Here is a 55291-nt window from a genome sequence, read left to right as displayed (position 1 = left end):
GCTCTTCCTGACGGTAATTGGCGATATCGTCCTTGCTCAGACGGCCTTCTAGAAAGGCGCGGGCATAGACGCCGGGCGCGGAATGGGGTTGGAAATACACCAGATCGCCGCCGAAACTGTCGGTTTTGGCGCGGAAGAAATGGTTGAAGCCAACCTCGAAAATCTCGGCCGCCGAGGCGTAAGAGGCGATATGCCCGCCCAGTTCGCCGTACGCCTTGTTGGCGCGCACCACCATCGCCAGCGCATTCCAGCGGATCATCGCGGTGAGGCGTTCCTCCATCTCCTGATCGCCGGGATAGGCGGGCTGGCGCGCAAGCGGGATGGTGTTGCGATAGGCCGAATAGGGCAGGCCGGAAGTGGTCACGCCGAGGCGATGCGCATGATCCTGAACCTGGCGCAGCACGAATTGCGCGCGATCCGCGCCGCAGGTCTGGGTGATCGCCTCGAAGGCGTCAAGCCAGTCGGCGGTCTCGACGGGGTCTTGATCGGGACGTGCTTTGGAAACGGATGTATTCATTCTGGCCTCCTGCCTTGGGCGAAGTGTCGCTGAAAATCCGTGGTGAAGCTGGCTAATCTTGCCATTGGTTTTCGATTTTTTAGCTGATATCCGTCGTATTTGGTGGTAATACACCAAAAATGAACCAGGATTTCAGTATGGCCCACAAGCTCGACGAAACCGATCTGAAGATCCTGCGAGAGCTGCAAAACAATGCTCGCCTGTCGCATCACGAGCTGAGCGAGCGCGTCGGCCTGTCGCCCTCGCCCTGTTCGCGGCGCATCCGCATCATGGAGGGCAACGGCATCATCAACGGCTATGGCGCCCGCGTCGACGAGCGCAAGCTGGGCTTTGCCATGAGCATCTTCGTCTCGGTGAAACTGGATCGGCAGATCGACGACCGGCTGGTCAATTTCGAACGTGACATCGCGCTGTGCCCCGAGGTTGTGGATTGCTGGTTGATGACCGGCAACCGGGATTACCTGCTGCGCATTTCGGTGCGTGACCTTGAAGAGTTCGAGAGCTTTCTCACCGCCCGTCTGACCAAGATTGCCGGTGTGGCCTCGCTGGAATCCTCGATCCCGATCCGGCGCGTCAAAAGCGGACAAGCGCGGTTGCGCTGAGCCTTGCTGCCATTGATCCGCGGTCGGGCTGCGCTCTCGATCATCCTTGGGTCAGCGAGCGGATGCCTTTTTAAGGCAGCCACAGGATTGGATATTCAGCCACCTCCTGCCTCGCCCGGTTGTGCCAATGGCGGGGCCAGCGCCACGCCCAGCCACTGCGCCAAGGCCTGCCCGGCAATAGTCGACGCAGATTTCACAATGTCGAACCCGGGCTTCGGCCCTGCGGCGAAAGCCGGGTTGCATGGACAAGAAAAATCGCAAATGTCATACTTCGCATCGCACGCCTGTATGAGAAGTAAGCCCGCCAGAATGGATACGCCAGCAAAGCCGCGCCGTAGCCCTCGCCCGGCCTCCGGGCGCACCCTTGTCGAAAAGGTGCGCGAGACGCTGCACAGGCAGATCCTGTCAGGCAGCTATCCGCCGGGCGCGCGTCTGCCGAGCGAGGCGCAGTTGACCCGCGACTTCGGCGTCAGCCGGACGGTGATCCGCGAGGCCGTCGCCTCGTTGCGCTCCGATGGGCTGGTCGAGCCGCGTCAGGGTGCCGGGGTCTTTGCGCTGACGCCACCAACGCCGGTCGATCTGCCGTTTCAGAACATCGACTTCGTACGGATTTCCTCGATGATCGAATTGCTTGAACTGCGCACCGCGGTGGAATGCGAAGCCGCCGCGCTGGCGGCACAGCGCCGGTCTCCGGCGCAGGAAGAGCGGATCATCAGCGCCCTGCACGAGGTGGCCCGCGCCGCCGCCGCGGGCGAACCCACGGTCGAGGCGGATTTCGCGCTGCATCTCGCCATCGCCGAGGCCACCAACAACCCGCGCTTCGGCGATTTCCTGTCGATGCTTGGCTCGAACCTGATCCCGCGCAAGGCACTGAGCGATGCCACCCCCGACCCCGCGCCCAAGGAATATCTCGAGCTGATCTGCAACGAGCACCAGATCATCGTGAACGCCATTCTCGATGGCGACGAAGACGCCGCCCATGCGGCGATGCGCCAGCATCTCAAGAGCAGTCAGGCGCGGTATCGCGCCATTCTGCGGGCCGGATCCGCCGGGGTATCCTGAGGCCGGAATACGTCATACATCTTTTCGAAACAGACCTGACAATGGAGAAAACAGCATGAGCGAGCCGGTACAAAGCTTTCCCGAGATCTCTCCCGGCCCCGGCGTCTTGCGCCAGGTTCTGGCGGATGCGCCCGAACTGATGGTGGTCTCCTTCCGCTTCGAGGCGGGCGCTATCGGCGCATTGCACGACCACCCGCATGTGCAATCGACCTTTGTCGAAAGCGGGCGGTACCGGTTCTTCCTTGACGATGCGACCTTCGAAGTCGGCCCCGGCGACAGTTTCGTCATCCCCTCGGGCGCGCGGCACGGCTGCGAATGCCTTGAAGCGGGGCGGCTGGTGGATTGCTTCACCCCGCGCCGCGACGATTTTCTGTAAACATCCCTGCTGGCGCGGGGGTGCCCTGCGCCATTGGCGGATCATCGCACAACGGCACGACCCTGCGCAGAGCGGCGCGGCCCCGTCCTCCGCGTGAAACGCGATAGCGGCCGCTTCGCATCACGCGCGGTTGCTGGCAGAGCGCCCGGCCCACCGCCAAAGCAGCGGGGGCGGGGATCAGGACCGGGCGGCCTGCGCCGGGGATGTCGTCATGCCGGACCAAAGCCGTAAAGCGCGCGCGGCGTGTCGACCAACGCCGCGCGGCGCGCTGCATCATCCGGCAGCCACGACATGGCCAGATCAAGCAGATCTGCGTCGTCGGGGTAATCCTCGCTGCGCTGCGCGGCGTTGTGCGGCCAGTTGGTGCCCCAGACGATGCGCTCTGGCGCGTGGGCGCCGATCTCGCGGGCCACCGCGCCGATGTCGGCAAAATCCGGGCCGCCGCTGCGCGAGCTTTCATAACAGGCCGCGAACTTGAACCAACAGCGCCCGGTGTCGATCAACCGCTTGATCACGGCAATATGGGCCGGGGTCGCACCGTTCAGGATCTTGGCGTGATGGTCGAGCACCCAGCGCGATTTCAGCGCGGCAAGGCGCGGCTCCAGCGCCGCAAGTGCCGAGCCGTCGAACTGCACCGCCATCATCCAGCCAGCATCGGCGGCGATGGCATCCACCGCTTCGAGCGCGTCAAGCCCGACGGCCCCGCCCGGAAGATCCATGATCCGCGCCCCGACGATGCCGCCATCCGACAGGCGGGCGATTTCGGCCTGCGGCGTATCAGGCGAAATCGCAGCAACGCCCCGGGCGCAATCGCCCATCTTGGCAAGGCAGGCCAGCAGGTTGGCGCTGTCGGTGCCATGGGCGTTGCCTTGGGTGATCACAACAGATTCCAGCCCCAGCCAGCGCATCGTTTCGCGGTACATGTCGGGCGTGGGCAACGGGTCGGCGGGGCGGCCGAGCCCATCGCCGCGCATGGCAAAGCCCGGCAGATACATATGCATCTGCGTATCCACCGCGCCCTTGGGCATGGCCGTCAGTGGCGCGGGTCCGGTCAATTTACGGGTGATCATGATATCTCCGGTGCAGAGCGTTCCGGGACATCGCCCAGATCTTTTCGGTTTTCACATGCGGCGCTGCCAGCCCGCATGGGCAAGAGCCACGGGCAGATGCTGGCGGCTTTCCTTTATCGGCCTCGACAGGTTCTTGCAGGCGCTCTTGGTCTTCGCCGCTCAGCCCCGCCCGAGGCGAGCCTATATCGCCAGCTTCAGGGCCTTCAAGCCTAACGCCCGCGTTGCGGGTAGAACGTGCTGACGAGGATGGCTTCGAAGACGGCACGATCCTCGGCGTGCCGGGCGATGTAGCGAGGCCCCCTCGGGCAACCACACGCCGATCTTGGGCGCGCTGGCCTTGTGGGGTGGAGGTGGCGATTGCGCTCTCGCGCGTTGAAAAGCGCTTGGTGGACATCCCGGCGAGGGGATCTGTTCGAGCCCCTGTTGCGGGGCGTCGATTGGGTAACGATGCGGCAGTAGATCGCTCTCGTTGCCAATCTGCGCCACTGATCCGGCGATGGAAACGGCGATTGGCGTTGCCTGTGAGGGCGGCGTTGCCATCCGGGGTCGCGAGAAGACTTCACCGACGCGCCAGACCTCGCCCCTATTCGATGCGAGGCTTTGAGGGTTTGGGCGCGAGTTTGTCATCCACGCCGACGGGGGGCGCTGCCCCCCAAGCCCCTCGGGATATTTCAGGCCAGAAGAAGGGTCGGCGTCAGCTCTCGCCGGAGGGCATCTGCCTGTCGGAGGTGTTCTATTCGTGGATCGTGGCGTTGGCACGGATCAGGGTATCGCCCGCGAGGGAGGTTTGCACCAAGGCGTTGCCGGGCTTGGCAGCGAATGGCTCCGCGCCCGTGGTCGGGGGTGCAGGCCAGACTGCGCCGGGTTCTGCGCCCCCGGGGATCACGCACATCGGATTGGCGCTGAACAGTTCGCACAAGACGGGGGTCGCGGCATAGGGTGGGCGCTCCTGTCCGCAGATGCGGCAGCATATTACAGGCAGTCATATGACAGGTTCGCAGGGCCTTACTGCAAATGGACCCCGCCAGCGCCAGCGGGGCCTTTGCTTTATCTCGCGCAGCGATCAGCGCGCCAGCCAGCCGCCATCGACGTTCAGCACCGCGCCGGTGATGTAGCCAGCAGCGGGCGAGGCCAGAAACGCTGCCGTGCCGCCGATGTCGGACGGATCGCCCCAACGCCCGGCGGGAATGCGATCGAGGATCGCTCTGGAGCGCTCCGGATCGTCGCGCAGCGCCTCGGTGTTGTTGGTGGCGATGTAGCCCGGTGCGATGGCGTTCACGGTGATCCGGTGCGGCGCCCATTCGTTGGCGAGGATCTTTGTCACCCCCGCGACCCCGTGTTTGGACGCCGTATAGGCGGGCACCCGGATGCCGCCCTGAAACGACAGCAGCGAGGCGATGTTGACCACCGCCCCCGGCGTGCCATCCGCGATCAGCGCCTTGCCGAACGCCTGACAGGTGAAGAACAGCGCCTTGAGGTTGACGTCCATCACGTCATCCCAGTCGGTCTCGGTATACTCGACCGACTCCGCCCGGCGAATGATGCCGGCGTTGTTGACAAGGATACTGTAGCCCGCCCCGTCGAAGACATCTTTCGCTGCCATCGGGTCGGCGAAATCCAGCAGCAGTGCGTCTGCCGACCCACCTGCCGCGGTGATCGCGGCGACGGTCTCGTCGCAGGCGCGGCGCCCTGCGCAGACCACATGCGCGCCTTGCCCTGCCAGCGACAGGGCGATGGCCTGCCCGATGCCGGTATTGGCCCCCGTCACCAGCGCGCGGCGACCTTCCAGAGAAAATGGTCCCATTACATCAAGTCCTTGGGTTGAATGACATCCATGTCGGTGAAATCGACGTTATCGCCCGCCATCGCCCAGATAAAGCTGTAGGCGCCGATCCCTGCCCCGGAATGCACCGACCAGCTGGGCGAGATCACCGCGTCTTCGTTGGCGACGAACAGGTGGCGGGTTTCGTGCGGCTCGCCCATCAGGTGCAGCACGCGGGTGGTCTCCTTCATGCCCCAGTACAGATAGGCCTCCATCCGGCGGTCGTGAATGTGGCTGGGGATGGTGTTCCAGACCGAGCCCTCCTCGAGCGTGGTATAGCCAAGGATCAGCTGGCAGCTTTCCATCACCTGCGGGTGGATGAACTGCTGGATGGTGCGTTTGTTCGCGGTTTCCGGCGCGCCCAGCTGCACCTTGACGCAGTCCGCCACCGTCACCAGCCGCGACGGCAGCGCCCGGTGCGCCGGGGCCGAGGTGATGTAGAACCGCCCCGCGCCTTCGAAGGTCACCGCGCCGCTGCCCATCCCTAGATACAGCACATCGCCACAGTTCAGCCGGTAGGTTTCGCCCGCGGCGCTGACGGTGCCGGTCTCGCCGATGTTGACGATGCCCATTTCGCGCCGGTCAAGAAAGCTGTCGGTCCCGGATTGCGCCACCTTGTCCAGCGTCAGGCTGCCACCCGCAGGCACCGCGCCGCCAAGGCTGAAGCGGTCGTAATGGGTGTAGATCAGGCGGATTTCACCGGGTGCGAACAGCCCCTGCCCGAGAAAATGCGCCCGCAGCGCCGCGGTATCCATGCCCTTGGCGTGCTCTGGGTGGACGGCGTGGCGGGTTTCGACGGTCAACATCTGGCGTCCTTTCTACGTGTCGCGATGGCCCAAAGTCGCGGCGCGGCCAGCGCCTTGGGCGCGTGTTGAACGATGGCTGTCACAACTTGTATGACAAATCAATGGATCTAAGGGCGGGGCGGCGCAACCCGGGGCCGCCGCGCAGAGATCTGCCATGACGGCGGGCGGGCGGGCCGCCGATGGCCCCGCCCGCGCCGCGCAGCCACCGGGTCGCACGCGATGGAAAACTGTCATGCATTGGTCATGGCGGCGTTACAGACGCGGCCTAGGCGGTGGTCTTCATGGGGGCCCACCCCCTTGAACCCATTCCCGCCTGCCCCGTCGCGGCAAGGCCTCCAACCACCGGAGACTCTTCATGAAACAGGTCATCCAGTTCACCGCCGTTGCCAGCCTTACGCTGAGCGCGCAGGCCGCATGGGCCGAAACCGAGATCACATGGTGGCACGGTATGGGCGGCCATCTGGGCGAGGTCGTCGGCGAGATCGCCAAGGGCTTCAACGAAAGCCAGGACGATTACACCATCACCCCGGTGTTCAAGGGTTCTTATGAGGAAACCCTGACCGCCGCCATCGCCGCCTTCCGCGCCGGTGAGCAGCCCAACATCGTGCAGGTGTTCGATGCTGGCGCCGCCACCGTGATCGGCGCGCAGGGCGCCACCATCCCGGTGCAGGATCTGCTGGAACAGAACGGCGTCGATTTCGACATCACCGATTATATCGCCGGGGTGCGCTATTTCTACGCGGGCAGCGACGGCACCATGATCGGCATGCCGTTCAACTCGTCCTCGCCGGTGCTGTATTACAACCGTGACGCGCTGGCGAAGGCCGGTGTCGAGGCCCCCGCGACCTATGAAGAATTTGCGCAGATCGCCCCGGCGATCAAGGAGGCCGGCTATACCCCGCTGGTGCAGACGCACCTGCCGTGGGAATTCGTCGAGAACTTCCACTCGCGTCACAACCTGCCGTTCGCGACCAACAACAACGGCTATGACGGTGCGAGCGACACCAAGATCCTGATCAACTCGCCCGAGATGAAGATGCATTTCACGCAGGTGAAGCAATGGCTCGACGATGGGCTGTTCGGCTTCTACGGAACCTCGTGGGATGACAACAAGGCGCATTTCACCGATGGCGATGCGGCGATGTACATCGGCTCTTCGGGCGATTTCGGCGGCCTGACCGCGCTGGACCTGCCCTTTGGCTGGGCCTCGACCTACCTGCCGCATTGGGCCTCGATCACCGACGAGGGCTACCAGTCCTTCATCGGCGGCGCGGCGCTGTTTGCCATGTCGGGCAAATCGGCCGAAGAGAACGCCGCCTCGGCCGCGTTCTTCCAGTACCTGACCTCGCCCGAGGTGCAGTACATGTGGCACCGTGAAACCGGCTATGTGCCGGTCACCGAAGCCGCTTATGAACTGGCCAAGTCGGATGGCCACTACGACCGTTTCCCCGCCGCCGAAACCGGCATCAAGCAGCTGATGCTGCCCGCGGGCGACAACACCCAAGGCTACCGCATGGGCTTTTACGTGCAGATCCGCGACGTCGAAAACCGCGAGCTGTCGCGCTTCCTGAACGGCGACATCAGCATCGACGAGGCGCTGGCCAACATCGAAGCCGAAGGCAACCAGCTGCTCGAGCGTTTCGCCGCGAGCATGGCCAACAACTGAAGCCCGCAAGACTGACACGAACGGCGGCCCCCGTGGCCGCCGTTCCCCGTTTGCAAGGAATGCCCAACCGTGAAACGCGCCGCTTTCGACAATCGCTGGCTGCCGATCCTGCTGCTGTTGCCGCAGCTTTCGATCATCTGCCTGTTCTTTTACTGGCCCGCATGGCAGGCGCTGCGCTCGTCGTTCTTTCTGCAGGACCCGTTCGGCTTTGGCGAAACCTTTGTCGGCTGGGCCAATTACACCCGGCTGTGGACCAGCAGCGAATACCTGAAAAACGCCGGCTTCACCGCGATCTTTTCGCTGTCGGTGACGGGGCTGTCGCTGGCCATCGCGCTGTTGCTGGCGGTCAAGGCCGACACGGTGCTGCGCGGCGCCAAGACCTACCGCACGCTGCTGATGTGGGTCTATGCGGTGGCACCGCCAATGGCCGGGTTCATTGCGCTGATCCTGTTCAACCAGCGCTGGGGGCCGATGACCGACTTCTTCGCGATGTTCGGCTGGGACTTGCAGGTGCGGCTGGATTACTTTGACACAGGCTTTGTCATGGTCGTTGCCTCGGTCTGGAAACAGATCCCGGTGAACTTCATCTTCTTCCTGTCGGGGCTGCAATCCATCCCGCGCGCGGTGCGCGAGGCGGCGCTGATCGACAATGCCTCCGGGTTCAGCCGGTTCTGGACCGTCACCTTTCCGCTGCTGGCGCCGACCGGGTTCTTCCTGCTGATCATCAACATCACCTATTCGCTGTTCGACACCTTCGGGCTGATCGACACCATCCTACGCAACAACCCCGGCGATAACCCGGTGACGCTTGTCTATCAGGTCTATCTTGACGGGTTCCGCGGGCAGGACATCGGCGGCAGCTCGGCGCAATCGGTGGTGCTCATGGTGCTGGTGCTGGCGCTGACGATCATGCAATTCCGCCTCGTCGAGCGGCGCATCCATTACACCTGAGGTTCCCATGGCCGACCTGACCCAGACCGCCCCCGCCCAGACCACACGCACCGCCATTCGCTGGGCGTCCGTGCTGGACCACGCCATTCTGATCGCTGGCGCGGCGCTGATGATCGTGCCGCTGCTGATGATGCTTCAGATGAGCACGATCCCCGATGCGCAGGTGATGCAGCACGGCCCGTCGTTGCAGATCGGCGGTGAATTCTGGGACAACCTCCGCAAGGCGCTGTTCCAGTCCATGAGCTTTTCCGGCGAGACCACCGGCCTGACGATGTTTCGCAACTCGTTGATCCTTGGGCTTGGCTTTGCCATCGGCAAGATCGTCGTGGCGATGCTCGCAGCCTATGGCATCGTGTATTTCCGCCTGCGCTTTGCGACGCTGGCGTTCTGGCTGATCTTCACCACGCTGCTGCTGCCGCTCGAGGTGCGCATCGTGCCCAGCTACGAGATCACCCAGAAGCTGGGCCTGCTCAACAGCTGGACCGGCCTGATCGTGCCGCTGATCGCCTCGGCCACGGCGACCTTCTTCTTCCGGCAGTATTTCATGTCTGTCCCCGAAGAGCTGGTCGAAGCCGCAAGGATCGACGGCGCTGGCCCGGTCCGGTTCTTCATCGACATCCTCGTGCCGCTGTCGCGCACCATGATCGCGGCGATGTTCATCATCATGTTCGTCTATGGCTGGAACCAGTATCTGTGGCCGCTCATGGTTTCGACCCAGGAAGACAAGGTGACGCTGGTGCAGGGCATCAAGCAGATCACCCAGAGCCTCGAGGGCAACCACATTCCCGAATACGGCCGCTCGAACGTGCTGGCGCTGCTGGCGGTGCTGCCGCCGGTGCTGGTGGTGCTGTTCTTCCAGCGCTGGTTCGTCAAGGGCCTCACCGAGTCCGACAAGTAAGCCCTGCGGCAAAGGAAACCGAAAATGGCAAATGTAACGCTGAACCAAATCCGCAAGGTCTATGGCAACGGGTTCGAGGCAGTCAAACCCTGCTCGTTCCGCATCGAGGATGGCGAATTCCTTGTTCTTGTCGGCCCGTCGGGCTGCGGCAAGTCCACCCTGCTGCGGATGATCGCCGGGCTGGAAGACATCACCGAAGGAGAGCTTTCCATCGGCGATCGGCTAGTCAACACCGTCGATCCCGCCAACCGCGACATCGCGATGGTGTTCCAGAACTACGCGCTTTACCCGCATATGACGGTGCGCAAGAACATCGGCTACGGGCTGAAGAACCGCAAGACCCCGCCCGCCGAGATCGCCCGCAAGGTCGATGAGGCAGCGGCGATGCTGAACCTTGGCGCCTATCTTGATCGCAAGCCCTCGCAGCTGTCGGGCGGGCAGCGCCAGCGTGTCGCCATGGGCCGCGCCATCGTGCGCGACCCGGCGTTGTTCCTGTTCGACGAACCACTGAGCAACCTCGATGCCAAGCTACGCAACCAGATGCGCATCGAGATCAAGGCCCTGCAACGCCGCCTTGGGGTGACGTCGGTCTATGTCACCCATGATCAGGTCGAGGCGATGACCATGGCCGACCGCATCGTGGTGCTCAATGGCGGCGTCATCGAACAGATCGGCACCCCGGCCGAGATCTATCATTCTCCGAACTCGACCTTTGTCGCCAGCTTCATGGGTGCGCCGCCGATGAACCTTGTAAAGGCGCAGCTGGACAAGGGCACGGTGCGGCTCGATTGCGGCACCGCCGTGATGGCCGCGCCCGCCGGGCGATCCGGCCCGGTCACGCTGGGCATCCGCCCCGAGGACGTGCGCATCGGCTCGGGCGCGGCGCGCTTCGATATCGCCCTGATCGAAGAGCTGGGAGCCCACCGCCTGCTGCATGGGCAGGTTGCGGGGCAGCCGTTTACCGTTCACGTCGCCAAGGAAACGCAGGTCAGCCACGGCCCGCAGCCCATCGAGCTGCCGCCGGCGGCAATGGCGCTGTTCGATACCGCCACGGGGGCGCGGCTATGATCGCCGTCGTCGATGCCCTGCCGCTGGTGAGCGACGCCGAGCGCGCGCAGCTTTTGTCCGCCCCGCGCAACGCCGAGGCCCATCGCGAGCTGATGGCACAGGTGCCCGCGATGCGCATGGTGCAGACCGGTGGCAGCGCCCATCCCGGCCCCCTGCCCGCGACGCTTTCGGTGGTTGCATGGAACGTCGAGCGCTGCCTGTTCCCCGAGGCCAGCGCCGAGCATCTGCGCCCGCTTGCCCCCGATGTGGTGCTGCTCTCCGAGGTCGATCACGGCATGGCCCGCAGCAAACAGCGCCATACCACCGCCGCCATGGCCGAGGCGCTGGACATGACCTATGCCTATGGCGTCGAATTTCACGAGCTTGACCTTGGCGGCCCGACGGAACGGGCTTTCTGCGAGGATGATTTCAACGCCTGCGGCTGGCACGGCAACGCCATCCTGTCCAAGGTGCCCTTCGAACGTGTCACGCTGATCCGGCTGGACGATCATGGTCACTGGTATTCTACCGACGTCGGCGCCGATCCCGAACAGCCCCGGTTGGGTGGGCGCATGGCGCTGGCCGCCGTCCTCGCCACAGAGGCGGGGCCCGTCTGTGTCGTCTCGACCCATCTGGAAAGCAACGCCGATGGCGCACACCGGGCCGGGCAGATGCAGATCCTGCTTGATGGCATCGACGGTTTCGCCCCCGGCATTCCGGTGCTGATCGGCGGCGATCTGAACACCGGCAACCACGTTCCGCCGGATTTCGACTGGCGCGGCGAGCCGCTGTTCGACCTCGCCCGCCAGCGCGGCTATTCGTGGGACTTCACCGCCGATGGCATGACGACCCGCCCCAGCCTCATCTCCCCCCACCCGGGCCGGGTGATGAAGCTCGACTGGTTCGCCGGGCGCGGCTTTGCGCCGCTGGATCGCAAGGTGATCGCGTCGGTTTCAGGCGATGGCACGCCGCTGTCGGATCACGATGCCGTCTGGTGCCAACTGCGCCGCGACGGCTGAACAAAGTTGGCGCCGCGGTCAGTCGTGGGACCAGAGCGCCAGCTTGCGATCGACGGTCTTGCGCGACACGCCAAGCCGACGCGCCGCCTCGGCCCGGTTGCCGCCGCATTGCGACAGGATGTGCAGCATATGCCGCTGCATCACCAGATCGAGGCTTTCGATCGCCGCCGCACCGGTGACGCTGCCCTGCCCGGCAAATTCCTCGGGGAATTCGCCAAGAATGACCGAGCGTTCCAGCATATTGCGCAACTCGCGCACATTGCCGGGCCAGTCATAGCGGCGCAGCTTCATCAGCGTGCCGTCATCCAGCGCCAGCCCCGTCATCCCCAGCGTGGCCTGAAACTGCGACAGGAACAGCGCCGCAAGGTCGGTGATGTCTTCGGAGCGTTCGCGCAGCGGGGGCATCTCGATGCGCATGATGTTGATGCGGTGCCACAGGTCGGCCCGGAATTTCCCCGCCGCCACCAGCGCCGGAAGATCGGCGTTGGTGGCAAAGACAAAGCGCAGATCCAGCGGGATTTCCCGCTCGCCGCCCTCCGGGCGCAGGCGCTGGTCTTCGAGCACCCGCAGCAGCGCCGCCTGAAGCGGTTCGGGCATCTGCGCCACCTCGTCAAGAAACAGCGTGCCACCATCGGCCAGCAGCAGCAGGCCGGGGCTGGGCCGCTCGCGCCCTTCGACGGTGCCGAACAGTTCGGGCACGATGCGATCGGGCGCGATGGCGGCGCAGTTCACCGCCACGAAGGGCCGCTCGCGCCGCGCCGAGAGCTGGTGCAAATGGCGCGCCGCCAGCTCCTTGCCGGTGCCGCTTTCGCCGGTGAACAGCACCGGCGTCGGCAGCGGGGCAAGCTTTTCCAGCATGGCGCGCACCGCCAGCATCGGATCGGACTTGCCCAGCAGCTTGCCCGCGCCGCTGCCACCGGCGTGCAATTCGCGCCGCAACAGCGCGTTGTCGCGCCGCAGCACCCGGCGATCAAGCGTGCGCGCCACTGCGCCAAGGATCTGGTTGGCGCGAAACGGCTTCAGCACGAAATCCCCGACCCCGACCCGCAGCGCGGCAATCGCCGTATCCAGATCGGCATAGGCGGTGATCAGGATGGTCTCGGAGAACAGTCCCAGACGGCGCTGCTCTTCGAGCCATTGCAGCCCGGTGCGCCCCGGCATGATGTTGTCGATGATCACCAGATCGAAATGCCCGGTATCGAGCATCCGCGAGGCTTCGGCGGGCGATCCGGCCTGTTCCACCCGCTTGACCCGCGGGCCAAGGATCTTGGTCAGGAAATTGCGCATCCCCGGCTCGTCGTCGATCACGAGGATCGACGCGCCACCAAGTTTCCCGCCGTATTCGTCCTTGTCGCTCATGGCCGCCTTCGTGTCAGTCGACCCTTACGTTCGGGCTGGAATACACCTCTTGCGAGGAGAACCCGAGCGATTCAAGCGTGAAATAAGCGCCGACGCCGATGATGACGATGGCGACAAACCCGCTGAGCATGGCTTTCATGAAAAACACCCTCCTTGAGGGGACATAGTCGTTGTGAGGCATGGCGAAAGGCCCGCGCGGGGCCTTTCTTGGGCGTAGCGGTTACTCGGCGGGATCGGTCCGGATCTTGCCCGGTTTTTCTTCCTTGATCTCGTCAAGCCACAGCGAATGGTGCTGGTGCGCCCAGTTCTCATCCACAAGGCCAGAGCCCATGGCATCATAGGCGCCTTCCATGCCCAGCGTGCCGATGTAGATGTGGCCAAGGATCACCGCCATCATCAGGAAAGCCACGATGGCGTGCCAGAGCTGCGCGAACTGAATTTCCTCTTGCGGGGCAAGGTTCACCGGCAGCGCATCAAAGCCGAACCAGCCCGGAACGCCCCAGCCGTTCAGCACCTCGAACGTGTGCGAAAACAGCGGCAGTTCGAACGGGAACAGCAGCGAGATCCCGGAGACCGAGACCGAAGCCCCCAGCACGATCACCGACCAGAAGATGATCTTTTGCCCGGCGTTGAATTTCTTGGCGGGCGGGTGGTTGTTGCCGATGATGCCACCGGCCTGCTTGAACCATGTGATGTCGGTCTTGTCGGGGATATTGTGCCAGACCCACATCACGAACACCATCGTAAGGGCAATCATGAAGGCCCAGCTGACGTTGTTGTGGATGAACTTCGACCCGGTGAGCAGCACCGAGTTGAACTCATGACCAAAGGCCGGGATCAGGTATTTGCGCCCGAACAGCGTGAACAGCCCGGTAAAGCCCAGCAGGATGAACGAGCCTGCCAGCACCCAATGCGCCATGCGTTCGATGAACTTGAACCGCAGCACCACGGTGCCGGCCTTGCCGCCATCGATGCGGATACGCCCGCGGATCAGATAGAAAACCGCCAGCACCGCAATCGTGCCCAGCAGCAGCCAGCCGCCATAGGTCCGCAGCGGCCCCTTGCGCAGGTTTTCCCACCAGATGCCGCCGGTCTGGATCAGCACATCGCCATTGGGGTTCAGCGTGGAATTGCGGATATCGGCTGTGTCAAAACGCAGCTGTCGCCAGATTTGCGCATCGGACGAGGTGCCAAGCGGGGCAAGCCCCGGCGGCGGCGTGGCGTCCTGGCCCAGATCGACGGGCTGGATCGGGTTCACCGGCGCTTCGCCGCGCTGACGGCGCAGAATGTCTTCCAGAGACTGGCGACCGGGGCCGGTGGTTGGGTCTGCCGCGTCGGGTGCGGTTTGCGCAAGACCCGAAGCAGGCGCATCCTGCGCCACCGCACCAAGCGGCAGGGTAAGCAGGACAAGGGTAAGAAGTGCCATCAGGTGGCGCAGCATTGGGGTCTCCCTGTCATGTCGATCCGCGCGGCGCGGCAACGCCAAGCGCGATCATGGCAGGGTTTTCCCCGCCGCTGTCAGTGGTGCCCCGGGCGGCATACATCCGCCCGAGGTTTGAACCGAAACCCGGATCAGGGATTTTTGGACTCGTAAGCCGTGCCCCAGCCCCAGGCGCCCGACCCGAACCCGCGCGCGACGACACGCTCGCGGTAGATGTCGGACACCATGTCGCCGTCGCCGGCGAGCAGGGCCTTGGTCGAACACATCTCGGCGCAGATCGGCAGCTTGCCTTCGGCGATCCGGTTGCGGCCGTACTTGCGGAATTCGGCCTCGGACCCGTTTTCCTCGGGGCCACCGGCGCAGAAGGTGCATTTGTCCATCTTGCCGCGCGAGCCGAAGTTGCCCGCCTGCGGGTACTGCGGCGCGCCAAACGGGCAGGCATAAAAGCAGTAGCCGCAGCCGATGCACAGATCCTTGGAATGCAGCACCACACCTTCGTCGGTCTGATAGAAGCAATCCACCGGGCAGACCGCCATGCAGGGCGCATCAGAGCAATGCATGCAGGCGACCGAGATCGAGCGTTCGCCCGGCTTGCCGTCTTCGATGGTCACGACCCGGCGGCGGTTGATGCCCCACGGAACCTCGTGCTCGTTTTTGCAGGCGGTGACGCAGGCGTTGCATTCGATGCAGCGTTCCGCGTCGCAGAGAAATTTAGCGCGTGCCATGTGTGTCTCTCCTTACGCCGGCATGATCTTGCACAGGGTGGCCTTGGTTTCCTGCATCATGGTCACCGAGTCATAGCCATAGGTCTGTGCCGTGTTGGTGGATTCCCCCAGAACGATGGGATCGGCGCCTTCGGGGTAGTTGTCTCGCAGGTCCCGGCCTTCCATGTGACCGCCGAAGTGGAAGGGCATGAAGGCAACGCCCTCGCCCACCCGTTCGGTGACCATGGCCATGACCCGGATCCTGCCGCCCTCCGGGCCTTCGACCCAGACATTGGCCCCGTCGCGCACCCCAAGATTGTTGGCATCGCGCGGGTTGATCTCGATGAACATGTTCTGCTGAAGCTCGGCCAGCCACGGGTTGGACCGGGTTTCATCGCCGCCGCCCTCGTATTCGACCAGTCGGCCAGAGGTGAGGATGATCGGATAGTCCTTCGAGAAATCGTTCTTCTGGATCGACGCGTACAGCGTCGGCACCCGCCAGAACGAGCGGTCGTCATAGGTCGGGTAGTCTTCGACCAGATCGCGCCGGCTGGTATACAGCGGCTCGCGGTGCACCGGCACCGGATCGGGGAAGGTCCAGACCACGCAGCGGGCCTTGGCGTTGCCGTAAGGCGCGCAGCCATGCAGGATCGCAACGCGCTGGATGCCGCCCGACAGGTCGGTCTTCCAGTTGACGCCGCCGATCTTGTCGGCCCAGTCCGACGGGTACGGCCCGGTCTGAGATTGCTCGCCAAGCTCGGTGTCGGTCTCGGGGCGCGCCTCGAGATAGCCTGCGACATATTCGATCATGCCGCGCTCGTAGGCGGTAAGATCCTTGTCCCAGCCAAGGTCGATCAGCATCTGCATGGTGAATTCGGGATAGCCATCCTGAATTTCCGAGCCCACCGTGTAGGTGCCTTCGGCCAGCAGGTTGTCGCCGTCGCGTTCCACGCCAAAGCGGGCGCGGAACGGCAGGCCACCCTCGGCCACCGGCAGCGACAGATCGTAGAGGTTGGCCGAACCGGGATGGTTCATTTCCGGCGTGCCCCATGCGGGCCAGGGCATGCCGTAGAAATCGCCATCCGCCGGGCCACCATTGGCGCGCAGCGTCGTCTTGTCGAAGGTGTGCTGGTTCTGCATGTGCATCTTCAGACGCTCCGGGCTTTGCCCGGTGTAGCCAATGGTCCACATGCCGCGGTTGAATTCGCGGGTGATGCTTTCGATGTTGGGGGTCTCGTCGTCCTCCATCTCGATGTTGCGCAGCATCCGGTCGGCAAAGCCGAACTTCTTGGCGAACTTCGTCATTATGATGTGGTCGGGCAGCGATTCAAACAGCGGCTCGACCACCTGCTCGCGCCATTGCAACGAGCGGTTCGACGCGGTGACAGAGCCGCGCGTTTCGAACTGCGTCGAGGCCGGCAGCAGGTAGACGCCATCGGTGCGATCGTTCATCACCGCCGACACCGTCGGGAACGGATCGACCACGACCAGCAGGTCGAGCTTTTCCATCGCCGTCTTCATTTCCTTCAGACGGGTCTGCGAGTTCGGCGCGTGGCCCCAGAACACCATGGCGCGGGTGTTGTCGGGCTGCTCGATGTTCTCTTTCGCTTCCAGAACACCGTCGATCCAGCGCGACACGGTGATGCCCGACAGGCCCATCATGTCCTTGTCCTTGCCATCCTTGCCTTTCAGCGTGGCAAAGCGGCCCTTGAGCCAGTCGAGGTCTTCGTCCCAGACCCGTGCCCAATGCGCCCATGCGCCGGCGGTCAGGCCGTAATAGCCCGGCAGCGTATCGGCCAGAACGCCAAGATCGGTCGCGCCCTGCACGTTGTCATGACCGCGGAAGATGTTGGTGCCACCGCCCGCGGTGCCCATGTTCCCCAGCGCCAGCTGAAGGATGCAATAGGCACGGGTGTTGTTGTTGCCGTTGGTGTGCTGGGTGCCACCCATGCACCAGATCAGCGTGCCGGGGCGGTTGTTGGCCAGCGTGCGGGCGACGCGATGCAGCTGCGATTCCGGAACGCCGGTGACGCGCTCGACCTCGTCGGGGGTCCAGCGAGCGACCTCGGTGCGGATCTGATCCATGCCCCAGACGCGGGTGCGGATGAATTCGCGGTCTTCCCAACCGTTTTCAAAGATGTGCCACAGGATGCCCCAGACCAGCGCCACGTCGCTGCCGGGCCGCATCCGCACATATTCGTCCGCGTGGGCGGCGGTGCGGGTAAAGCGCGGATCGCAGACGATCAGCGGCGCGTTGTTCTGTTCCTTGGCCTTCAGCAGGTGCTGAAGCGACACCGGGTGCGCCTCGGCGGGGTTGCCCCCGATGATAAAGATCGACCGGCTCTTGTGGATGTCGTTGTAGCTGTTGGTCATGGCGCCGTAGCCCCATGTGTTCGCAACGCCGGCAACCGTGGTCGAATGGCAGATCCGCGCCTGGTGGTCGACGTTGTTGGTGCCCCAGTAGGCGGCGAACTTGCGGAATAGATAGGCCTGTTCGTTGCTGTGCTTGGCCGAGCCCAGCCAATAGACCGAATCCGGGCCGCTTTCCTCGCGGATCGACAGCATCTGGTCGCCGATCTCGTTGATGGCCTGATCCCAGCTGATGCGCTGCCATTCGCCCCCGACCTTCTTCATCGGGTATTTCAGGCGACGCTCGCCATGGGCATGTTCGCGCACCGATGCGCCCTTGGCGCAATGGGCGCCAAGATTGAACGGGCTGTCCCAGCCGGGCTCTTGCCCGATCCAGACACCGCCCTGAACCTCGGCGATGACCGTGCAGCCCACCGAACAATGGGTGCAGACGGATTTCTTGATCTCGATAGCGCCGGTGGCGGTTGCGGTGGCGGCGTTTGCCTGCTGCACCGTGCCGCCCGTCGCGGCGATGGCGGCAAGGCCGCCGATGGCCAGCCCCGAGCCGCGCAGAAACGCGCGGCGATCGACCGAGGCATTGGCCACGTCAGACAGGAGTCCGGTCCGCTGGGGGCGTCTCGCAACCCCGTTGGTCTTTTTCCTCAACATGGTTCTCACTCCCTGGTGGCAGGAACTGGGCCCTGCACCTTAGGTGGCTATTGGGTGGCGCGTGCAGTCGGGCGTTTCGCAACCAGTCGCAGCGTGCCGTCGCGTCGAGGTCCGGCGAGGCCGGGCCTTGGGTCTTCAGAAACGCGCGGAGGCGTAATAGGCGCGGGTATGCGCCGTGTCCTGCATCTTGTCAGATGACAGGTCGGGTTCGGCCGGAGCGGCGTTCGCCTGCGATCCGGCGGTGGCCACGGCGACGGCGGCAGCGGGCGCAACGGTGCCCGCGAGCTTGAGGAAATCGCGGCGGCTGTTGCCTTCGGTCTTTCCGGTCATGTGCAAGTCCTCCCCTGTTGGTTCCTTGCGGCAATGGCGCGCATGCGCCGGGTATGCGCGCGGCTCACGCTGCGCTCATTCGGAATGCTTCGGCCTCGATCTGCATGAAGCAGCGGCCCACGGTGCCCACGGGCACGTAGAACACCGAGCCCTTGGCGGCCTCGAGATCGGCAAAGAAATGCCCGGCCCAAGGCGCGATATGCTTGTTGAAAAACGTCCTTTGCTGATCGAGGCTGGCGGGGGCGCCAAAGCGGCCCACGATCATCGCGCCCATCATCTCCATCAGCGAGGCGATGTTGTCTTCGGGTTCGAACACGTTGTCGGCCCGCGCCAGCCCGCGCGCCGCCATATCCTGACGCAGCGCCGCCAGCGGCTTTTCGTTCAGGAACCCGGTCAGGTAATAGCTGGCATAGGGCAGCAGCTCGCCGCGCCCCAGCCCGATGAACAGGCGGTTGAATTCGCTCTGCACCGTGGCGGGGCGGGTCAGGCGCGCCAGCTTGGCCAGCGTCGCAATGCCCTGCCCCAGATCGCTGGCATCGCCGCTTAGTGTTGCGGTCTGGTCAAGCAACATGCGATCGGGCGGGCCGCTCAGCAGCAGGCCAAGGAAATTGTAGAGATCCGCGCGCAGGCGGTCTTCTTCGGCGATGCGGGGGGTCTGGGCCGGTTCGGTCATGCGGTGCCCTCTGTGTCGAACTGAAATGTCATCCGGCGCAGCCGGGGCGGGGCGAGGGCGTCGTCTTCGACGGGTTCAAACTCGGGCAGCGCGGCGGTCTGGACCGGCGGTTCGGGCAGGATCGGCTCGTCTTCGATCTCTGGCTCTGGCTCGGGCAGCTTTTCGGCCACCTCGACCACCCGCTCGGCAAAGCCGCGACCGACCTGATAAAGCGTCGCGATCCCATCCTTCACCACGGCGGCGTCGGTGAAATCGTCCTCGTAATCGTTCAGCCCATCAAGGCAGGCCAGCACCGGGTTGCTGCGCCACAGCGCCCGAAGCGCCCGCCGCTTGAGCCGCTGCGGCAGTTGCGCCGCCAGAAAGCGCCGCAGCTCTTCGCCGCCCACCAGCGTTTCGGGCTCGGGCAGGCCCAGCTCGGCCAGCAGCTCTTCGTCGCTGCGCTCTGCCAGCGCCGCCTCGGTTTCAGCCTGCGCGCGGGCGACCTGCGCCTGTGCCTCGGCCTGCTCTTCGGCGGCAACCGCCGCGCGCCGGTTTGTCCAGAAGCCGCTCATGACAGCCGCCGTTTCTGCAAGCTTGGCGAGGCGTAGACATCGCCCAGCCCACCGATCCGCGGATCGCCGATGCCATCCTCGACCTTGTCGATCCGGTCGCGGTGACGGCGGCGCTTGATGAATTCCTCGTCCTCGTGGAAGCGCTCGACGAAATCGCGCACCCAAGCCTCGATCCCCGGTGTCATCGCCACCTTTTCCACCAGCTCTTCGCCGGTGTCGCAGTAATCCTGCGCCTCATAGGGCGAGGCGGTGATCAGCAGCAGCTCGAACGGTTTGTCCGGGTCGGGCATCGCGCGCATCACCACGTAGACGCAGGGCACCTGCGCGCCAAGCCCGTGCACATAGGCTTCGGTTTCGGCGCCGAACAGTTCCAGCGTCACGGTGCCGGCGTGAAATTCCACCACCTCGCCGTCGCGGCGCAGCTCGCGCCAATCGGCCTCCGGTGCGCCGGGCAGGATCGCGGTGGCCTTCCAGCTGTGCTTGGCCCAACGGGTGACGCCCGGCTGTCGTTTGACCACGACGCCGATGGGCATGTTCCGGTAGGGGCGATCTGGATCGGTCACGGCATCTCCTTGCTTAGTGCCTAAATTGAAGGCTTTGGCGTCATCGTGAAAGTGAAATTCGCGCGCGAAGGTGAAATTACCTTGACGGACGGACGTTCTGGGCAGGCTTGCGCACCCCGCGCGAGCCTGAGGGACATTTTGTCCATCTTGAGTATTTTTGTCTGAATACGATGGCATACCGCCCACGCAAAAGCGACTTGCGAATCACCCTGATTCGGGGCCTTCCGGTGCTGTTGCGCGATCCTGCAAAGCCGGTTGCCCAAGCTTGGACAATCAGCCTAGCCTGCGCACAGACCACAGCCGAACGGGGCCAGAAACAGGCCTCAGCCAAGGGGAAAAGACATGGCCAAGACGTTGATTACATGCGATTGTCTGGGCAGCCAGAGCATCGACGCCGCAGCGCTTGCGCAGGCCACCGGGCTGGATGTGCGCCCCCCCTGTTCGGCGCTCTGCACCAGCCAGATCGACCGCGCTGCCAAGGCGCTGAGCGGCGAGTCGGGCGAGGACGTGGTGCTCTGCTGCACCCAGGAAAGCCGCCGGTTCGAAGATCTGGCCGAAGATCTTGGCCTCGCCCCTCCTGCCCTTCTTGACCTGCGCGATCGGGCCGGATGGTCCGCCGATCCCGCGCCGAAACTGGCCAAAATGTCCGCCCTCGCCGCCGAGGCCCTGCTGCCCGCGCCGATGGGGCGGATGATGGATGTCACCTCACACGGGGCCTGTCTTGTGCTGGGCGCGCCCGAGGATGCGCTGCCCGCCGCCGATCAGCTGAGCGATTTCCTTGCGGTGACGGTGCTGCTGGACAGCGGCGCCGAGATCCCCGACGCCCCCGGTTACGACGTGATCACCGGCGCGCTGCGCCGCGCCACCGGGGCGCTTGGCGCCTTCGTCATTGCCATTGACGCGCTGCAAACCGTCGAGCCGGGCGGGCGCATCCCGACCCTGACCGCCCCAAAAGACGGGGCGCGCAGCCAATGCGATGTCATTGTGGATCTGCGCCGCGCGCCGCCGCTGTTCCCGGCGCATGAAAAGCGCGAAGGCTACCTGCGCGCCGATCCCGGTCGCCCGGCAGCGGTGAGCGCGGCGGTGCTGGCGGCCTCGCATCTTGTCGGCACCTTCGAAAAGCCGCTGTATATCCGTGCCGATCCGCTGCTTTGCGCCCATTCGCGCGCCGGGCAGACCGGCTGCACCCGTTGTCTTGATCTGTGCCCCACCGGCGCGATCACCCCGGACGGCGATCACGTCACCATCGACCCGCTGATCTGCGCCGGCTGCGGCGCGTGCTCCTCGGCCTGCCCGGCGGGCGCGGTCAGCTACGATGCGCCGCCCGTCGATCTGACGCTGCGCCGGGTGCAGACGCTGGCCAGCGCCTATCTTGAGGCGGGCGGCGTGGCCCCGCGCCTGCTGGTGCATGATGCCTACGGCGCCGAGATGATCCGGCTGGCAGCGCGCCACGGGCGCGGCCTGCCCGCCGATGTGATCCCGATGGAGCTGCCGGTGATCGGCGCCTTTGGCCATGCCGAGGCGCTGGCGGCGCGGGCCGCCGGGTTCGCCGCGGTGACGCTGCTGCCGGGGCCGGGGGCCGACCGCGACGCGCTCGCGGCGCAGACCGCGCTGGCCAGCGCCATGACCGGCGGCATCGACATCCTCGACACCCCGGACCCCGACGCGCTGAGCGAGGCGCTTTACGCCGCTGAGCCCCCGGCTCCGAGCCATGCCCCGGTGCGCCCGATCGGCAGCCGCCGTCAGGTTGCGCGGCAAGCCGCCCGCGCCCTGAACCCCGAAGGCGGCACCCTGCCCCTGCCCACGGGCGCGCCCTATGGCGCGGTGCTGGTGGATACCGACGCCTGCACCCTGTGCCTGTCTTGCGTCTCGCTGTGCCCGTCGGGCGCGCTGCTCGACAATCCCGATCTGCCGCAGCTGCGCTTCCAGGAAGACGCCTGCCTGCAATGCGGCCTGTGCGCCACCATCTGCCCCGAGGATGCCATCACCCTCGACCCCCGCATGAATCTCGACCCCAGCGCCCTGTCGCAAGAGGTGCTGAACGAGGAAGAGCCGTTTGCCTGCGTCGAATGCGGCACGCTCTTTGGGGTGAAATCCACCATCGATCGCATCACCGACAAGCTGCGCGACCACGCCATGTTCGACGGAGACAAGCTGCGGATGATCCAGATGTGCGATGACTGCCGCGTCAATGCGCAGTATCACAGCGCCGGCAACCCGCTCGCCGGGCGCGAACGCCCGCGCCCGCGCACCACCGACGACTACCTGTCCAAGCGCCGCGACCACTGACCTCAGGAGACCCCATGACCGACGCCCCCACCCGCGACGCCATCCTTGCCGCGCTGAAAACCATCGACGACCCGGTGGCAGGCGGCGACATCGTTGCCAGCGGCGCGATGCGGGCGCTGAATGTTTCGGGCGGCGCGGTGCGCTTCGTGCTTGAAATCGCGCCCCGGCACGCCGCCGCCTATGACACCGTCAAAACCCGCGCCGAAGAGGTGCTGCGCGCCCTGCCCGGCGTTGCCTCTGTGTCGATCGTGATGACCGGCCATACCGAAAAGGCGCCGCCGCCCGATCTCAAGCCCCAGCGCGCCGCCGCCCCCAAGGGCCCGCAGAAGGTGCCCGGGATCGGCCGCATCCTCGCCATTGCCAGCGGCAAGGGCGGCGTCGGCAAATCCACCGTCTCGGCCAATCTTGCGGTGGCGCTGGCGATGATGGGACGGCGCGTCGGGCTGCTCGATGCGGATGTCTACGGGCCAAGCCAGCCTCGGATGCTGGGCGTGTCGGGGCGGCCCGCCAGCCCCGATGGCAAGACCATCCTGCCGATGCGCAACCACGGCGTGACGATGATGTCGATCGGCCTGATGACCAATGACGATCAGGCGGTGGTCTGGCGCGGCCCGATGCTGATGGGCGCGCTGCAACAGATGCTCTCGCAGGTGCAATGGGGGGCGCTTGACGTGCTGATCGTCGATCTGCCGCCCGGAACTGGCGATGTGCAGATGACGCTGGCGCAAAAGGCGCAGGTCGACGGCGCGGTGATCGTGTCGACCCCGCAGGACGTGGCGCTGATCGACGCGCGCAAGGGCATCGACATGTTCCAGCAATTGCACGTGCCCATCGTCGGCATGATCGAGAACATGAGCACCCATGTCTGTTCCGCCTGCGGCCACGAGGAACATGTCTTTGGCCATGGCGGCGTCGCTGCCGAAGCGGCCAAGCTGGGCGTGCCGCTGCTGGCCGAGGTGCCGCTGGATCTGCAGATCCGGCTGGCCTCTGACGGCGGCGCACCCATCGCCATCAGCCAGCCCGACAGCCCGCAGGCGCAGGCGTTTCACACCATCGCGCGCGATCTGGTGGCGCGGGGGGTCGCATGAGCACGCTGAGCTTTCCGCCGCTGATGTATGGCGAAGAGGTGAGCGCGGATGCCTTTGCCCATGCCTGCATGAAGGCGACCATGGGCTGCGATGCGGGCATGATCGCCCATGCCTTTGCCCCCAACCGGATGGAGGCGGCGCTGGTCTTTGCCCCCGAGGTGCCCTTGCGCCGCGCCATGGCGATGCTGCCGCTCTGCGGGGTCGGCTTTCAGAACGCGCTTGGCGCGCTGGCCCCACCCGAGGTGGCGGTGCATCTGGGCTGGGACGGCACGCTGTATCTGAACGGGGCGCGCTGCGGCGGGTTTCGCGCCATGGCCTCGGGGACAGACCCCGAGGTGGTGCCCGACTGGCTGGTCATCGGCGTCGCCCTGCCGCTCTGGCCCGAAACCGACCGCCCCGGCGACACGCCCGACCAGACGACGCTGTACGGCGAAGGCTGCCCCGACGTGATGCCGCCGCAGCTGGTCGAGGCCTGGGCGCGCCACACGCTGCACCATCTCAACAGCTGGGAACAGGACGGCCCGCGCGCGCTGCATGCCGACTGGCGCGGCCTTGCGCACTCGCTCGGCGAAGACATCACCCAAGGCGCGGCCAGCGGCACTTTTGTCGGCGTCGATGAAGATTTCGGGATGCTGCTGCGCGATGCCGACGGCGACACCCGCCTGATCCCCCTCACCACCCTGCTGGAGACCGCCCCATGAGCCTGCACCTCGCCCGCGCCATCCATTTTGACGAAAGCGACATGCGGGTGTTTGCCAGCCCGGCGCGCACCGGCGAATGGTGCCTGTCCGGCGGGTTCGAGTTTTCCGACTGGACCGAGGCCGATCTGACCGGCAAAGCGCGGCAGGCCTTTTCCAATGGCTGGCTCGGGCTGGAAACCTTTGGCCGGGTGACCTTTGTCGCGGTGACGCAGGTCGAGCCTGCCGAGCTTGACACACTGACCGATCTGCTGGCGCAGCATTTCGTCACCTATTACGGCGCGCCCTCGGTCGAGGCTGCCCGCCCGGTCGCCGCCGAGGAACTGGCGCAGATGGCCGAGCTTTGCGCCGGGCACGCGCCCAATACCCTGCTGACCGTGGCGCGCGAGCTGACGCCATCGGGCGTGCGCGAGGCGTTCCGGGTGATCGAACCGCAGGCCGCCGAGCTGGATCTGTTCGCCGTGCACGGCGCGCTCGACGATCCGCACGAGCACTAGATCCGGCAGGTGACATCGCCCATGGGACGGTTTCATCACAACCGGCGCGAGCTTTGCGGGGATCGGGGCGTCGATCAGCCTGCGGCAGTGGACACCAACGGCTAATCGTCCGCGATCCCTGAGCCGTCGATGCAGGCCGCCAGCTGGCCACGCCTCAAACCGGCGCCCTCCGCGCCGTCCCGCCATACAACAGCGACGGGGCCTCAAAGCAGCCGGTCGAGCATCGCATCGACCATGAAGCCAACGGCCTCCCGCGCCTGATCGGGCGTTGAGCCAGCAACGTCGACGAGGGCAATCATCGCCTCCATTCCGGTGGCGGCGGACAGGCCGCGGACAAGCATCTCTGTCTGATCATCGGGCAGCCCGGTGTCATGCTCCGACAAGGCGCGGCGAAACATGCTGATGCGGCGCGCGCCCCGGGCGGTCGCGTGGCTCTGCGCCTGCCAATCACGCAGCGCCGCAGCGAGGAATTGCCGGAAACCGGTTTCATTCTCGAGCGCAAGATCCAGAAAGTACAGGCAGATCGCCTTGAGCTTGCCGCGCAGGTCAGGCTGATCGCCGACGACGGCCTCGTAGGGCTTCACCGCAATGTCGAGCACCGCCTCTGCCACCAGCACGTCGGGGGTGGAAAAATAGCGATAGCTGGTCGCCTTGGACACGCCATTTTTTGCGGCGGCGGCGGCGACCGTAACGGGCTTGCCTTCCAGCAGCAGCTCCCGCGCACCATCCAGAATGGCCTGACGCGTGCGTGCGCGCTGTGAGGATCGGTCCGGGGAATTGGTCATACGGCCTTCCATGCCCTGCGTTATATAGGACTCTTGTCTTATTTTGAGACTCATGTATCATTTTCGTTGAACAGGGTCAAATACGGAGTATCGGCATGACACCGCTTCCACGCACCTATGACGTTCTGAACATCCTGTTGAAGTTTCACGCCTTTCCCGAGGAGGTCGACGGCAAATACTGCCTTGTCGAATGTCTTGTCCCTGTCGGCGCCGGAGCGCCACCGAACCATCACGCAGGTGAGACCGAGGGGTTTTTCATTCTGGAAGGTCAGGTCGCCTTCAACATCTGCGGTGAGGATCGGCTTGCGGGGCCGGGCGACTTTGTTGCCATTCCCGACGGGGCCATGCACGCGTTTCAGGCTATCGGCGATGGCCCGGCGCGGCTTTTGATCCTCAATGCGCCGGGGCAGATGCACAAGGCATTCTTTACCGGTATCGGCACGGCGCTTCCGGACACTCAGACCACCCTGCCAGAGCCGTCCAAGCCCGATCTGGCCGCTGTCCTGAAGGTAGCGCAACAGGTGGGCATGACGATCCCGGCGCCGCAATAGGCCGATGTTGAGGTGCAAGGCGGGCGAACGCTTGCTGCGCATCATCAGGCGCTTTGCGCGGCCAGCCGGCCTTCGATGATGCGGGGGCGAGTGCCGGTGCGCCGAAGGGTTGTTTGTCGACAAATGAGTGCCTTCGCGTCCGGCGGGCAGGATTGACGGCGTTTTCCGCTCGCTTCGGGCAGTGGCAGTGCTATCTGCATGCACCATACAGAGGAGGGCCAACAGCGCGCCCCGGCTCAGCCCGGCGCGCCGATCACCAACCCTCCTCGCGACACCGACTTTTGGAGACTGCAAAATGGCGACCACCGGCAAGCAATTGTTCACGACATTGGACGCGGACGGAACGTTGACCGTCGCGATCGAAACCGTGTCCCTGCCAGATCCGACCGGCAATCAGGTGCTGGTGAAAATGGAAGCGGCGCCGATCAACCCGTCGGACCTCGCCATTCTGGTCGGGGCGGCCGATATGGAAAATGCCAGCTATTCGCCCGGCAAATTCGTCGCAAAAGTGCCCGAGCCAGCCAACGCGGGCTCAAAAGCACGACACGGGCTCAAGCTGCCAGCCGGGAACGAGGGCGCCGGAACGGTGGTTGCGGCTGGCGACAGCGACACGGCCAAAGCCTTGCTCGGACAGCGCGTTTCCTGTGTGCCGGGCAATGCCTACAGCCAGTATTGCCTCGCCGATGCGGCCATGTGCCTGCCGCTGGGCGATCATTCTGCCGAGGAAGGCGCAAGCGCTTTCGTCAACCCGATGACCGCGCTGGGGTTCGTCGAGAATGCCAAGATGGATGGGCAGGACGCGATCCTGCACACGGTCGGGGCCTCCAACCTCGGCCAGATGCTGACCCGCATCTGCAAGGAAGATGGCATCGGTCTGGTCAATATCGTCCGCAAGGACAGTCAGGTCGACCTTCTCAAAGAGCTGGGCGCCACCCATGTCGTCAATTCCTCGGACAGCGACTTCATGCGCCAGCTGTGCGCCGCCATTGATGACACCGGCGCGTTTTATGGCTTTGATCCGGTTGGCGGCGGCCAGACGGTGGACACGGCCTTCAAGGCCATGGAGCAGGTCGCGGTCAGCCGGATGACAGAATATTCGCGCTATGGCTCGACCCAGCCCAAGCGCATGTTCATCTACGGGCGTCTGGACACGGGCCCCACGACCCTGTCGCCGAGCTACGGCTTTGGCTGGACCCTGTCGGGCTGGCTGCTGTTCCCCTTCCTGCAATCGGCCGGGCAGGACACCGTCAGCCGTATGCGCAAACGCGTGCGCGACAACCTCACCACCACCTTTGCCAGCCATTACAAGTCGCGCGTCAATCTTGAAGAGATGCTGACCAAAGAGGCCGTGACCGATTATCGCGCGATGAAGACCGGTGAGAAATACCTCGTTACGCCCTGGTCGTAATGCCACATCGGCGAAGTGGTCCGGTTGTGTCCGGGTCGCTTCGGCACCGAATTGACCGGCAGCGGCGCGGGCAAGACTTGGCCTGCTGTACGCGCGCAAAGAGGAGCGCCAGCGAACCGGGCTGGCGCTTTTCAAGGAACCACATGTGGCACGACCCGACGGTGGTCGGTGCCACAGCGCCGCGAGAGGGCATCTGAGCGCTGGCGCTGACCTCGACCGCGTGAAGATCTCTGGTCCTTGCGTGCGTGGCGATGCGCCCCTTGCGCTTGCGATGCGACGGGCGGCGTTTGCGACCCAGCCTTTCCCGCATCAGGCAGCAGCATATCTGCCCAAATCCTGTTGAAAATTACAGGGCTCACCCCGTCCCGATCTCCACAACCGGCTGACCCTGCGCAGGGCATCCGCCCCGACCGTCACAGGTTCTGGGCGCGGCGCCCCAGTTCGCGCTCAAAATAGAATCAAACATTACGATCATATCGAACACACACCCCTGATCAGATCTGCCAAATGTGCACATAACGATTCATAATTAATCAAACATTGCATACACGAATATACTTTACGCAAAAATTGCGGCGGCCTCGGGCGTTGGCCTAGCAAAGCTTCGCACCGGCCCCCGCCCCGCCTTTGGTGAACTGCGAGACCAGCAGGGGGTCACCCCCTGCCCCAAGAAAAAGAGTCTCGGACCGATCCAACAGGAGCTTGAAATGACCATTTCTGCCTCGATCAAGGCGCTGAGCATCAGCGCGATGATCGCCTCCTCGGCGGCCTTGCCCGCCATGGCGCAGTCGCGCAACGATGTGATCATTGCCGTGGGCGAACAGGGGCCAAACTCCCTTGACACCCAGACCCCCACGTCAAACGACTACACCCGCATGGTGGCCTTGCAGGTCTATGACCGGCTGGTGAAACACGGCGTGAAGACGCTCGAAGACGGCACGCAAGTCTATGACAAGACCGTGGTTCTTCCCGAACTTGCCACCAGCTGGGAGGTCAGCGAGGATGGCAAGGAACTGACCTTCCATCTGCGCGAGGACGCCACCTTTCACGATGGCTCGCCGGTCGAGGCCAAGGATGTCGAATGGTCCTTTGCCCGCGCCGTCGCCGCCGGGGGCTTTCCGCTGATCCAGATGGGCGCCGGGTCGATGACCGAGGCCGATCAGTTCGAAGCCGTCGACACCCACACGTTCAAGATTCATGTCCCCGATGGCAACAAGCTGGCGCTGCCGGATCTGACCACGCCGATCCCCATCGTGCTCAACTCCGACCTTGCGCTGGAACATGCCACCGAAGATGACCCTTGGGCGACCGAATGGCTGGCAAACAACACCGCGGGCGGCGGGGCCTACACTGTCGCGCGCTGGACGCCGGGCAATGAGATTGTCTTTCAGCGCTTTGACGACTGGAAGAACGGCGATCTGCCCGCGATGAAAACCGTGGTCTATCGCCAGATCGCCTCTGCCGGCACCCGTCGCGCCCTGCTGGAAAGCGGCGATGCGGATGTATCCGTCGGCCTGCCCCCCAAGGATTTCGCCGAGCTGGGCGCAGGCGACAAGGTCAAGGTCATCGGCGTGCCCAAGCAATCGGCCATCGTGAACCTTGAGATTAACGTCACCATGCCGCCGTTCGACAACCCCTTGGTGCGCGAGGCGATGGCCTATGCCATTCCCTATGATGCGATCATGGAAAACGCCTTTTATGGCCGCGCCACGCCGATGTATGGGGCCGACAGCACCGAGTATGACGCCGCCTGGCCCGTGCCCAGCCCCTATTCCACCGATCTGGACAAGGCCAAGGCGCTGCTGGCCGAAGCGGGCTATGCCGACGGGTTTGAAAGCACGATCTATCTGGATCTGTCGCGCGCCACGGTGCGCGAACCGATTGCCCTGATGATCCAGCAGAACCTCAAGGAAATCGGCGTCGATGTGTCGATCGAAAAGGTGCCCGGCTCGAACTGGTTCTCCAAGATGCTGGAAAAATCCATGCCGATGGCGGTGACCAGCTTCCACGCATGGCTCGACTGGCCGGAATACCATTTCTACTGGACCTATTACGGCGCCAACAATTCGGTGTTCAACGTCGCCTCGCATGTGGATGAGGCGCTGGATGCACAAATCCAGAAGGCCCGGTTTGAAACCGACCCGGATGCCTATGAGGCCGAAATTAAAAGCATCATCGGCACCGTCATGACCGAGCTGCCCAAGATCCCGATCGCGCAGGATTACATGGATGTCGCGATGCAGAACGACATCGAAGGCTATGTCTACTGGTTCCACACCTTCCTTGATTTCCGCACCATCTCGCGCGCGGACTGACCCTGCCCTTGGGGGCGGCCCGCGTCGCCCCCTTCATGCCCTTTCCCGTTAGGAGCAGCCCCATGACCTCGCATGTTTCGGGCCTTTATCCCTGGCCCTTCGACGGTGACTTGCGCCCCGAAAACACCGCCCTGATCATCATCGACATGCAGATCGATTTCTGCGGCGTCGGTGGCTGGGTGCATTCGCGCGGGGTCGATCTGCGCAACACCCGGCGCGCCATTGCGCCGTTGCAAACCCTGCTGGACGTGCTGCGCCCCGCCGGGGTGACGATCATCCACACCCGCGAAGGCCACCGCCCCGATCTGAGCGACTTGCCCGCCAACAAGCTGTGGCGCTCGCAACAGCTGAACGGCAATGGCATTGGCGGGCAGGGACCATTGGGGCGCTACCTGATCCGGGGCGAGCCGAACTGGGACATCATCCCCGAACTGGCCCCCGCCCCCGGAGAGATCATCATCGACAAGCCCGGCAAGGGCGCCTTCATGGGCACCGATCTGGACACGGTGCTGCGCAACCGCGGCATCCGCAACCTGATGATCGCCGGGGTCACCACCGATTGCTGCGTGCAATCCACCCTGCGCGACGCCAATGACCGGGGCTTTGAATGCCTGCTGCTCGAGGATTGCTGCGGCGCCGCCACCCACGCCAACCATGACGCACAGGTCGAAATGCTGCGCCTGTCCAACGGGCTGTACGGCTCGATATCGACATCGGGCGCGGTCATCGCCGCCCTGACCGGAGCCGCCGCATGACCGATTTTCCGCAAGTGAATTCAGCCCCCTACCCGTGGCCCTTTGACGGGCGGTTTGCGCCCGCGGACACCGCGTTGATCATCATCGACATGCAGCGCGATTTCTGCGACCCCGATGGCTGGGTTGGCCAGCACGGCGCTGACGTGGCCCCGATGCGCGCCATGATCGCGCCGATCCGCGCGGTGCTGGAGCGGATGCGCGAACTGGGCTTTCCGGTCATCCACACCCGCGAAGGCCACCGCCCCGATCTGGCCGATCTGAATGAAAACAAGCGCTGGCGCTCGGCGCGGGAGGGCGCGGAAATTGGCACCACCGGCCCCTGCGGGCGGATGCTGACGCGGGGCGAGCCGGGCTGGGAAATCGTGCCCGAGCTGACGCCTTTGCCCGGCGAGCCGATCATCGACAAGCCCGGCAAGGGTGCGTTTTACGCCACCGATCTGGAACAGATCCTGCACGCGCGCGGCATCCGCAACCTGATCTTTACCGGCGTCACCACCGATTGCTGCGTGCACACCACCATGCGCGACGCCAATGACCGGGGCTTTGAATGCATGTTGCTCGACGATTGCTGCGCCGCCTCGGCCCCGCATAACCACGCGGCGATCCTGACGTTCACCACCATGGGCGACGGGCTGTTCGGCACCGTCGCGCCCTCGGCCCGGTTGTTCGAGGCGCTGGCATGATCAAGCTGATCGCCAAGCGGTTCCTTAGCGCGCTGCCCAGCCTGATCGGGGTGATCATCGTCACCTTCGTGATCAGCCATTCGCTGCCCGGCGACCCGGCGGCCTATTTCGCAGGCCCCTCGGCCACGGCAGAATCGATCGCGGAAACCAAGGCGCGACTGGGGCTGGACCAGCCGCTGCCGGTGCAATTCGTCGCCTATGTGGGCGATCTGATGCAGGGCGATCTGGGCCGCTCGTTCAATTCGGGCCAGCCGGTGCTGACCGACCTGATCCGCCGCCTGCCCGCGTCGTTCGAGCTGACGCTTTACGCGCTGGTGTTTGCGATTGTCGTCGCGGTGCCGCTGGGCCTGTGGGCGGCGGTCAATCCGGGGTCGTGGATCGACCATCTGTGTCGGGGCACGGTGACGGCGGCGGCGGCCTTCCCGTCGTTCTTTACCGCGCTGGTGCTAATTTTCGTGTTTTACTATAAACTTGGCTGGGCCCCGTCGCCCATCGGGCGGTTGGCGATCTACTTCCCGCTGCCCCCCACGATTACCGGCTTTTTCACCATCGACGCGCTGATCGCGGGGGATTTCGCCACCGCGCGCGCCGCTTTGGGGCAGCTTATCCTTCCCGCTATCTCGCTGGGGCTGTTCGCGCTGGCCCCGCTGGCGCGGATGACGCGCGCCTCGATGATCGGGGTGCTGGGCAGCGATTTCATCACCACCGCCAAGGCCGAAGGCCTGCCCCGCCGCACCATCCTGTGGACCTACGGGTTTCGCAACGCGCTGCTGCCGGTGGTCAATATCCTTGGCATGATCTTTTCCTTCCTACTCGGGGCGAATGTGCTGATCGAACAGGTGTTTGGCTGGCCCGGCATCGGCTCTTACGCGGTCGAGGCGGTGCTGACATCGGACTATGCCGCCATTCAGGGCTTTGTCGTGATGATGGCCATTCTCTACATCCTGCTCAATCTGGGCGTGGATATCCTCAACATGATCGTTGATCCAAGGGTGCGCTACGATGACTGACCAGATTGCCCCTCCAGAGCCCTCGCGGCTGGCCACCCTCTGGTCCGGCTTTGCCCATGCGATGAAAAGCAACCCGCTGACCGCCTTTGCCATGGCGCTGTTCTTGCTGTTCGTCATCGCCGCCGTGCTGGGGGAAACCATCGCGCCCTACGATCCGCTCGCCAGCACCGGGGCGACGCTGCAACCGCCCAGCTGGGCGCATCCCTTTGGCACCGACCAGCTGGGCCGCGACGTGCTGAGCCGCACCATCGTCGCCGCCCGCGTCGATTTCGGCATTGCCATCGCGGCGGTGTCGATCTCGTTCCTGCTTGGGCTCGGGCTGGGGGCGGCGGCGGGCTATTATGGCGGCTGGACCGACCGGATCGTGGGCCGCATGGTCGATACGATCATGGCCTTTCCGCTGTTCGTTCTGGCGATGGGGGTGGTGGCGGCGCTTGGCAACACGGTGTGGAACATCGTCTACGCCACCGCCATCATCAACCTGCCGTTTTACATCCGCTTTGCCCGCGCCGAGGTGAATTCCCGCCGCGATGCCGGTTTTGTCGAGGCCGCGCGACTCAGCGGCAATGGCTCGGTGCGCATTCTGGCGGTGCATCTGGTGCCCAACATCCTGCCGCCGATGATGGTGCAGGTGTCGCTGAACCTTGGCTGGGCGATCCTGAACGCGGCGGGGCTGTCGTTCATCGGGCTGGGGGTGCGCCCGCCCACCCCGGAATGGGGGATCATGGTGTCCGAAGGTGCGAATTACATCTTCTCGGGCGAGTGGTGGATCTTTTTCTTTCCCGGCATGGCGCTGGTGCTGGCGGTGTTCTGTTTCAACCTGCTGGGCGACGGGCTGCGCGACATCATCGATCCGAAAGGGCGCACATGACCCCGTTGCTTGATATCCAGAACCTCAGCGTCGATTTCGCCACCCGTGACGGCACGGTGCATGCGCTGGAAAACGTCTCGTTCCAACTGGCGCGCGGCGAGACCATGGGCCTCGTCGGAGAGAGCGGCTCGGGCAAATCGGTGTCGGCCTATGCGGTGATGCGGCTGCTGGGCGGCTCGGCGCGGGTGCGGGCGGATCGGATGATCTCGGGCGGGGTCGATTTGTTGACCGCCACCGACGCCGAGGTCGCCGCCCTGCGCGGCAAGCGCATGACGATGATCTTTCAGAACGCCCGCTCGGCGCTGAACCCGATCCGCCCGATCGGGCAACAGATCGCCGATGTGCTGCGCGTTCACCGCGCCATGCCGCGGCGCGCTGCCAAACAGGCCGCCATCGCCGCCTTGGCCGAGGTGCGCATCCCCGATCCCGAACGCCGCTATCACGCCTATCCGTTCGAGCTGTCGGGCGGCATGTGCCAGCGGGTGATGATCGCGCTGGCCTTTGCCAGCGAGCCGGAACTGCTGATCGCGGATGAGCCGACCACTGGCCTGGATGTGACCACGCAGGCCGTCATCATGGATCTGATCCGCGAGAAATCCTCGCAGCGGCGCATGTCGACCATCCTGATCACCCATGATCTGACGCTGGCGGCGGAATATTGCGACCGTTTCGCGGTGATGCACGCAGGCCATGTGGTGGAACAGGGCACCACCGCCGACATCTTTGAACGGGCGGCGCACCCCTATACCGGGCTGTTGATGAAGGCGACGCCGCATGGCGCATCGAACCTGTCGGACCTTGCGGCGATCCCCGGATCGCTGCCCGACCTGCGCCGCGATCTGCCGCCCTGTCGCTTTGTGCATCGCTGCGCGCACAGCGCCCCGGCCTGCGCCGCCGCGCTGCCGCGCGTGCCACTTCACCCCAGCCACGAGGTGTCCTGCCACATGCCATGGAAGGTTTCCGCATGAGCGATCCGCTTCTTGAACTCGACGCGCTGCAAAAGATCTACCCCACCGGGTCGGGCCAGCTGCACGCGGTGGATGGCGTCAGCCTGACGCTGAACCGGGGCGAAAGCCTTGGGCTGGTGGGGGAATCCGGCTGCGGGAAATCAACGCTGGTACGGGTGCTCGCCCGGCTGATCGACCCGAGCGCCGGGGTAATCCGCATCGATGGGCAAAGCATCGGCGACATCCCCGCGCGGCGCTTTGGCACCCACCCGCAGCGCAAGCGCATTCAGGTGGTGTTCCAGGACCCGACCGATAGCCTCAACCCGCAGTTTCGCATCTTTGACAGTATCGCCGACCCGCTGCGCCGACTGGGCGGGCGCAAAACCCGCACCGAGGTCAGCGACGCCGTGCACGAGGCCGCGCGCATCACCCGCCTGCCGCCCGAACTGCTGATGCGCTATCCCCATCAGCTATCGGGCGGGCAAAAGGCCCGTGTCGGCATCGCCCGCGCCATCATCTTGCGCCCCGATGTGCTGATCCTCGACGAGCCGACCTCGGCGCTGGATGTGTCGGTGCAGGTGGTGATCCTGCAATTGCTGGGCGAATTGCGCGAAACGCTTGGCATGAGCTATCTGTTCGTCAGCCATGATCTGAACGTGGTCAAGCTGGTCTGCGACCGGGTGGCGGTGATGTATCTGGGCAAGATCATCGAATGCGCCCCGGTGGATCAGATATTCGCGCGCCCCGCGCACCCCTATACCCGCGCGCTGCTCTCGGCCATTCCGGGGGCGCGCGACACCGCCCGCATCCGGCTGGACGGTGAGCCGCGCAGCCCCATCGACCCCGACCCCAACGTCTGCCGCTTTTACGGGCGTTGCTCGATGGGTCAGGAGATCTGCGCCCAGAAGGCCCCGCCCCTGACCAATATCGGCGCCCATTCCGCCGCCTGCCATTTCCGATTGGATACAAGACAAGAGGTGCTCGCATGAGCCTGACCCATCAAGATTACGCCACCCTGTCCGCCGCCGAGATCGCCGAGGCGGTCGCGAGCGGCACGTATTCCGCTGCCGAGGTGAGCGAGGCCGCCATTGCCCGGATGGAGCTGACCGAGCCGCATCTGCACGCCTTCTGCAACCCCGCGCCAGAGCTCGCGCGCAAGACCGCAGCCAGCATCGATGCGGCGCGCGCGGCGGGTGAACCGCTGGGTCCGCTGGCGGGGGTTCCGGTGGGGATCAAGGATCTGGTCGCGACCAAGGATCTTGTCACCGCCATGGGCTCGACCATCTACCGCGACTTCCTGCCCGAAGACGACGATATCGTGGTCGAACGGCTGAAGGCCGCAGGCGCGGTGATCATCGGCAAGACCAACGTGCCGGAATTGGGCTACAGCGGCGTCGGCCACAACCCGGTGTTCGAGACCACGCGCAACCCGTGGAACACCGAATTGACGCCGGGCGGGTCTTCGGCCGGGTCGGGGGCATCGGTCGCGGCGGGGGTCACGCCGTTTGCCATCGGCTCGGATGGCGGCGGATCGGTGCGCATCCCCTCGGCCCATTGCGGGCTGGTCGGGGTCAAGGCGTCGATGGGCCGCGTGCCTTTGTGGCCCGGCTGCCGCGATGAACGCTTCCCCGGCGTATCCAGTTGGGAGAGCCTTGAACATATCGGCCCGATGGCGCGCACGGTATCCGACGCGGCCCTGATGCTGTCGGTGATCACCGGCCCCGACATGCGCGACCGCCACAGCATCCCGGCGGATGTGAACTGGCTGGAGGCAGCCAAGGCGGGCGATCTGCCAAAGCTGCGCATCGCCTTCAGCGAAGATTTCGGCTATCTCGCGGTGGACCCCGAGGTGCGCCGCGTGGTGCGCGAGGCCGCAGCCGTGTTCGAGCGTGATCTGGGCTGCGAGGTGGTCTCGACCGATCCCGGCTGGAGCGATCCGGGCAATGATTTCTGGGGCCTCGTGCTGGCCGACAGCGACCTTGCCGGGATGCGCGCGTGGTTGCCCGAACACGGTGCCAACATGTCGCCGCATCTGGTGCAGATGTTGCAGACCCGGCATGATGACGAGGCGCTGACCAATGCAAACATGGCCCGCAAAAAGCTGTGCAACATCGCGGCGCGGTTCTTTGGGCAGTACGATCTGCTGATCTCGCCGACGCTGACGGTGCCGCCCTTTGCGCTGCACATGCAGGGGCCGGAAAAGACCGAAGGGCGCATCGTCGACCCATCAGCCTGGCTGGGCTTCTGCTTTCCGTTCAACATGACCGGCCAGCCGGCGGCCTCGGTTCCGGCGGGGCTGACCAGCGATGGCCTGCCGGTGGGCTTGCAGATCGTCGGGCGGCATCTGGACGACCCGCTGGTGCTTCGCGCCGCCGCCGCCTTCGAGACCGCGCGCCCGTGGTCGGCCCTGCGCCCGCCGTTGATCGACATGCTGGAAGGAGCGTAACCCGTGGCCCATACCATTGACGACGCCCGCCGCGCACTGGCTGCGCTTGGCTTTCACCCCGCCGCAGACCGTCTGCCTGCCATCGCCGCGATTCTGGATCAGAACGCGGCGGCGGTCAGCGTGGTGATGAACGCGCCGCTGCGCCCGGCTTGCGAAAACGCCCCGGTGTGGCGTGTACCGGTCTGGAACCAGAGCGGAAAGGACACCGCATGACGACCGCCTGGATCGACCTTTCCGCCCATGAGATCGCCGCACAGGTCCGCAGTGGCACCATGACCGCGCGCCAATCGGTGCAGGCGGCACTCGCCCGCCTGCGCGACACCGACCCCGGCCTGATCGCATTCACCACCGTGACCGAAGCCCGCGCCCTTGCCCGCGCCGATGCCATCGACGCGCAGCTTGCCGCGGGGCAGGATCCCGGCCTGCTCACCGGCGTGCCCTTTGCGGTCAAGGATCTGGTGGATGTGGCTGGCGTGATCACGCGCGCAGGATCGAAGATCAACCTCGACAATGCCCCCGCAAGTGCTGATGCCCCGGTTGTCGCCCGGCTGGAAGCGGCGGGCGGCATCCTCATCGGCGCGCTGAACATGGGCGAATATGCTTATGATTTCACCGGAGAAAACGCGCATGTCGGGTCCACCCGCAATCCGCGCGACCCGTCGCGGCGCCCCGGCGGCTCATCGGGCGGGTCGGGCGCGGCGGTCGCCGCTGGCATGGTGCCGCTGGCCGTGGGGTCCGATACCAACGGGTCGATCCGGGTGCCATCCAGCTGGTGCGGGCTGTTCGGGCTCAAGGCGACCTATGGGCGGGTGCCGCGCACCGGCACCTTTCCCTTTGTCGACAGCTTCGATCACATCGGCCCGATAGCGCGCTCTGTGCAGGATCTCGCCATCGCGCTGGAGGCGATGCAGGGCGTCGATGCAGGCGATCCGGCAAGCCAAGACCACCCGCCCTGCCCGGCGCTGAGCACGCTTGAAACCGGCATCGGCGGGCTGCGCCTTGCCCGCGGCGCCGGGCATTTCGCCCCCGCCCCCGGCCCCGCCAAGGACGCGCTGGATCGTTGCTGCGCCGCGCTTAGCATCACCGCCGAGATCACCCTGCCGGGCGTGGCCGAGGCCCGCGCCGCCGCGATGATCATCACTGCAGTCGAAGGCGCGGCGACCCATGTGGAATCGCTGCAAACCCGCCCCGAGGATTTTGGCGCCCCGATCCGCGACCGTCTGATCGCGGGCGCGCTGATCCCCGGCGTGGCCTATGTGCGCGCGCAGCGCCTGCGCCGCCAGTTTGCCGAAGATATGGCCCGCGTGTTCGAAAGCGTCGATGCGATCCTTGTGCCCACCACGCCTTTTGCCGCGCCGCCCATCGACGACGACATGATCATGGTGAACGGGCGGCCCGAGAATTACCGCGCCCATATCGGCCCCTATGTGCAGCCCATCAGCTTTATCGGCCTGCCGGTGGTGTCGGTCCCGGTGCAGAACGCCGACGGGGCGCTGCCCATCGGCGTGCAGATCATCGCGCCGCCTTGGCGCGAAGACATCGCCCTGCGTATCGCCCGCGCGCTGGAAGCCTCTGGCACCTGCGCCGCCCCCACTGCCCAGATCAAAGAGACCACCGCATGACCCGCGACGACATCAACCTGCCCGGCCCGCTGGCCGAAATCACCGCCGCCTTCAACCGCTATGAGGCGGCGCTGATCGGCAATGACGTCGAGGTGCTGGACGAGCTGTTCCTGATCGATGCGCGCACCATTCGCTATGGCATCGCCGAGAACCTCTATGGCCACGCCGAGATCGCGGAATTTCGCGCCTCGCGTCCCGCAACCGGGCATGACCGCAGGCTGGATCGCACGGTCATTACCTCTTATGGCAGCGATTTCGCCACGGCGATGACCCTGTTCCACCGGGGCGGCGGCGATCGCATCGGGCGGCAATCGCAGACATGGGCGCGCATCGATGGCAACTGGCGCATCGTCGCGGCCCATGTCAGCGTCATCCCAACCCCGGAGGCTGTATGAGCGACACCCCCCCACCGCTGCGCCTTGCCCCCGGCGAAACCCGCACCGCCGCGCTGGTGCGCGAGCTGAGCGCGCAGATCGTTTCGGGCAAGCTGCCACCGGGGAAGAAACTGGACGAAGCCGCCATCGGCGATCTTTTCGGCCTGTCGCGCACCCCCGTGCGCGAGGCGCTGCGCGAGCTGGCGGTGATCGGTCTGGTCGAAACCCGCCCGCATCGCGGCGCCTATGTGGCCGAGGTCTCGACCGCGCAGATGATGGAAAAATTCGAATTCATGGCCGAACTCGAAGGTCTGTGCGCAGGCTATGCCGCCCGTCGCATGACGGCGGATGACAAGGCGCGGCTCGACAAGATCCACGATGGCGGCATGGTGCTGGTCGAACGCCGCGACCGGGCGGGATATCGCGCCCACAACACGATCCTGCACGAGGCCATCTATGAGGGGGCCCGCAACGACAGCTTGCGCGACGCCACCCTGTCGATCCGCCGCGCGGTGGCCGCCTTTCGCGCCGCGCAGTTCGATCTCAAGGAGCGGATCGGCAATTCGCAGGTCGAACATGGGCTGATCATTGCCGCGATCCGCGCTGGCGATGCGGATCAGGCGAGCCAGCTGATGCGCCGCCATATCCTGACCGTGATGCAGGCCGCCGAGGCTTATCTGCGCGAAAAGCGCGTGATCCCCATCTGACAAAAGGCCCCAGCAATGACCCCTTCTTTCCCCGACACCCTGCTGTTGGCCGTCTGCGGCGCGCATATGCGCGGCATGGCGCTTGAATCCCAGATGCAGAGCTGCGGCGCGCGCTATGACAGCGACGCGCAAACCGATGACAGCTATCGGTTTTACGCGCTGACCGCCAAGGACCCGATCCGCCCCGGCCTGATCCGGGGCATGCCGGGCAGCGGCGCGCCGATCGCGGTCGAATTGTGGGCGATCTCGCCCGCCGGGCTGGGCAGGCTGATGAGTATGATCGACGCGCCCCTTGGCATCGGCACCGTGACGCTGTCTGACGCGCGCCGGGTCAAAGGCTTTGTCTGCGAAGCCATCGCCGCCACGGCGGATGCGCAGGACATCACCGAGCTTGGCTCGTGGCGCCGCTTTCTCGCGACCCGAACATAAAGGACCCCCCATGACCAATTCCCCTTGGGACCGCGCCACCGGCGCGCTGGATATCGCCACGCTCAAGGCCTGTTATGCCGATGGCCGCCTGACACCGGAAACCCTGATCGACGCGATTTATGACCGCATTGCCGCGCGCGGCGAGGATCACGTCTGGATTCACCTGATCGCGCGCGAGACATCAAAGGCGCGCGCCCGTGCGCTGATGGCCGACCCTTGCGCCGTCGATCTGCCACTGTATGGCATCCCCTTCGGCATCAAGGACAATATCGATCTGGCGGGCCTGCCCACAACCGCCGCCGTGCGCGCCTGGGCGCGGATGGCCGACACCACCAGCCCCTTGGTGCAGACCCTGCTGGACGCGGGCGCCATCCCCATCGGCAAGCAGAATCAGGACCAGCTGGGCATGGGCGTGGTCGGCGTGCGCAGCGATTACGGCATTCCGCAATGTTGCTTTGACAGCCGCTACATCAGCGGCGGGTCGACCTCGGGCGGGGGTGTCAGCGTCGGCGCGGGGCTGGTCAGCTTTGCGGTGGCCAATGATGCCGCCGGATCGGGCCGGGTGCCCGCCGCGCTGAACAATATCGTGGGCTACAAGCCGACGCCGGGGCTGATCCCGCGGGCGCGGGCCTCATTGGCGGGGATGGTGGGCACCGAGAATTTCCTGACCCTGACCATGGCCGACAGCGTGCTGCTGACAAACCTGTGGTTCGCCTATGAGCCGAGCGATCCGTTTTCCAAACCGCAAGCGGATGGGTTTCGCATCACCACCAACCCCGCCCCCGACACGTTCCGTTTTGCCATTCCCGATGAGGCGACGCTGGACACCGATGGCGACGGCGACTCCGAACGGCTCTTTCGCGAAAACGTCGCGCGGCTGCGCGCGCTTGGCGGCACGGCGGTGCCGATCGACATGACGCCCTATCTGACAGCGGCCCGGATGCTGTATGATGGCCCGTTCATCGCGCAGCGCTATGCCAATTTTGGCGATAAGTTCGATGGCGACGAAGACGCGCTATGCCCCGCCACCCGCGAAATCCTGTCATGGGGGCGCAACTATACCGCCCGCGACGTGTTCAAGGCGCAATATGTCATTGCCGGCTACAAGCAGCAGATCCGCGCGCTGTTCAAGGATGTCGATCTGCTGGTCACGCCAACCTCGCCGTCGACCTATACGATCGAGGCGTTGCTCGCGGACAATATCGCGCTGAATGCCAGAATGGGCACCTATACCAACTTTGTGAACCTGCTCGATCTGCCCGCCGTGTCGATCCCCGCAGGGTTTCGCAAAGATGGCATTCCGCTGGGCACCATGCTGATCGGCCCCTCGCTGGGCGACGATCTGATCTGCCGCATCGGCGGGGCGCTGCATGCCGCACTTGGCATTGCGCCGGGGATAGCAGGCAGACCCGCGCCCGCCGCCTAAGCCCAGCCCACGCCCAGCATCGGGGGAATGTCGCGCAGCCCGGAGATCTCCTGCGCACCGGGTTGTGGCAGGCCCAGAGCGGCAACAGCGAGCCCGGCAGCAAGCGCTGACAGCACCCCGGTGGCGCTGTCCTCTACCGCCAGAACCTGCGCTGGCGGCAGGCCGAGGGCGCGCGCGCCGCGCACATAGGGCTCGGGGTCGGGCTTGCCGTTGCGCACATCGTCCAGCGAGATCGACGTCGTCAACAGCTCGGCCACGCCAAGCGCCGCCAGATTGGCATCCACCACCTGCCGCCCGGAATTCGACACCGCAACCTGCGGCACCCCGGCCTGTGCCAGCGCGCGGATCACCGCGACCGCATCGGGAATCTGGCAAAGCTCCTGCGCGCGCGCGACATAGCTGTTCTGGATCGCCTCCATCCATGCCGCGCCCGACAGCCCCTTGGGCAGATCCGGGGCAAGGGCGGCCCAGACATCCTGCATATGCACCCCGAGGAACCGGTCGACCGGATCGTCGCGCAGATCCAGCCCGTGCGACAGGCAAACGTCGATCAGCACCCGGAGGTGCAACGGCTCGCTGTCCACAAGCGTGCCGTCGATGTCCCATGCCACACCGCGCAGCCTCATGCCCGCATGCCTTTCAGCCGCGCATATAGCTCGTGATAGCGCGCATAGCCCGCATCATAGACGGCGCGGTTTTCAGCCCGTGGCTGTATCAGCTCGGCGTTGGACACAAAGGCAGAAATCCCGTGCCACTCGGCCAGATCGCAGCCCACGGCAGCGGTCCATGCCGCGCCAAGGCACGATCCCGGATGGCTGCCAAGCCGCTGCACCGGCGCACCGATGATATCGGCGACGATCTGCATCCAGACCCCACTGGCCGCGCCGCCATCCGACACCAGAAAGCGTTGCGGCTCGTGCCCCATGTCGCGCAGCACATCGACGTGATGGCGCAGCGCATAGCCATAGCTTTCCAGCACCGCCCGCCACAGATGGCCCAAGCTATGCGACAGGGTCAGGCCTTCGATCACGCCGCGCGCCGCAGGATCGTGGATCGGAGTCTTTTCGCCCAGAAAAAACGGCAGCACGCTCAGATCGTCGGCCCCCGCAGGCACCGCATCGGCAAGGCGGTCCAGCCCTGCATGGGGGGAACCGCCGAAATCGCGCCCCTCGCAAAAGGTGCGCACGAACCAGTTCAGCACCGACCCGCCGGTCGACATGCAGCCGTTGGGCATGAACAGCCCCGGAATAAGATGGTAATCCAGATACAGCCGCGCATCGGGAACCGGCTGATCGGTCGCGGTCATCACATCGACCGCCCCGCCGAATTTCAGCAACACATCCCCCGCCTGCGTCACCCCGGCTCCGAGCGCCGAGGCGATCATGTCCGCCGCGCCCCCCGTCACCGGGGTTCCGACGGCAAGCCCGGTGACGGCGGCGGCGGCGGCGCTTACATGGCCCTGCACCGCAGTGCTTTCGATCCGGGGCGGGAGCGCCTCCCACGGCACGCCGGTCATCTTGGCCAGCTCAGGCGACAGGGCTGCGGTGGCGATCTCGGTCACGCCCGCCTCCAGCGCCCAGTTCTGTTCGACGGTTTTCACCCCGGTCAGGCGCCAGTTGATGTAATCGTAGGATCCAAACACCGTGGCGATGCGCGCGTGAATGTCAGGTTCGTGCCGGGCCAGCCAGCGCAGCTTGGCCCCGACAAGCTGCTGGTTCACGCCATTGCCGGCGCGGGCGAGAAACGCGTCCTCGTCAATCTCATTGCGCAGTTCGGTGACCTCGGCGCCGCAGCGCCCGTCGCTTTGCTGGATCGACGGGCGCAATACGGCGCCGTCTTCATCCAGCAGCACCACGGCAGGCAGCATCCCCGAAGTGCCGATGGCGGCGATCTCACCAGCATCGCGCCCGGTTTCGGCCAGCAGCTCCGGCACGATCTCGCAGACGTTGCGCCACCAGTCGGCGGGGTCTTCTTCGGCCCAGCCCGGATGAGGCGAGCGCAAGGTCACCGGGCGCGAGGCCACCGCAAGGATGCGGTCGGGCAATTCCAGCAGCAGGCCGATGGTCGAGGTGGTGCCAATATCAAGGCCCAGAACAAGCGTCATGGGCGCAGCCCCACGGTGGCGACGCGGAAAACATCGACGGGCATTCAGTTACTCCTGTTGGGGGGCAAGGCGGTCAGGGTTCTTCGGCCACCCGGATTTCGACACCCGCCCCGGCCAGCGCCGACGCAAGGTCAGACGGGGGCGGCGCATCAGTGATCAACACCGATGCTTCGGACAAGGCCGCGACGCGAATGGTCGACAGCCGCCGGAATTTTGTTGAATCGCACAAAAACACCCGCTGGGCCGAACGTTGCAGGTAGATCTTCTTCAGCTCGCTGTCTTCGATGGAGTAATCATAGAACCCCTCATCCGACAGGCCCGAAACGCCGATCACCGCGACTTCGAAATGCAGCTTGGAAAAACTCTCGATGGCGCTGGGTCCGGTGATCGACAGCTCATTGGGGCGGGTGCGCCCTTCGGGCAGGTAGACTTCGGTTCCCAAGGCCCCCAGAGATGTCGCGACCCGCAGGCTGTTGGTGAACACGTGGCGCTGCCCGGGGCGGCGGGCCAGCGCTTCGGCGGCAAACAGGCAGGTGCTGCCGACATCAATGGCAACAGAGCGAAATCCCGCCAGAAGATCAGCAGCTTCGGCCGCAATCAGCCGTTTGGCCGAAGCGTTGTGCGAGACCCTCAGATCGAAATTCGGTTCGATATCGTCGATCACCTTGAGCGGGCCGGACGCGCGCCGCCGCGCACCGCCATGCACCCGTTCCAGCAGGCCTTCGCGTTCCAGTTCGGCAAGGTCGCGCCGCACGGTCATGTCGGACACATCAAAGTCGCGCGCAAGATCAGCGACGGCGACCGAACCGCCCTCATACAGGCGTTTGAGGATCGCATTCATGCGCGTCCGCGCCGGCGTTCGCAATTTTGTATCCATCGTCAGCGCCATCCCTTCTTCATGTTCGATTTTACCGAGCAAACCAACATTAGTAAACAAATTACTTGCCTTTTGCGTTCGGTTTTGTTTCCTTTTCCTAAAAGGAGTCCCCAACTTATGCCGCAAAACCAGCTTTCCGAACAGGTGCACCCGGATCTAAACAAGAAACGTGCGTTTCTGACCGGGGGCGCCACGGGTATCGGCAACGCCATCGCACGCGGGCTGGCAGCGCAGGGCGTCGCGGTGGCCATTGCCGATCTTGACGAAGCCGCCGCCGTGAAAGCCGCCGAGGCGCTCGGCGACGGGCACATCGGACTGGCGGTGGATGTGCGCGAGCGCGCGTCGGTCGAGGCGGCATTTGCCACGGCGCTGGACCGTCTGGGCGGCATCGACATCTGCATCGCCAATGCCGGCGTGTCGTCGATGCGCGCCGCCGTCGATCTGACCGACGACGATTGGGATTTCAACATGAACGTCAACGCCCGCGGCGTCTTCCTGACAAATCAGGCCGCGGCGCGCCATTTCAGCGCCACCGGCAGCGGCGTTATCGTCAACACCGCGTCGCTGGCCGCCAAAGTCGGCGCGCCGTTGCTGGCCCACTACAGCGCATCGAAATTCGCCGTGGTCGGCTGGACGCAGGCGCTGGCCCGCGAACTGGCCCCCATGGGTATCCGCGTCAACGCGGTGTGCCCCGGCTTCGTCAAGACCGGCATGCAGGACCGCGAGGTCGCATGGGAGGCAAGCCTGCGCGGCATGACCGGCCCGCAGGTCGTGCAGGATTACATCGACCAGACCCCGCTTGGCCGACTGGAAACCCCCGAAGACGTGGCCAATGTGTCGATCTTCCTGTGCTCGCAAGCCGCGCGTTTCATGACCGGGCAGGCGATCAACGTCACCGGTGGCGTCTACATGACCTGATCCGGACGGATCGCACCCCCCTTTAGCATCGGCAGCAAGGAAACAGCGTCATGGCCAGCATCACCCTGCAAGGTGTGTCCCGCGATTACGGCAGCGGCATTTATGGCGTGAAAGACGTGGATCTCGAAATACGCGACGGCGAATTCATGTGCTTTCTCGGCCCGTCGGGCTGCGGCAAATCCACCACGCTGCGGATGATCGCCGGGCTCGAAGACATCACCTCGGGGGTGCTGTCGATCGGCGGCAAGGACATGACCCACACCCGCCCGCGCGATCGCAACGTCGCCGTGGTGTTTCAGAGCTACGCTTTGTATCCGCATATGTCGGTGCGCGACAATATCGCCTTTGGCATGAAGATGCGCGGGGTTGATCGGGGCGAACGCGACAAGCGGGTCGCGCAAGCCTCGGCAAAGCTGGGGCTGGACAAATACCTTGACCGCCGCCCGGCGGATCTGTCCGGGGGCCAACGCCAGCGCGTCGCGCTTGGGCGGGCCATCGTGCGCGATCCGGATGTGTTCCTGATGGACGAGCCGCTGTCGAACCTCGATGCCACGCTGCGCGCGCAGATGCGGCTGGAACTGGTGCGGCTGCACCGCGAGCTGGGCAAGACCACGGTGTTTGTCACCCATGATCAGGTCGAGGCGATGACCATGGGCGAGCGCATCTGCATCCTGCGCGATGGTCAGGTGATGCAGGTGGGCCGCCCGCTTGATGTCTATGACAACCCGGTCAACATCTTCGTGGCGCGCTTCCTGTCGTCGCCCCCGATGAACATCCTGCCCGCCAGCCTGACCGATGGGCGCGTCGCCTGCAGGCTGGCAGAGTTCGCGCTCAGCCCCGGTCAGGCCAGTGCCTATGCGCAAGCCAATGGCCGCGCGCTGAAACTTGGCATTCGGGCCGAGGATCTTTACGCCCTGCCCGGTCCGGGGCGGGTGCCGATCACCGGAGAGCTGCGCGCCATCGAGGCCTTGGGCGCGGAAAACATCCTGTTTGCCGCCATCAACGGCCATGACATCGCCGCGCGCGTCGATCGCCGGATGCTGCCCGCCGTGGGCGAGCAGATCACGCTTTACCTTGATACCGCCGCCCTTCACCTGTTCGACGCCAGCACCGAACAAGCCTTTGCGCGCCCCGATCCCGACACGGTGCGCACATGAGGATCGGAGCGGCCCTGCGCCATGTCGCGCTGATATTTTTCTGCCTCTGCGTGGCGCTGCCGATCTTCTGGCTGGTGCGCACCAGCCTTGTGCCGCCCGAAATGTCCTATGATGCACGGCTGTGGCCCGCCTTCAGCACCGCGAATTATCAGGGGCTGTTTGCCGACAACGGCTTTGGGCGCAACTACCTCAATTCGCTGATCGTGGCCTGCGGGTCGGTGCTGATCGCCACGCCTTTTGCCGCGCTGACGGGCTATGCCTTTGCGCGGTTCCGCACCGGCGGGCGCGCCGCGCGCTTTGCGGTTCTGGCGACGCAGATGCTGCCCCCCGTGGCGCTGGCGCTGCCCACGTTCATGATCTACCGGCAGGTCGGTTTGACCAATTCGGTAAGCGGGCTTGTCATTGCCTATGCGGTGGTGAACCTGCCGTTCCTGACGTGGATCCTGATGGGCTTCTTCGAAGGCATCCCAAGCGATCTCGAAGAGGCCGCCATCACCGATGGTGCCACCGACTGGCAGGCCTTCCTGCTGGTGGTGCTGCCCGTGGCGCGCCCCGGCATCGCCGCCGCGCTGGTGCTGGGGTTCATCCTTGCGTGGAACGAATTCCTGTTCGCGCTGATCCTCAGCGGACCATCGACCGCAACGGTGCCGGTCGCTCTGGCGGCGCTGCAAACATCGAACGGGGTCGAAATCGGCAAGGTCGCGGCCGGGGTGGCGCTTGCCATCGTGCCGCTGATGATCGTGTCGCGCTTTATCCAGAAATACCTTGTCCGGGGCCTGTCCTTTGGCGGCGTCGGCTAGAAAATCCCGTCTGCGGCAAAGCGCAGACCAATAAGGCCGTATGAACCGGCCAGTTCCAACCTCATCAACAGGAAAACCATTGCCATGAAACATCAACTGACCCGTGCCTCTGCCCTGGCGCTGCTAAGTGGCCTCGCAGCCAGCCCCACCTTCGCGCAGGACATGACTGTGCGCGCGCTGATGGAAGACGTTCCCGAAACCCGCATCATCGAAGCCCTGCTGCCCGAATTCACCGAACAGACCGGCATCGCCGTGGAATTCGAAAAGGTCGGCTATGGCGACATGCATGACAAGCTGGTGGCGCAGCTGGTCGGCGGGGAATCCTATTACAACCTGCTGTCGGTCGATTTCCTCTGGGCCGGTGAATTCCCCGAAGCCGGTTGGCTGAGCGATCTGACCCCCTTCGTCGAGGCCAGTGATTTCGACATGTCGGGGTTCATCCCGTCGATGCTGGATCTTCTGGGCGCAAGCGAAGACAGCCTGCCGATCATCCCGATGTACAACTATTCCATGGGGCTGATCTATCGCACCGACCTGCTGGAAGCCCGCGGCGGCACCCTGCCCGACACGCTGGAAGGCTATGTCGAGCTGGCCAAGGCGGTGTCCGCCGATGGCGAGGTGGTCGGCGCGGCGATGCAGGGCCAGAAGGGCGATCCCAACGCCATGGAGTTTTCCAACTACCTTTATGCGGCCGGGGGCAGCTATCTGGATGACGCAGGCGCGGTTGCGCTCGACAGTGATGCGGCCGTTACGGCGCTGACGCTTTATACCGACGCGATCCAGAACGCGGCACAAACCGGCGCGCTGTCGGCAACGCTGGATGACACCATGCGGCTGATGTGCTCGGGCGAGGCGTTTTCGATGGTCACCTATTGGTGGATGCTGCCGCAGCTCGACAATGCACAAACCTGCCCCGAGGTGTCGGGCAAGCTGGCACTGTCGGTCATGCCCGGCGGCGCGGGCGAATCCGGCGGCTGGGGCTGGGGCATTCCGTCCAACGTAAGCGATGCCGACAAGGACGCCGCGTGGCAGTTCATCGAATGGGTGCAAAGCAAGGAGGTCGCGATCAAGCGCGCGATCGAAGGCCACGCCCCGGTGCAGTCGGATGTGTTCTCCGCCCCCGAGGTGCTGGAGGCGCACCCCTATTACGCCGATGGCCAAGCGGTTGTTGAGGCCGGGAAATCCTTCCCGATCTTCACCTATTCCGCGCAATACGAAGACGTGCTTGGCACCCAGATTTCACTTGCCGCCAGCGATGATGCCAGCCCGGCCGATGCCATCGCCGCAGCGGCCAGCGGCCTTGCGGACCTGATGGACCAGTAAACCGACAGCGCCCCGCCCATCCCGGCGGGGCGCCCTTTGACCGACGAGGCACCCATGTCCGATTTCAGCATCACCCGCGCCCGCCGCCGCCTTGGCCGGGTGTTTGCCGCGCCGGGCCTTGGCCTGCTGGTCATCACCATGGGCCTGCCGCTGGGCTATGCGCTGGTGATCTCGCTGTCGAACATGACGCTGATCCGCCCCAGCCTCAGCCCATTTCAGGGGCTGGAGAACTATATCGAGATCCTGAGCGACCCGATGTTCTGGTCCTCGCTTGGGGTGACGCTGCGGTTTTCGGCGGCCTCGGTGATCGGCGAATTCGTCGTCGGGCTGGCCATCGCGCTGCTGCTGACCAAGGTGGTGCACATGCGGGCGCTGTATTTCGCCATTCTGACGCTGCCGATGGCCATGTCGCCGGTGGCCGTGGCGCTGATCTGGAAGATGCTGTTGCAGCCCAACCTTGGCATCGTGAACACCACGCTGGTCGGCCTGGGGCTGCCGGCGATCGACTGGCTGGGCGATCCCGATCTGGCGCTCTCGACGCTGGTGTTCGTGGAAATCTGGCAGCAGACCTCCTTTGTGGTGCTGTTGCTGTCGGCGGGGCTCGCCTCGCTGCCCCGCGATCCCTACGAGGCGGCCGAGGTCGATGGCGCGGGCCCCATCGCGCAATTCTGGTACATCACGCTGCCGATGCTGCGCCCGGTTGCCGCCATCGCCATCGTGATCCAGCTGATCAATGAATTTCGCACCTATGATCTGGTCTATGTGATGACCAAGGGCGGCCCCGGCATTTCCACCGAACTGCTGTCGTTTTTCGCCTATAAACGCGCCTTTCAAGGGCTGGCCATCAACGAAGGCAACGCCGCTGCCTTCCTGCTGCTGCTGGTGGTGCTGGCCATCACCGTGGTGTTTTTCTGGATCCTCGAACGCCGCCGCTAGGGGCGCGCCCAGCCGGTTGCGCCCAGACTGCGGTTGCCGGCGCTTTCCAGCCCCAAGGCCATTTCGGCCAGCAGCGCGTCGTCGCCCGCCTGCCCGAGCAGGGTCACGCTGCCCGGACGCCCGTCGCTGCGCGGCGGCACCGGCACCGCCAGCGCCGACATGTCCAGCAGGTTCACGAAATTGGTATAGGTGCCAAGGTTGGCATTGGGCGTGACCGGATCGGCCTGCAGATCCGCGACCGAATAAAACGTCGGGATGCTGGGCACGCAAAGCAGATCGACCCCCGACAACGGCGCCTCGACCGCCCGCGCCAGTTCCTTGAGCCGGTAAAACCCGCGAAACGCATCAGTAGCGCTTAGCGTGTTTGCCTTGGATATGATCTGGCGGGTCACCGGCAGCACGGCGTCGGGGTTTGTCGCCAGCAGCTCGTCGATGACGCTGTGGCGCTCTGCCACCCAAGCGCCATTATAGAGCATGTCGGCCACGTCATAAAACGGCGTGAAATCCATCGGCACGATGCTGTGGCCTGCGGCCTCGAGCAGGGCCAGCGAGGCGGCAAAGGATGCCTCTTGCACGCTATCGCCAAAACAGCGCAGCGAGGCGGCATCGGGCACCCCCACCCGCAGCGCCGTAGGCGCGGCTGTCAGGGCGCGGGTCTGCACCGGCTTGGCGTAGCAATCGGCGGCATCATACACCGCGCCAACCCGAAACACCGCATGGGCATCGGCCACGGTCAGCGCCAGCACCGAAATCGTTTCCACCGACCGGCAGGCCGGCACCGACCCCGAGGCCGACCAGCTTCCAAGCGTCGGCTTCAGCCCGACGATATTGTTCAGCGCCGCTGGCACCCTGCCCGACCCGGCGGTGTCTGTCCCAAGCGCAAAGCTGACCATGCCCTGCGCCACCGCCACCCCCGACCCGCTGGACGACCCGCCCGGCACGATCAGCGGATCAAGGGCGTTTTTCGGCACGCCATAAGGGCTGCGCACCCCTACCAGCCCGGTGGCGAACTGGTCGAGGTTGGTTTTCCCGATCACGATGGCGCCCGCCTCCCGCAGGCGCGCCACCGCGAAAGCATCCTGTTCGGGCTGGTATTCCCACGCCGGACAAGCGGCGGTGGTGGGCAGGCCAGCCACGTCGATGTTGTCCTTGACCGCGAAGGGCACGCCCCACAGCGGCTTGTCGGGATCATGCGCGCCCAGAGCCTTTGCTTCGGCCAACGCATCGGCCTCATCCCGCAGGGTGATGAAAATCCCGGGGTCGTTCACCTCGCGGATGCGGGCGTAGACCTGCGCGATGATGTCGGCTGGCGCGGTGCCACGGGCATAAGCATCGGCAAGGGCATCAAGGGTCAATGGTGTCATCTGGGGTGTCATCCGGGGCAATCTCCTGTCGGCTGCGCCAAAGGGATGCTGGAAACTGCGTAAACACAATTGCCAAGTATTCACAGAAGTGATGCACTACATGCAGCAGTCGGAGACCCCATGCGCCATCTCAAAGATTTTCACTTCATTGAGGCCGTGATGCGCGCCGGGTCGATCCGCAAGGCGTCAGAAGATCTGAACATCACCGCCTCGGCGCTGAACCGGCGCATCCAGCGCTTTGAAGAAGACTTTGGCGCGCAGATTTTCGAACGGCTGCCGCGCGGCATGCGGCTCAACCCCGCTGGCGAGTTGGTCTTGCAGCATTTCCGCGCCCAGCAAAGCGATCTGCGCCGGGTGCAAGGGCTTGTCGCCGATCTGAGCGGAGAGCGGCGCGGCCATGTCTCCATCGCCTGTTCGCAAGCGCTTGCGCCCTATTTTCTGCCCGAACATATCGCCGCCTATCGCGCCAAGCACCCCGGAGTCAGCTTTTCCGTTCAGATCCGCGACCGCGACGCCGCCGAACAGGATTTACGCAGCTTTGAAAGCGATCTCGCGCTGGTGCTGGAACCGGTGCATCTGGTGGATTTCACCGTGCTGAGCGCTGTCAGCCAGCCCATCCATGCCATCATGCGCGCCGATAACCCGTTGGCGAAACGCGCAGACCTGCGCCTGCGCGATTGCCTCGATCACCCACATGTGCTGCCCGCTCGCGCCTATGCGGTGCGCCATATGCTGGAAACGGCGCTGGCGGGCACGTCGCACGGGCTGACGGCGGCGGTGGAATCGGATTCCTTCGATTTCATGCGCCATTACGTCGAATTCGAAGACGCCATCGCCTTTCAGATCCCCATCGGGCTGCGCCTGCCCGACACGCTGACAAGCCGGCCGCTGTCGCTGCGCGATGTCGCGCCGGGGGCGCTTTTGCTGGGGCAGCTCAAGGGGCGCAGCCTGCCCGTCGCACCGGCACGCTTTGCGCAAAGCCTGATCCGGGCGTTGCAGAACATCGCATAGCGGTGCATATTTTGCACCGCCGTTGCGAAAATTCAGCATCCGAACGCGGCGCTGATCGGTGCTAGCCTTGAGCAGACCCAACAGTCCGAGGTTCCGATGCCCACAATCTCTGCCCGCCCCTATGCCTGGCCCTATAATGGCGATCTGCGCCCGGAAAACACCGCGCTGATCGTGATCGACATGCAGATCGATTTCTGCGGCCCGGGCGGCTATGTCGACGCGATGGGCTATGATCTGTCGCTGACACGGGCGCCGATCGCTCCGATCCAAACCGTGCTCGGCGCGATGCGCGCGGGCGGCTATCCCATCATCCACACCCGCGAAGGCCACCGCCCCGATCTGGCCGACCTGCCCCGCAACAAGCAGTGGCGCTCGCGCCAGATCGGCGCGGGCATCGGCGATGTGGGCCCCTGCGGGCGCATCCTTGTGCGCGGCGAACCGGGATGGCAGATCATCGACGATCTTGCCCCGCTGCCCGGCGAAATCATCATCGACAAGCCCGGCAAAGGCAGCTTTTGCGCCACCGATCTCGAGCTGATCCTGCGCACGCGCGGGATCGAGAACCTGATCCTGACCGGCATCACCACCGATGTCTGCGTGCATACCACCATGCGCGAGGCCAATGACCGCGGATTCGAATGTGTCCTGCTTGAAGACTGCTGCGCCGCCACCGATCGCGCCAACCATGAGGCCGCCATCGCGATGATCCAGATGCAGGGCGGCGTGTTCGGCACCGTGTCGAGCAGCGCCGATATGCTGGCGGGGTTGCCGACATGATGCCAGCCGTGGCCGCAGGGCTTTTGTCCGGGGGATGGCGGGCGCTGGATTACGTGCCGTTTCGCCCCGGCGTGCGCATCTGCCCGCTGTGGGGCGACAAGGCCAACGGCCCGGCCTGGGCCATTCTACGCTATGAGCCGGGCGCGTCCGTGCCGCGCCACCGCCATCCGGGTCTGGAAACCATCCTCGTGCTTGACGGCGCGCAAAGCGATGACCACGGAACCTATCGCGCCGGCGACATGGTGTGCAACCCGCCCGGCAGCAGCCACGCGGTCTGGTCGGAAAGCGGCTGCGCCGTGCTGATATTCTGGGAACGCCCTGTCGAGATACTGGCATAGCGGCGGGTCTCGCAGGGCGCTGATTTCGACCCGGTGACATCCGGACAGGCGCAAAAGAGGTCGCGGGCGCGGCAAGCAACAGGCAAGCGCCAAGGCGACCATTGCCGCGCCTTGTCCGGCCCGCCCCCGGCCATTAAGAATGCGACAGCGCCCCAGGTCCGCTTGGCGATGCGCTGCACGAGACTTTCGAACACACCCCAAGACCGCTGCCGCCGCGAGCCTTCGCCTGCCGATGAGCCGGTGCGAAGCGTCCAACGCGCGGCAGGGCGCGATGATGGCGGCCAGCGGAATATGTGACCACGCTGCGCACTCTTTGGGGTGATGCGGCACGCCGACTGACACCCGCGCCGGATCAGGCAAGGGCGCTGTCACCCTGATTTTCCAGACCTCATGACGTCGCAACCGGCCTGCGCGCAAGCGATGATGGGGCGGGTTCGTGATGTCTGGGCCCGGCTGCGGAAAACTTTCCGGTTGACGAACATCATTATGTTCGATCAATGTTCATTACAGCACAAAACAAACCGAAAACAAACAAACCACAATCGCATCCGATGATAAGACCGATCCTCTCCGGTGCCGCCCAGCCTCAATGTCTTCAGGCATATGCACGGGCGTTCCCGGTCGGACCACAGCAAGAGACCGGTGCGGCGTCGGGCAGTAGCGCCCCCGGACCCAAACACAAACGAACACAAGGACCACCCCATGACCTGGCTTGAAGACAGCTTTGGAACCAAGAAACCGATCATCGCCATGTGCCACCTGCAGGCGCTGCCGGGGGATCCTGCCTATGACGCGACGGGCGGCATGCAAAAGGTCGTGGATATGGCCCGGCAGGATCTGCTGAACCTGCAGCAGGGCGGTGTCGATGCGATCATGTTTTCCAATGAATTCAGCCTGCCCTACCTGACGACGGTCAAGCCCGAAACCACCGCCGCCATGGCGCGGATCATCGGCGAGCTGATGCCCGACATCACCGTGCCCTTTGGGGTCAATGTCCTGTGGGATCCGATCGCCTCGATCGACCTTGCCGCCGCAACCGGCGCCGTGTTCATCCGCGAGATCATCACCGGCGTTTACGCTAGCGATTTTGGCCTGTGGAACACCAATGTCGGCGAAACCATCCGCCACAAGATGCGGCTCGCGCCCGATCTGAAGATGCTGTTTAACATCGTTCCCGAGGCGGCATCCTATATCGGATCGCGCAATATCATCGACATTGCCCGCTCGACCGTGTTCAACAACCGGCCCGATGCGCTCTGCGTGTCCGGCCTCACCGCCGGGGTCGAAACCGATACCCAGGTTCTGACCAGCGTCAAGGAAGCGGTGCCCGACACCATGATCCTGTGCAACACCGGCTGCCGCGTCGACAATGTCGAACGTCAGCTTTCGGTGGCCGATGGGGCGGTGGTCGGCTCGACCTTCAAGATTGACGGCAAGTTCGACAACCTCGTCGACCCGGAGCGGGTGCGCGCATTCATGGACAAGGTGAAATCCTTGCGCTGAGCCCCACGGGGAGGCGCCTGAAACCGTCGGGCCCTCCCCGGATACGGCGGCTTTTACGCAGAGCATTGGCTATGATGACGAGCTTGGGTGCGACCGCTGTGACGCTGAGCTTGTTCGGCTTTTGCCTGCGTTGCGGAGCCGATCCGCGCAGGCTTTGAGTGTCGGGTTATGATGCGAGGCGAGCAGCGCCGCCTGGAACAGGACATGCCGCAGCACGTGTCTGCCGCCGGCAATGGCACGCTTGCCGCGCAGCGCTCCACTGTCCTGCGCCACCGGGTCCAGACCGGTCAGCGCCGCAGTTGCGGATTTCCGATGCGCCCGGAGCTGCGCCAGAAGCCGCTTTCGCATCTTGACCACCTGCGCCCGCTTGGTGGTTAAGGCTCTGAGAAGACGATGATGTTCAGCGGGAAAGCCCGTCCGGCGCCGAATCTAAAAATCATGAAACGAGCAAAGAGTTCGGCATCGATCCTGTCGGCCTTGGCACGGGTTCCAAGGCTGCGCGCGAAGGCCTGGTCCTGGGCCGGCGGCACTTGGCGAGCCTCGATGCCTGCGCTTTCCAGAAAGGAGCAGAACCGCCTGTCCTGCCCACCCGTCGCTTCGAAACAGACAACGGCCTCCTGCTTGTGAGCAAGATCGGGCACCGCGATATGTCCATCCTCAGTATCAGGGATGCGATGGCGTTGACCGCCCGGAAGGCAGTGAATATCGCGCCAGTTTCGGCCCAGATCTAGGTAGTGTCCCAACGCTTGGTGTAGGAGGCCGCGCGCGGAGCCCCCGGCGTAGCGCAGCGCGCGGCCGGGTGTGACG

General features: G+C 64.9%; 58 protein-coding genes (1 of these 58 cut by a window edge). 38 read left to right on the top strand and 20 right to left on the bottom strand.

Annotated features, from left to right (window positions below):
- Window positions 1-517, bottom strand: partial view of an alpha-ketoglutarate dehydrogenase gene (gene mdeB / locus Q4543_RS04185; protein WP_303436501.1) — the start only. 2144 nt of this gene lie to the left of the window's left edge; only the first 517 of its 2661 coding nucleotides appear in the window; its start codon is at window positions 515-517; the stop codon falls past the left edge of the window.
- A 137-nt stretch (window positions 518-654) separates the two neighbouring features.
- Here mdeB and Q4543_RS04180 point away from each other — a divergent pair, with 137 nt between their 5' ends.
- The 3 genes from Q4543_RS04180 to Q4543_RS04170 all read left to right on the top strand — a co-directional run bounded on the left by Q4543_RS04180 (window position 655) and on the right by Q4543_RS04170 (window position 2557).
- Window positions 655-1119, top strand: a complete 465-nt coding sequence (locus tag Q4543_RS04180) for an Lrp/AsnC family transcriptional regulator (RefSeq protein ID WP_216003882.1) — start codon at window positions 655-657, stop codon at window positions 1117-1119.
- A gap of 309 nt (window positions 1120-1428) precedes the next feature.
- On the top strand, window positions 1429-2181 hold the full coding sequence (locus Q4543_RS04175) for a FadR/GntR family transcriptional regulator (protein WP_303436500.1): 753 nt from the start codon (window positions 1429-1431) through the stop codon (window positions 2179-2181).
- Between the two features lie 55 nt (window positions 2182-2236).
- Entirely contained in the window at window positions 2237-2557 is a 321-nt protein-coding gene (locus tag Q4543_RS04170) for a cupin domain-containing protein (RefSeq protein ID WP_303436499.1), read from the top strand.
- A gap of 209 nt (window positions 2558-2766) precedes the next feature.
- On the opposite strand, the gene Q4543_RS04165 is transcribed toward Q4543_RS04170, so the two are convergent.
- The 3 genes from Q4543_RS04165 to kduI form a co-directional block, all read right to left on the bottom strand.
- Window positions 2767-3627: an amidohydrolase family protein gene (locus Q4543_RS04165; RefSeq protein ID WP_303436498.1), complete on the bottom strand. Its 861-nt coding sequence runs from the start codon at window positions 3625-3627 to the stop codon at window positions 2767-2769.
- Between the two features lie 1063 nt (window positions 3628-4690).
- The gene (kduD, locus tag Q4543_RS04160) at window positions 4691-5431 is read right to left on the bottom strand and encodes a 2-dehydro-3-deoxy-D-gluconate 5-dehydrogenase KduD (protein ID WP_303436497.1); all 741 of its coding nucleotides are present in this window, start codon (window positions 5429-5431) and stop codon (window positions 4691-4693) included.
- Window positions 5431-6255 (bottom strand): 5-dehydro-4-deoxy-D-glucuronate isomerase, encoded by an 825-nt coding sequence (gene kduI, locus Q4543_RS04155; RefSeq protein WP_303436496.1) that lies wholly within the window; start codon window positions 6253-6255, stop codon window positions 5431-5433. The genes kduD and kduI overlap by 1 nt, the downstream gene beginning before the upstream one ends.
- A gap of 355 nt (window positions 6256-6610) precedes the next feature.
- Here kduI and Q4543_RS04150 point away from each other — a divergent pair, with 355 nt between their 5' ends.
- The 5 genes from Q4543_RS04150 to Q4543_RS04130 all read left to right on the top strand — a co-directional run bounded on the left by Q4543_RS04150 (window position 6611) and on the right by Q4543_RS04130 (window position 11836).
- Window positions 6611-7921, top strand: a complete 1311-nt coding sequence (locus Q4543_RS04150) for an extracellular solute-binding protein (RefSeq protein ID WP_303436495.1) — start codon at window positions 6611-6613, stop codon at window positions 7919-7921.
- 69 nt (window positions 7922-7990) lie between these two features.
- Window positions 7991-8872, top strand: a complete 882-nt coding sequence (locus Q4543_RS04145; RefSeq protein WP_216003889.1) for an ABC transporter permease subunit — start codon at window positions 7991-7993, stop codon at window positions 8870-8872.
- A 7-nt stretch (window positions 8873-8879) separates the two neighbouring features.
- On the top strand, window positions 8880-9770 hold the full coding sequence (locus Q4543_RS04140; protein WP_303436494.1) for an ABC transporter permease subunit: 891 nt from the start codon (window positions 8880-8882) through the stop codon (window positions 9768-9770).
- Between the two features lie 24 nt (window positions 9771-9794).
- Entirely contained in the window at window positions 9795-10838 is a 1044-nt protein-coding gene (locus Q4543_RS04135; RefSeq protein ID WP_303436493.1) for an ABC transporter ATP-binding protein, read from the top strand.
- Complete coding sequence (locus Q4543_RS04130) at window positions 10835-11836, top strand: endonuclease/exonuclease/phosphatase family protein (RefSeq protein ID WP_303436492.1); 1002 nt, start codon at window positions 10835-10837, stop codon at window positions 11834-11836. Before Q4543_RS04135 ends, Q4543_RS04130 begins: the two co-directional genes overlap by 4 nt.
- Before the next feature lie 18 nt (window positions 11837-11854).
- On the opposite strand, the gene Q4543_RS04125 is transcribed toward Q4543_RS04130, so the two are convergent.
- From Q4543_RS04125 to Q4543_RS04085, 9 genes are all read right to left on the bottom strand, one after another.
- Complete coding sequence (locus Q4543_RS04125; protein ID WP_216003893.1) at window positions 11855-13195, bottom strand: sigma-54 dependent transcriptional regulator; 1341 nt, start codon at window positions 13193-13195, stop codon at window positions 11855-11857.
- Window positions 13196-13208: 13 nt separating this feature from the next.
- Complete coding sequence (locus Q4543_RS04120; RefSeq protein ID WP_256444170.1) at window positions 13209-13334, bottom strand: hypothetical protein; 126 nt, start codon at window positions 13332-13334, stop codon at window positions 13209-13211.
- 81 nt (window positions 13335-13415) lie between these two features.
- Window positions 13416-14636, bottom strand: a complete 1221-nt coding sequence (locus Q4543_RS04115) for a formate dehydrogenase subunit gamma (RefSeq protein WP_303436491.1) — start codon at window positions 14634-14636, stop codon at window positions 13416-13418.
- 131 nt (window positions 14637-14767) lie between these two features.
- On the bottom strand, window positions 14768-15361 hold the full coding sequence (gene fdh3B, locus Q4543_RS04110) for a formate dehydrogenase FDH3 subunit beta (protein WP_303436490.1): 594 nt from the start codon (window positions 15359-15361) through the stop codon (window positions 14768-14770).
- Window positions 15362-15373: 12 nt separating this feature from the next.
- Window positions 15374-18358 carry a formate dehydrogenase subunit alpha gene (locus tag Q4543_RS04105; protein ID WP_303436488.1) on the bottom strand — a complete coding sequence of 995 codons (2985 nt, stop codon included), beginning with the start codon at window positions 18356-18358 and terminating at the stop codon, window positions 15374-15376.
- 135 nt (window positions 18359-18493) lie between these two features.
- Window positions 18494-18688, bottom strand: a complete 195-nt coding sequence (locus Q4543_RS04100; RefSeq protein ID WP_216003897.1) for a twin-arginine translocation signal domain-containing protein — start codon at window positions 18686-18688, stop codon at window positions 18494-18496.
- A 64-nt stretch (window positions 18689-18752) separates the two neighbouring features.
- Window positions 18753-19361 (bottom strand): molecular chaperone, encoded by a 609-nt coding sequence (locus Q4543_RS04095; protein ID WP_216003898.1) that lies wholly within the window; start codon window positions 19359-19361, stop codon window positions 18753-18755.
- A complete protein-coding gene (locus Q4543_RS04090; protein ID WP_303436485.1) occupies window positions 19358-19912 on the bottom strand; it encodes a DUF3306 domain-containing protein in 555 nt (184 codons plus the stop codon). Before Q4543_RS04090 ends, Q4543_RS04095 begins: the two co-directional genes overlap by 4 nt.
- The gene (locus Q4543_RS04085; protein WP_303436581.1) at window positions 19909-20445 is read right to left on the bottom strand and encodes a DUF3305 domain-containing protein; all 537 of its coding nucleotides are present in this window, start codon (window positions 20443-20445) and stop codon (window positions 19909-19911) included. Before Q4543_RS04085 ends, Q4543_RS04090 begins: the two co-directional genes overlap by 4 nt.
- Window positions 20446-20817: 372 nt before the next feature.
- Between Q4543_RS04085 and Q4543_RS04080 the strand changes: the two genes are divergently transcribed.
- From Q4543_RS04080 to Q4543_RS04065, 4 genes are read left to right on the top strand one after another with little or no spacing between them, the layout of a single operon-like run.
- On the top strand, window positions 20818-22764 hold the full coding sequence (locus Q4543_RS04080; RefSeq protein WP_303436484.1) for a 4Fe-4S binding protein: 1947 nt from the start codon (window positions 20818-20820) through the stop codon (window positions 22762-22764).
- A 14-nt stretch (window positions 22765-22778) separates the two neighbouring features.
- Window positions 22779-23852, top strand: coding sequence for an Mrp/NBP35 family ATP-binding protein (locus Q4543_RS04075; RefSeq protein WP_303436483.1), 1074 nt, complete (start codon window positions 22779-22781; stop codon window positions 23850-23852).
- Window positions 23849-24553, top strand: coding sequence for a biotin/lipoate--protein ligase family protein (locus Q4543_RS04070; protein ID WP_303436482.1), 705 nt, complete (start codon window positions 23849-23851; stop codon window positions 24551-24553). The genes Q4543_RS04075 and Q4543_RS04070 overlap by 4 nt, the downstream gene beginning before the upstream one ends.
- A 2-nt stretch (window positions 24554-24555) precedes the next feature.
- The gene (locus tag Q4543_RS04065; protein WP_303436580.1) at window positions 24556-25047 is read left to right on the top strand and encodes a DUF6505 family protein; all 492 of its coding nucleotides are present in this window, start codon (window positions 24556-24558) and stop codon (window positions 25045-25047) included.
- Between the two features lie 203 nt (window positions 25048-25250).
- Here Q4543_RS04065 and Q4543_RS04060 read toward each other — a convergent pair whose 3' ends face one another.
- Window positions 25251-25832, bottom strand: coding sequence for a TetR/AcrR family transcriptional regulator (locus tag Q4543_RS04060; RefSeq protein ID WP_303436481.1), 582 nt, complete (start codon window positions 25830-25832; stop codon window positions 25251-25253).
- Window positions 25833-25927: 95 nt separating this feature from the next.
- Here Q4543_RS04060 and Q4543_RS04055 point away from each other — a divergent pair, with 95 nt between their 5' ends.
- The 16 genes from Q4543_RS04055 to Q4543_RS03980 all read left to right on the top strand — a co-directional run bounded on the left by Q4543_RS04055 (window position 25928) and on the right by Q4543_RS03980 (window position 41376).
- Entirely contained in the window at window positions 25928-26383 is a 456-nt protein-coding gene (locus Q4543_RS04055) for a cupin domain-containing protein (RefSeq protein ID WP_303436480.1), read from the top strand.
- A 295-nt stretch (window positions 26384-26678) separates the two neighbouring features.
- The gene (locus Q4543_RS04050; RefSeq protein WP_303436478.1) at window positions 26679-27791 is read left to right on the top strand and encodes a zinc-binding dehydrogenase; all 1113 of its coding nucleotides are present in this window, start codon (window positions 26679-26681) and stop codon (window positions 27789-27791) included.
- Between the two features lie 707 nt (window positions 27792-28498).
- On the top strand, window positions 28499-30106 hold the full coding sequence (locus Q4543_RS04045; RefSeq protein WP_303436477.1) for an ABC transporter substrate-binding protein: 1608 nt from the start codon (window positions 28499-28501) through the stop codon (window positions 30104-30106).
- Between the two features lie 62 nt (window positions 30107-30168).
- Window positions 30169-30861, top strand: coding sequence for a cysteine hydrolase family protein (locus tag Q4543_RS04040; protein WP_303436476.1), 693 nt, complete (start codon window positions 30169-30171; stop codon window positions 30859-30861).
- A complete protein-coding gene (locus tag Q4543_RS04035) occupies window positions 30858-31544 on the top strand; it encodes a cysteine hydrolase family protein (protein WP_303436475.1) in 687 nt (228 codons plus the stop codon). The genes Q4543_RS04040 and Q4543_RS04035 overlap by 4 nt, the downstream gene beginning before the upstream one ends.
- Window positions 31541-32554 carry an ABC transporter permease gene (locus tag Q4543_RS04030; protein WP_303436474.1) on the top strand — a complete coding sequence of 338 codons (1014 nt, stop codon included), beginning with the start codon at window positions 31541-31543 and terminating at the stop codon, window positions 32552-32554. The genes Q4543_RS04035 and Q4543_RS04030 overlap by 4 nt, the downstream gene beginning before the upstream one ends.
- Window positions 32547-33425, top strand: coding sequence for an ABC transporter permease (locus tag Q4543_RS04025; RefSeq protein WP_303436473.1), 879 nt, complete (start codon window positions 32547-32549; stop codon window positions 33423-33425). The genes Q4543_RS04030 and Q4543_RS04025 overlap by 8 nt, the downstream gene beginning before the upstream one ends.
- The gene (locus Q4543_RS04020) at window positions 33422-34393 is read left to right on the top strand and encodes an ABC transporter ATP-binding protein (protein WP_303436472.1); all 972 of its coding nucleotides are present in this window, start codon (window positions 33422-33424) and stop codon (window positions 34391-34393) included. The genes Q4543_RS04025 and Q4543_RS04020 overlap by 4 nt, the downstream gene beginning before the upstream one ends.
- Entirely contained in the window at window positions 34390-35361 is a 972-nt protein-coding gene (locus tag Q4543_RS04015; protein WP_303436471.1) for an ABC transporter ATP-binding protein, read from the top strand. The genes Q4543_RS04020 and Q4543_RS04015 overlap by 4 nt, the downstream gene beginning before the upstream one ends.
- The gene (locus Q4543_RS04010; protein WP_303436470.1) at window positions 35358-36818 is read left to right on the top strand and encodes an amidase; all 1461 of its coding nucleotides are present in this window, start codon (window positions 35358-35360) and stop codon (window positions 36816-36818) included. The genes Q4543_RS04015 and Q4543_RS04010 overlap by 4 nt, the downstream gene beginning before the upstream one ends.
- A 3-nt stretch (window positions 36819-36821) precedes the next feature.
- The gene (locus tag Q4543_RS04005; protein ID WP_303436468.1) at window positions 36822-37031 is read left to right on the top strand and encodes a hypothetical protein; all 210 of its coding nucleotides are present in this window, start codon (window positions 36822-36824) and stop codon (window positions 37029-37031) included.
- On the top strand, window positions 37028-38440 hold the full coding sequence (locus Q4543_RS04000) for an AtzE family amidohydrolase (RefSeq protein WP_303436466.1): 1413 nt from the start codon (window positions 37028-37030) through the stop codon (window positions 38438-38440). The genes Q4543_RS04005 and Q4543_RS04000 overlap by 4 nt, the downstream gene beginning before the upstream one ends.
- Window positions 38437-38835: an oxalurate catabolism protein HpxZ gene (gene hpxZ / locus Q4543_RS03995; RefSeq protein WP_303436465.1), complete on the top strand. Its 399-nt coding sequence runs from the start codon at window positions 38437-38439 to the stop codon at window positions 38833-38835. Before Q4543_RS04000 ends, hpxZ begins: the two co-directional genes overlap by 4 nt.
- Window positions 38832-39521, top strand: a complete 690-nt coding sequence (locus Q4543_RS03990) for a GntR family transcriptional regulator (RefSeq protein ID WP_303436464.1) — start codon at window positions 38832-38834, stop codon at window positions 39519-39521. The genes hpxZ and Q4543_RS03990 overlap by 4 nt, the downstream gene beginning before the upstream one ends.
- A gap of 15 nt (window positions 39522-39536) precedes the next feature.
- A complete protein-coding gene (locus Q4543_RS03985; RefSeq protein WP_303436463.1) occupies window positions 39537-39950 on the top strand; it encodes a hypothetical protein in 414 nt (137 codons plus the stop codon).
- Window positions 39951-39960: 10 nt separating this feature from the next.
- Window positions 39961-41376, top strand: coding sequence for an amidase family protein (locus tag Q4543_RS03980; protein WP_303436462.1), 1416 nt, complete (start codon window positions 39961-39963; stop codon window positions 41374-41376).
- On the opposite strand, the gene Q4543_RS03975 is transcribed toward Q4543_RS03980, so the two are convergent.
- The 3 genes from Q4543_RS03975 to Q4543_RS03965 form a co-directional block, all read right to left on the bottom strand.
- Complete coding sequence (locus tag Q4543_RS03975) at window positions 41373-42002, bottom strand: HAD family phosphatase (protein ID WP_303436461.1); 630 nt, start codon at window positions 42000-42002, stop codon at window positions 41373-41375. The genes Q4543_RS03980 and Q4543_RS03975 overlap by 4 nt on opposite strands.
- Window positions 41999-43480, bottom strand: a complete 1482-nt coding sequence (locus Q4543_RS03970) for an FGGY-family carbohydrate kinase (RefSeq protein WP_303436460.1) — start codon at window positions 43478-43480, stop codon at window positions 41999-42001. The genes Q4543_RS03975 and Q4543_RS03970 overlap by 4 nt, the downstream gene beginning before the upstream one ends.
- 73 nt (window positions 43481-43553) lie before the next feature.
- On the bottom strand, window positions 43554-44321 hold the full coding sequence (locus Q4543_RS03965; RefSeq protein ID WP_252737535.1) for a DeoR/GlpR family DNA-binding transcription regulator: 768 nt from the start codon (window positions 44319-44321) through the stop codon (window positions 43554-43556).
- A 153-nt stretch (window positions 44322-44474) separates the two neighbouring features.
- Here Q4543_RS03965 and Q4543_RS03960 point away from each other — a divergent pair, with 153 nt between their 5' ends.
- The 5 genes from Q4543_RS03960 to Q4543_RS03940 all read left to right on the top strand — a co-directional run bounded on the left by Q4543_RS03960 (window position 44475) and on the right by Q4543_RS03940 (window position 49491).
- Entirely contained in the window at window positions 44475-45275 is an 801-nt protein-coding gene (locus Q4543_RS03960) for an SDR family NAD(P)-dependent oxidoreductase (protein ID WP_303436459.1), read from the top strand.
- Window positions 45276-45325: 50 nt separating this feature from the next.
- Window positions 45326-46432, top strand: coding sequence for an ABC transporter ATP-binding protein (locus tag Q4543_RS03955; RefSeq protein ID WP_303436458.1), 1107 nt, complete (start codon window positions 45326-45328; stop codon window positions 46430-46432).
- Window positions 46429-47232, top strand: a complete 804-nt coding sequence (locus Q4543_RS03950; protein ID WP_303436457.1) for a carbohydrate ABC transporter permease — start codon at window positions 46429-46431, stop codon at window positions 47230-47232. Before Q4543_RS03955 ends, Q4543_RS03950 begins: the two co-directional genes overlap by 4 nt.
- A gap of 84 nt (window positions 47233-47316) precedes the next feature.
- Complete coding sequence (locus Q4543_RS03945; RefSeq protein WP_303436456.1) at window positions 47317-48555, top strand: ABC transporter substrate-binding protein; 1239 nt, start codon at window positions 47317-47319, stop codon at window positions 48553-48555.
- A gap of 54 nt (window positions 48556-48609) precedes the next feature.
- Window positions 48610-49491 (top strand): carbohydrate ABC transporter permease, encoded by an 882-nt coding sequence (locus Q4543_RS03940; RefSeq protein ID WP_216003927.1) that lies wholly within the window; start codon window positions 48610-48612, stop codon window positions 49489-49491.
- On the opposite strand, the gene atzF is transcribed toward Q4543_RS03940, so the two are convergent.
- Window positions 49488-50855, bottom strand: a complete 1368-nt coding sequence (atzF, locus tag Q4543_RS03935; RefSeq protein ID WP_303436455.1) for an allophanate hydrolase — start codon at window positions 50853-50855, stop codon at window positions 49488-49490. The genes Q4543_RS03940 and atzF overlap by 4 nt on opposite strands.
- Before the next feature lie 120 nt (window positions 50856-50975).
- On the opposite strand from atzF, the gene Q4543_RS03930 reads away from it, so the two are divergent.
- From Q4543_RS03930 to Q4543_RS03915, 4 genes are all read left to right on the top strand, one after another.
- A complete protein-coding gene (locus Q4543_RS03930; RefSeq protein WP_303436454.1) occupies window positions 50976-51866 on the top strand; it encodes a LysR family transcriptional regulator in 891 nt (296 codons plus the stop codon).
- 96 nt (window positions 51867-51962) lie between these two features.
- Window positions 51963-52643, top strand: a complete 681-nt coding sequence (locus Q4543_RS03925) for a cysteine hydrolase family protein (protein ID WP_303436453.1) — start codon at window positions 51963-51965, stop codon at window positions 52641-52643.
- Window positions 52640-52981, top strand: a complete 342-nt coding sequence (locus Q4543_RS03920; protein ID WP_303436452.1) for a cupin domain-containing protein — start codon at window positions 52640-52642, stop codon at window positions 52979-52981. The genes Q4543_RS03925 and Q4543_RS03920 overlap by 4 nt, the downstream gene beginning before the upstream one ends.
- A 702-nt stretch (window positions 52982-53683) precedes the next feature.
- Window positions 53684-54484 carry a BtpA/SgcQ family protein gene (locus Q4543_RS03915; protein WP_303436451.1) on the top strand — a complete coding sequence of 267 codons (801 nt, stop codon included), beginning with the start codon at window positions 53684-53686 and terminating at the stop codon, window positions 54482-54484.
- Between the two features lie 69 nt (window positions 54485-54553).
- Here Q4543_RS03915 and Q4543_RS24595 read toward each other — a convergent pair whose 3' ends face one another.
- A complete protein-coding gene (locus Q4543_RS24595; protein ID WP_368502150.1) occupies window positions 54554-54757 on the bottom strand; it encodes a transposase in 204 nt (67 codons plus the stop codon).
- Between Q4543_RS24595 and Q4543_RS03910 the strand changes: the two genes are divergently transcribed.
- Entirely contained in the window at window positions 54689-54862 is a 174-nt protein-coding gene (locus tag Q4543_RS03910) for a hypothetical protein (protein WP_303436450.1), read from the top strand. The genes Q4543_RS24595 and Q4543_RS03910 overlap by 69 nt on opposite strands.
- On the opposite strand, the gene Q4543_RS03905 is transcribed toward Q4543_RS03910, so the two are convergent.
- Window positions 54859-55291 (bottom strand): transposase (locus Q4543_RS03905; protein ID WP_303436449.1); only part of this gene is annotated, 433 nt, incomplete at its 5' end. The two genes, Q4543_RS03910 and Q4543_RS03905, sit on opposite strands and share 4 nt — an antisense overlap.

This window comes from Salipiger sp. 1_MG-2023 (genome assembly GCF_030547555.1).
Lineage (GTDB): Bacteria > Pseudomonadota > Alphaproteobacteria > Rhodobacterales > Rhodobacteraceae > Salipiger.
The sequence above is the reverse complement of the archived record's forward strand: the minus strand, read 5'-3'. Positions and strand labels throughout refer to the sequence as shown.

Bases quoted from the DNA above. Each gene is read 5' to 3' on its own strand.
- Q4543_RS04180 (WP_216003882.1), top strand. From the start codon at position 655: ATGGCCCACAAGCTCGACGAAACCGATCTGAAGATCCTGCGAGAGCTG.
- Q4543_RS04175 (WP_303436500.1), top strand. From the start codon at position 1,429: ATGGATACGCCAGCAAAGCCGCGCCGTAGCCCTCGCCCGGCCTCCGGG.
- Q4543_RS04170 (WP_303436499.1), top strand. From the start codon at position 2,237: ATGAGCGAGCCGGTACAAAGCTTTCCCGAGATCTCTCCCGGCCCCGGC.
- Q4543_RS04165 (WP_303436498.1), bottom strand. From the start codon at position 3,627: ATGATCACCCGTAAATTGACCGGACCCGCGCCACTGACGGCCATGCCC.
- kduD (WP_303436497.1), bottom strand. From the start codon at position 5,431: ATGGGACCATTTTCTCTGGAAGGTCGCCGCGCGCTGGTGACGGGGGCC.
- kduI (WP_303436496.1), bottom strand. From the start codon at position 6,255: ATGTTGACCGTCGAAACCCGCCACGCCGTCCACCCAGAGCACGCCAAG.
- Q4543_RS04150 (WP_303436495.1), top strand. From the start codon at position 6,611: ATGAAACAGGTCATCCAGTTCACCGCCGTTGCCAGCCTTACGCTGAGC.
- Q4543_RS04140 (WP_303436494.1), top strand. From the start codon at position 8,880: ATGGCCGACCTGACCCAGACCGCCCCCGCCCAGACCACACGCACCGCC.
- Q4543_RS04135 (WP_303436493.1), top strand. From the start codon at position 9,795: ATGGCAAATGTAACGCTGAACCAAATCCGCAAGGTCTATGGCAACGGG.
- Q4543_RS04130 (WP_303436492.1), top strand. From the start codon at position 10,835: ATGATCGCCGTCGTCGATGCCCTGCCGCTGGTGAGCGACGCCGAGCGC.
- Q4543_RS04125 (WP_216003893.1), bottom strand. From the start codon at position 13,195: ATGAGCGACAAGGACGAATACGGCGGGAAACTTGGTGGCGCGTCGATC.
- Q4543_RS04120 (WP_256444170.1), bottom strand. From the start codon at position 13,334: ATGAAAGCCATGCTCAGCGGGTTTGTCGCCATCGTCATCATCGGCGTC.
- Q4543_RS04115 (WP_303436491.1), bottom strand. From the start codon at position 14,636: ATGCTGCGCCACCTGATGGCACTTCTTACCCTTGTCCTGCTTACCCTG.
- fdh3B (WP_303436490.1), bottom strand. From the start codon at position 15,361: ATGGCACGCGCTAAATTTCTCTGCGACGCGGAACGCTGCATCGAATGC.
- Q4543_RS04105 (WP_303436488.1), bottom strand. From the start codon at position 18,358: ATGTTGAGGAAAAAGACCAACGGGGTTGCGAGACGCCCCCAGCGGACC.
- Q4543_RS04100 (WP_216003897.1), bottom strand. From the start codon at position 18,688: ATGACCGGAAAGACCGAAGGCAACAGCCGCCGCGATTTCCTCAAGCTC.
- Q4543_RS04095 (WP_216003898.1), bottom strand. From the start codon at position 19,361: ATGACCGAACCGGCCCAGACCCCCCGCATCGCCGAAGAAGACCGCCTG.
- Q4543_RS04090 (WP_303436485.1), bottom strand. From the start codon at position 19,912: ATGAGCGGCTTCTGGACAAACCGGCGCGCGGCGGTTGCCGCCGAAGAG.
- Q4543_RS04085 (WP_303436581.1), bottom strand. From the start codon at position 20,445: ATGCCCATCGGCGTCGTGGTCAAACGACAGCCGGGCGTCACCCGTTGG.
- Q4543_RS04080 (WP_303436484.1), top strand. From the start codon at position 20,818: ATGGCCAAGACGTTGATTACATGCGATTGTCTGGGCAGCCAGAGCATC.
- Q4543_RS04075 (WP_303436483.1), top strand. From the start codon at position 22,779: ATGACCGACGCCCCCACCCGCGACGCCATCCTTGCCGCGCTGAAAACC.
- Q4543_RS04070 (WP_303436482.1), top strand. From the start codon at position 23,849: ATGAGCACGCTGAGCTTTCCGCCGCTGATGTATGGCGAAGAGGTGAGC.
- Q4543_RS04060 (WP_303436481.1), bottom strand. From the start codon at position 25,832: ATGACCAATTCCCCGGACCGATCCTCACAGCGCGCACGCACGCGTCAG.
- Q4543_RS04055 (WP_303436480.1), top strand. From the start codon at position 25,928: ATGACACCGCTTCCACGCACCTATGACGTTCTGAACATCCTGTTGAAG.
- Q4543_RS04050 (WP_303436478.1), top strand. From the start codon at position 26,679: ATGGCGACCACCGGCAAGCAATTGTTCACGACATTGGACGCGGACGGA.
- Q4543_RS04045 (WP_303436477.1), top strand. From the start codon at position 28,499: ATGACCATTTCTGCCTCGATCAAGGCGCTGAGCATCAGCGCGATGATC.
- Q4543_RS04040 (WP_303436476.1), top strand. From the start codon at position 30,169: ATGACCTCGCATGTTTCGGGCCTTTATCCCTGGCCCTTCGACGGTGAC.
- Q4543_RS04035 (WP_303436475.1), top strand. From the start codon at position 30,858: ATGACCGATTTTCCGCAAGTGAATTCAGCCCCCTACCCGTGGCCCTTT.
- Q4543_RS04030 (WP_303436474.1), top strand. From the start codon at position 31,541: ATGATCAAGCTGATCGCCAAGCGGTTCCTTAGCGCGCTGCCCAGCCTG.
- Q4543_RS04025 (WP_303436473.1), top strand. From the start codon at position 32,547: ATGACTGACCAGATTGCCCCTCCAGAGCCCTCGCGGCTGGCCACCCTC.
- Q4543_RS04020 (WP_303436472.1), top strand. From the start codon at position 33,422: ATGACCCCGTTGCTTGATATCCAGAACCTCAGCGTCGATTTCGCCACC.
- Q4543_RS04015 (WP_303436471.1), top strand. From the start codon at position 34,390: ATGAGCGATCCGCTTCTTGAACTCGACGCGCTGCAAAAGATCTACCCC.
- Q4543_RS04010 (WP_303436470.1), top strand. From the start codon at position 35,358: ATGAGCCTGACCCATCAAGATTACGCCACCCTGTCCGCCGCCGAGATC.
- Q4543_RS04000 (WP_303436466.1), top strand. From the start codon at position 37,028: ATGACGACCGCCTGGATCGACCTTTCCGCCCATGAGATCGCCGCACAG.
- hpxZ (WP_303436465.1), top strand. From the start codon at position 38,437: ATGACCCGCGACGACATCAACCTGCCCGGCCCGCTGGCCGAAATCACC.
- Q4543_RS03990 (WP_303436464.1), top strand. From the start codon at position 38,832: ATGAGCGACACCCCCCCACCGCTGCGCCTTGCCCCCGGCGAAACCCGC.
- Q4543_RS03985 (WP_303436463.1), top strand. From the start codon at position 39,537: ATGACCCCTTCTTTCCCCGACACCCTGCTGTTGGCCGTCTGCGGCGCG.
- Q4543_RS03980 (WP_303436462.1), top strand. From the start codon at position 39,961: ATGACCAATTCCCCTTGGGACCGCGCCACCGGCGCGCTGGATATCGCC.
- Q4543_RS03975 (WP_303436461.1), bottom strand. From the start codon at position 42,002: ATGAGGCTGCGCGGTGTGGCATGGGACATCGACGGCACGCTTGTGGAC.
- Q4543_RS03970 (WP_303436460.1), bottom strand. From the start codon at position 43,480: ATGACGCTTGTTCTGGGCCTTGATATTGGCACCACCTCGACCATCGGC.
- Q4543_RS03965 (WP_252737535.1), bottom strand. From the start codon at position 44,321: ATGAATGCGATCCTCAAACGCCTGTATGAGGGCGGTTCGGTCGCCGTC.
- Q4543_RS03960 (WP_303436459.1), top strand. From the start codon at position 44,475: ATGCCGCAAAACCAGCTTTCCGAACAGGTGCACCCGGATCTAAACAAG.
- Q4543_RS03955 (WP_303436458.1), top strand. From the start codon at position 45,326: ATGGCCAGCATCACCCTGCAAGGTGTGTCCCGCGATTACGGCAGCGGC.
- Q4543_RS03950 (WP_303436457.1), top strand. From the start codon at position 46,429: ATGAGGATCGGAGCGGCCCTGCGCCATGTCGCGCTGATATTTTTCTGC.
- Q4543_RS03945 (WP_303436456.1), top strand. From the start codon at position 47,317: ATGAAACATCAACTGACCCGTGCCTCTGCCCTGGCGCTGCTAAGTGGC.
- Q4543_RS03940 (WP_216003927.1), top strand. From the start codon at position 48,610: ATGTCCGATTTCAGCATCACCCGCGCCCGCCGCCGCCTTGGCCGGGTG.
- atzF (WP_303436455.1), bottom strand. From the start codon at position 50,855: ATGACACCATTGACCCTTGATGCCCTTGCCGATGCTTATGCCCGTGGC.
- Q4543_RS03930 (WP_303436454.1), top strand. From the start codon at position 50,976: ATGCGCCATCTCAAAGATTTTCACTTCATTGAGGCCGTGATGCGCGCC.
- Q4543_RS03925 (WP_303436453.1), top strand. From the start codon at position 51,963: ATGCCCACAATCTCTGCCCGCCCCTATGCCTGGCCCTATAATGGCGAT.
- Q4543_RS03920 (WP_303436452.1), top strand. From the start codon at position 52,640: ATGATGCCAGCCGTGGCCGCAGGGCTTTTGTCCGGGGGATGGCGGGCG.
- Q4543_RS03915 (WP_303436451.1), top strand. From the start codon at position 53,684: ATGACCTGGCTTGAAGACAGCTTTGGAACCAAGAAACCGATCATCGCC.
- Q4543_RS03910 (WP_303436450.1), top strand. From the start codon at position 54,689: ATGCCGCAGCACGTGTCTGCCGCCGGCAATGGCACGCTTGCCGCGCAG.